Here is a 55,713-nt window from a genome sequence, read left to right as displayed (position 1 = left end):
TCACGACCCCGCGCTTCTCCAGCGCCCGCCAGGGGCCGATGTTGGACTCGTGGTCGAAGTCCGTCACCACGATCTCGTCGCCGGGGCGGAGCCGGCCCTCCATGGCGCGGGCGAGAAACTGGAACATCACCGTGGTGGAGGGCCCGAGAACGATCTCCTCCTGCCGCTCCGCATTGAGCAGGAGCGCGATGCGGGATCGCGCCTCCGCCACGCGTTCGACAGCCCGGCGCGACTGCGGATAGGAGGCGCCGGTCTGCACGCTGGTCGTGAGCAGGTAGTCCCTGACCCGGTCGGCGACGCGGCCCAGCACCAGCGAGCCGCCGGCATTATCGAGGTAGCCGAAACCGTCGGCGAGGGCCGGGAACTGGCGGCGGACGTGGTCGATGTCGAGCGGCATGGGCTGGTCTCGTTCGGGGTCGGGCGACGACGGGTCGGGGAAGGAGCGGGGACGAAGCGGGCGGGCCGCGACCGGCCCTGGCTCAACGGGCGCGCCGCCGCAGGCGACCCTCGTAGAGCCCGACGAAGCGGACGCAGGGGAGCAGCAGCGCGATGTAGATGGCGGCGGCGCCGATCAGCGGCGTCGGGTTGGCGGCGAGCGCCTGGGCCTGGGTCGCCTGTTTCAGCAGGTCCGGCATGGCGACCACCGAGGCGAGAGCCGTGTCCTTGAACACGTTGATGGCGTTGGACGTCAGCGGCGGCACCACGAGCCGGACCGCCTGGGGGAGGACGATGCGCCTCAACCACAGTGGCGGCGCCATGCCGAGCGCACGCGCGGCCTCGACCTGGCCCTTCGGCACCGCCTCGATGCCGGCCCGCAGGATCTCCGCCGAATAGGCGGCCGAGACGAGGCTCAGGGCGGCCGTGGCCGAGGCGAAGGGCGACAGTCGCAGCCCCACGAAGGGCAGCGCATAATAAATGACGATCAGCAGCACCAGCACCGGGATGGCGCGGAACACGTCGATATAGGCGACCGCGACGAGACGCGCCGCCGCGCCGCCGTAGAGCCTCAGCAGCACCAGCGGCAAGCCGCCGGCGAGGCCGAGCGCGATCGCGGCGGCGCCGAGGCCCAGCGTGACCCAGAGCCCGGTGAGGAGCAGCGGCAGCGCGTCGCGAAACACGCCCCAGTTCAGGAAAGTGTCGAAGACCGACACGGCCGCACGTCGTCAGAGCTTCGGGATCGCCGCCTTGGCCACCGTGCTGGTGGTCGCCTCGGGGGCGACGCCGAACCATTTCTCGTGCAGCTTGGCAATGAAGCCCTCCGCCTTCAACGTCGTCAGCACGGCATCGACCTTGCCGACGAGCGGGCTGTCCTTGGCGAACATCACCGAATAGCGCTCCCCGGTGGGGATGCGCTCGACCACCTTGTAGGCCGGCTTGTCCTTCACGTAATACTGCAGCGCCGGGATGTCGCTGATGTAGCCGTCGATGCGGCCGGCCGCGAGGTCGAGCATGGCGGGCGCCAGGCCCTCGTAGCGGCGGATGTCGGCGAACTTGTCCTCGGCCTGGTGCGCCGTGGCGTAGATGTCGCCGGTCGATCCCGTGTCGACGCCCACCGTCTTGCCCGCCATGCCCTTGAGGTCCGCGATGCCCGACTTGGCCATCACGGTCAGCGACTGGTCGCTGTCGTAGTAAGGCTGGGCGAACGACACGCTGCCGAGGCGCTTCGGCGTGATGGTGATGGACGACACCGCGGCGTCGATCTGCCCGGACTGCACGGCGGCGAAGAGGCCGGTGAACGGGATGTTGACGAAGCTGACGTCGTCGCCGAGGCGCTTCGCCACTTCCTTCATCAGGTCGATCTCGAACCCGACCGTGTCGCCCTTGGCGTCCTGGAACTCCCAGGGCAGGTTGCCGATGTTGGCGCCCACCTTCAGGGTATCGGCCGCCCGGGCGGCGGGGAGTCCGAGGGCGGTCGCGCCGAGCGCGACGGCGGCGGCGAGGGCAAGGCGGCGCGTGACGGGAGCGGGAGCGAAGCGCATGGGCAATCTCCTGAGCGGCGGCCGCACCGCGCCAGGGACGCGAAATCGGCCAGACCGGTTTGACCGACGCCAAGGTGCATGGGATCGTGCCGTCGGGCAAGCCGTCGCGGGCGCGGGGACCGCAGAGATGATGGGCAGGCGAGTGGAGAATTTCGGCACGGAGCCCGAAGCGACGGCAGGTCAGGGTCGGACGGGAGCAGGCCGGTGAACTGGACGCCACTGGCCGAGCCGGCGCCGGGCGATCGCGTGCCGGTGTCGCGCGGGGTCTCGGACCGCCTGCAGGCGCTGATCCTGCAGGGCGGCCTCGCCGCGGGCGACCGCCTCCCCTCGCAGCGCGACCTCGCGGCCCGGCTCGGCGTCAGCCGCCCGAGCCTGCGCGAAGCCATCGCGGCGCTGGAAACCATGGGGCTGGTGGTGGTGAGGGTCGGCAGCGGCGTCTATGTCGCGCCGCCCGGCCGGCGCGCCCCGCCCTGGCGCTTCGCCGACCGGTGCAGCCCGCGCGACGTCTACGAGGCCCGGCTGGGCCTCGAGGCCTACGCGGCCCGCCTCGCCGCGACGCGCATGGACGACCGGGGCGCGGCGTGTCTCGACGAACCGGTGCAGGCCATGGCGGAAGCGCTGGCGCGGGGAGACCTGCAGGCCATGGCGGCGGCGGACGCCCGCTTCCACGACCTCGTGGTGGAACTGGCCGCCAACCCGGTCCTGGCCGGGATGGTCGGGCCGATGCGCGACATCCTGGTCGAGAGCCAGCGGCTACCGATGGCGCGTTCCGACCGGCTCGGGGAAACGCTGGCGGAGCATCGTGCCATCGCGTCCAGCCTCAGGATGGGCGACATCGCGGGGAGCGAGGCCGCCATGACGGCCCATATCAGGGCGGCGGCGGACCGATCCGGCGTGAAGCTCGGCTGAGACGTCGGGGACGCGCTCCCTGCGAGCCCAGCGAGAGATGTCGGGTCGTCTTCGGCGAAACGGGCCCTGAGGCACGGACCTTCAGATGTCGAAGCTCGGTGCGTCGCGCTGTTCCGCCATCTCGCGCGCCGCCTCGTGCAACAATCCCTCGAAGGCGACCGCCGCCTTGGTGCGGAAGCGTTCCTTGTGGCGCACCAGGGCGAAGCGGCGGGTGGGCAGCGGATGGTCGATGCGGCATAGGCCCCCCGCCTCGACGTGGGGCCGGGCGACGAGGTCCGAGACGGCGGTGAGGCAGGCGCTTCCGGCGACGGCGGCGCAGACCGCCTCGTTGGTCGGCAGGACCAGCGTGACGTCGAGGTCGCCGGGCGCCACGCCCGCCGCCCGCATCGCCGCCTCGAAGGCGGCTCGGGTGCCCGAGCCCGGCTCGCGCATCACCCAACGGGACGATCGCAGCGCCGGGGCCGTGACGGCGCGCCGGCGCGCGAGCGGGTGGCGCGGCGACGCCACCACGACGAGCCGGTCGTCGGCCAGCGGCGCGACGGCCAGCCCCGGCGCATCGACTTCACCCTCGATGCAGCCGATCTCGGCATCGCCGGCCAGGACGGCGGCGGCGACCGCGGCGGTGTTGCCCTCGGAAAGGCTGAGCGCGACGCCCGGGTGCGCGGCGGCGAAGCGCATCAGCAGCGGCGGCAACCAATAGCTGGCGAGCGTCTGGCTGGCCGCCAGGGCGAGCCGGCCCCGTTCGAGCCCGCCGAGTTCCCGCAGCGCCAGTTCGGCCGCGGCAGCGGCGGCCAGCGCCGCGCGGGCTTCCGGCAGGAAGGCGCGCCCGCTCTCGCTGAGCTCAAGCCGGCGGCCGACGCGGTGGAACAGCTTGGTGCCGTGGCGGCCCTCGAGCGCTTGGATCGATGCCGTGGCGGCGGACGGCGTGAGGTTCAGCGCCTCGGCGCCCTTGGTCAGGTGCTGGCGCTCCGCCACCGCCATAAAGACGCGGAGCTGGTCGAGCGTCATTTCGATTTCGGCGAACGAAACGGAAGAAACATGCGAATGGATTGAACACGTCGGCGGGTGCAGAGCAAGGGGGTCGGAGATGCTCCCATGTCGAACGCCACACGCCCACCCCTGACGATCCTGCCGGGACTCGCCCTTTGCGGAGCCGTGGCGGCGGCGGCCTACGCGGCGGATGCGCTCGAGACGCGCTTCTTCGGCCGGGCCTGGCTGGAAACGCTGGTGCTCGCCATCCTGGTCGGCACGGCGGTGCGCACGTTGTGGGCGCCGGGCGCCCGCTTCAAGGCCGGCCTGGATTTCGGCGCCAAGCAGATGCTCGAGATCGCCGTGGCGCTGCTCGGCGTGTCGGTGTCGTTCCGCACCATCGCCGCGGTCGGGCCGGGACTGCTGTGCGGCATCGTCGGCGTGGTGGTGGTGGCGATCCCGACGAGCTTCGCCATCTGCCGCCTGCTCGGGCTGCCGAAGCGCATGGCGGTGCTGGTGGCCTGCGGCAATTCAATCTGCGGCAACTCGGCCATCGCGGCCGTGGCGCCGACGATCGGCGCGGACGGCGACGACGTCGCGGCCTCGATCGCCTTCACGGCGGTTCTGGGTGTGCTGGTCGTGTTGGGGTTGCCACTCCTGGGGGTCGCCCTCGGCTTGAGCCCGCTCCGCTTCGGCGCCCTGGCCGGCCTCACCGTCTATGCCGTGCCCCAGGTCCTCGCCGCGGCGGCACCGGTCGGCCCCGCCGCCATCCAGATCGGCACGCTGGTCAAACTCGTCCGCGTGCTCATGCTGGGGCCGGTGGTCTTGGCGCTGTCGCTGCTGGCCGGCCGCCTCGACGAGGCACGCCCGCCGCAGGCTGCCGCGCGGCCGCAGGCCCGCCGCATCGCGGTCCACCGCATGGTGCCGCCCTTCATCGTCGCCTTCCTCGGCTTCGCCGCCCTGCGCTCGCTCGGCCTCGTTCCCGCCACCGCCCTCGCGCCCGCCGCTGCGGTCGCCGACGCCCTCACCATCGTCGCCATGGCGGCGCTGGGTCTCGGCGTGGATGTGAGAATCGTGGCCAGGGCGGGCCTGCGCGTCACTGCCGCCGTGACGCTGTCCCTCGTCGCCCTCGGGGCCCTGAGCCTCGGGCTGATCGCGGCCCTGGGCCTCGCCTGACGGTCCCGCGAAGAGGCGACGCACTACACGCGCAAGGCGGACAGGAAACGTTTGGCTCTCGACGCTGCAAAGCTGCTCGTCGGGGAACAGGCCAGAAACGAGAAACGCCCGCACCTCAGATCAGGTGCGGGCGCTAAACTTAAAAACTCCCACAAAACAGGAGCTTAGAAAATGAGTGGTGCCCTGGAGAGGACTCGAACCTCCACGGTGTTACCCACTGGTACCTGAAACCAGCGCGTCTACCAATTCCGCCACCAGGGCCTCGAGGCGTCTTCTAGGCGGGGCCTGGCGGGCTGTCAATCGGGAGGCTCGAGCTTGGCCGAATTTCTGCCCGCCGCCTGCGTCAGTCGCCCCTCGCCACCGCGGCGACGAGGTCGACGACGGTGTCGACGGCGTCGTCGGACAGGCCGGCCCACAGCGGCAGGCGGACCATGCGGGCGCTGAGGTCCTCGGTATGGGGCAGCGGGCCGTGGGCACGGGCGTAGCGCAGGCCGGCGGGGGCGCTGTGCAGGGGGACGTAGTGGAAGACGGCGCCGATGCCGGCCGCCTTGGTGCGCCGGAGGAGTTCGCCGCGGCCGGCGACGTCCGGCATCACGACGTAATAGACGTGGGCGTTGGGCGAGCAGATCTGCGGCACCACCGGCCGCTTCAGCAGGCCGGCGTGTTCGAGGGGGGCGAGGGCCCGATGATAGCGGTTCCAGGCGCGGTGGCGCGCGGCCTGGATGCCGTCGACCTGCTCGAACTGCGCCAGCAGGAAGGCGGCGTTGAGCTCGCCAGGCAGGTAGGACGAGCCGACGTCGACCCAGGTGTATTTGTCGACGCGGCCCTGCAGGAACTTGGTGCGGTTGGTGCCCTTCTCGCGCAGGATGTGGGCGCGGTCGACGAAGCGGGCGTCGTTGATGAGAAGCGCGCCGCCCTCGCCGGCGATGAGGTTCTTGGTCTCGTGGAAGCTCACGGCGCCGAGGTGGCCGATGGAGCCCAGGGGCCGGCCGTCGTAGCGGGCCGCGATGCCCTGGGCGGCATCCTCGAGCACGAACAGGCCGTGGCGGTCCGCGATGGCCATGATCTCGTCCATGGCGGCGGAAACGCCGGCGTAATGGACGACGAAGATGGCCTTCGTCCGCTCCGTGATGGCGGCCTCGATCAGCGTCTCGTCGATGTTCAGCGTGTCGGGCCGGATGTCCACGAAGACCGGCACGGCCCCGCGCAGCACGGCGGCGTTGGCCGTCGACACGAAGGTGAAGGACGGCATGATGACCTCGTCGCCCGGCGCGAGGTCAAACAGCAGCGCCGCCATCTCCATGGCGGCCGTGCAGGAATGGGTGAGCAGGGCCTGCCGGCACGTCGTATGGGCTTCGAGCCAGGCGTTGCAGCGCTTCGTGAAGGGGCCGTCGCCGCTCAGGTGCCGGTTGGCGATCGCCTCGGCCAGGTATTCGAGCTCCCGCCCCGCCGGCAGCGGGACGTTGAACGGGATGGCGGTGCGCTGCGCCGCGGGTGACGGGCCGGCGCCGGCCGGAGCCTTGCTGTCGCTCGATGACACGATGGGGAGCTGTTTCCGCTGGAGGGTCGATGGACGACTCTTAAACCTCTTCGCCCCGGCCTTCCACCCGGCCGCCCCGATCCGGACGCGGCAGGCGCGCCGGGGTACTCGACGCCGAGGCCGGGTCGGGTTAAGGTCCCGTTGACGTTGCGGCATGGCGTCCGGACCGACGGTCCGGCCCGGCGATCACGGGCCGTTGAGGCGGAAATTAACGAAGTCTTAACCACTTTCGTTAACGGTCTCCTTACCGAGTAGTCGTGTTCCCACGGGGCTTCCATGCAGCGCAGCACGATCCTGATCGTCGAAGACGACCCCGTGTTGCGGGCCGACACCCTGTACATGCTGGAAGAGGCCGGCATGTCGGTGGTGGAGCGCGCCGATGCCGACGAAGCGCTGGGCTTCCTGCTCGAACATTCGACGGCGGTCGCCGCGGTCCTCACCGACATCAACATGCCGGGCCATTCGGACGGCGTGCATCTCGCCGAGATGATCTCGCGCCACTGGCCCCACATCGCCGTGGTGGTGACGTCCGGCGCGCTGCGCCCGACGCGGCAGCTGCCGGCCCGCGTGCACTTCATCGCCAAGCCCTGGAGCGTCGAGCAGATCATCAACGCCATGGAGGTCATGGTCGAAGCCGCCTGACCCACCCGTCGGGCGCCTTCGCCGACCCGCCGGGACCCGTGCGGCTGTACAGCGGGCCTGGCCTCCACTAGAGATCGCCACGTCTTTCGTGGAGCACATGATGGCCGGATCGGATCTCGCGACCAATGGGCAGGTGACCGTCTTCGGCGGCTCAGGCTTCCTCGGGCGCCACGTCGTCCGGGCGCTCGCCCGCGCCGGGTTCCGCATCATGGCCGGGTGCCGCCGCCCAGACCTCGCCAACTACCTGCAGCCGCTCGGCCGCGTCGGCCAGATCCAGCCCGTCCAGGCCAACGTCCGCTATCCCCAGTCGCTGGCGGCCGCGCTCCGCCACGCCGAGGTCGCCGTCAACCTCGTGGGCGTCCTCACCGAGACGGGCGACCAGAGCTTCGAAGCCGTGCACGTGTCCGGCGCCCGGGCCATGGCCAAGGCGGCCCGCGAGGCCGGCGTCCGCCGCTTCGTGCAGGTGTCGGCGATCGGGGCGGATCCGCAGTCGGAATCGCTCTACGCGCGCAGCAAGGCCCTGGCCGAGGACGCCGTGCGCGAGGTCTACCCCGATGCCGTCATCCTCCGGCCCTCGGTCGTGTTCGGTCCCGAGGACGACTTCTTCAACCGGTTCGCCGCCATGGCGCGCTTCTCGCCCGCCCTGCCGCTGGTCGGCGGGGGGCACACGCGCTTCCAGCCGGTCTTCGTCGGGGACGTCGCCGATGTCGTCGCCCTGGCGGCCGAGGGCGGCGCCAGGCCCGGCACGGTCTACGAACTCGGCGGCCCCGGCATCAAGACGTTCCGCGAGATCATGGACTACATCCTGGCCGTGACGCAGCGCCGCCGCGCCCTCGTCCCGGTGCCGTTCGGCGCCATGGAGGCGCCCGCCGCCGCGACCGAAACGCTGTCGAAGCTGATGCTCGGCCTGTTCCCGAAGACGCTGCTGATGACGCGCGACCAGCTGAAGCTGCTGGCGCACGATAACGTCGTGTCGGCCGAAGCGGTGGCGGAGGGGCGGACGCTGCAGGGTCTCGGCAACGAGCCGCGCGCCATCGAGACGGTGGTGCCGTCCTACCTCTACCGGTATCGCAAGCACGGCCAGTTCGACCGGGACAGCCGCCTCGCGTGACGGTGCCGCCGGGCCGGGCCCGGCGGCGGGATCGACCCTGGCGCTTCAGCCTTGCTGCTTCAACCCTGGCGCTTGATCGCCAGCGGCCCGGAAGCCTGGCAGGTCGGCATCATCTCGACCCGGTTGATGTTGACGTGGCCCGGCAGGTTCACCACCCACGACACCGTCTCGGCGATGTCGGCCGCGGTCAGGGGCTCGGTGCCCTGGTACACGGCCGCCGCCTTGGCGTCGTCGCCCGAAAAGCGCACGGTGCTGAATTCGGTGCCGCCGCACAGGCCCGGCTCCACGTCCGTCACGCGGACCATCGTGCCGACGAGATCGGCCTTCAGGTTGAGGCTGAACTGCTTCACGAAGGCCTTGGTGCCGCCGTAGACGTGCCCGCCCGGATAGGGGTAGGAGCCCGCGATCGAGCCGAGGTTGACGACGTGGCCGCGGTTGCGCTCCACCATGGCGGGCAGCAGGGCCCGCGTCATATGCATGAGCCCGGTGATGTTGGTGGCCACCATCTGGTCCCACTGGCGCAGGTCGGCCTTCTGGGCCGGATCGAGCCCCAGGGCCAGGCCGGCATTGTTGACCAGCACGTCGACCTCGCGCCAGCCCTCGGGCAGCGAAGACGGCAGGGCGGCCACGGCCGACGTGTCGGTGACGTCGAGCACGAAAGGCAGCAGCCGGTCGCCCAACGCCGCCTGCAGCGCTTCGAGCCGTTCAGCGCGGCGGCCGGCCGCGATCACGCGGTGGCCGTCGCCCACCAGGCGCTCCGCGATGGCCTTGCCGAAGCCCGCCGTGGCCCCGGTGACGAAGACGGTGAGGCTCATCGGTTCCCCCCTGCGGCGCGCGACTGGCGGTTCATGGCGGTCTCCTCCCGGACTGACGATGTCGACAGCTTTAATGGATCGGCTCCGGTGAGGCGAGCCTTTCGGCCGGGCCGGGCGTCAGGCTAGCGCGGCGCCCGCGCCGAGTTCCGCGTAGTCGGGCAGGGGGCGGTCCAGGCGTCGCCCGGCGCGGATCACCGCCCGGTCTGCCTGCGGCCGGGCCATCACCTGTTCCATGCTGCGGGCATTCAGCACGATGAGGTCGGCCGGTCCGCCGACCACGATGCGGCCCGCCGCCTCCAGGCCCATGATGGCGGCGGGGGCGGGGCCGCACAGGGCCGCCGCGTCGCCGAACGGGTGGTCGAGGTGCAGGATCCGGACGCCCTGCCGCCAGGTGTCCAGCATGTCGTGGTCGCCGTAGGCGTGGAACGGGTCCCGGCAATTGTCGCCCGCCACCGCGACGCGCACGCCGGCCGCGCGCAGCTCCCGCACGGGCGTCACGCCGCGCCAGCGCGGCGTCCGTGCCGGCACCCGGTCCTGCAGGTACATGTTGACGGTCGGCAGGCTGACGATGGAGAGCCCCGCGTCCCGCACCAGGGCGATGTGCTGCGCCAGGGCGGCGTCGTCCTGCAGGGCCAGCGAGCAGCAATGGCCGCAGGTGACCCGTCCCTCGTAGCCGTGGCGCACCGTCGCCCGGGCCACCGCCGGCAGGGCCGCCCCGGCCGTGTCGTTCGACTCGTCGACGTGCAGGTCGACGTCGAGGTCGCGCTCGCCGGCGAGGGTGAACAGCCGGTCCAGCAGGTCTTCGAGGTCGGCCAGCTCCTCCCCGTGCAGCCCCGCCGTCGCCCGCGTCACGCCGCCGACGAGGCCGCCGCCCGCCGCCACGAGGTCGGCCAGCGTTTCGGCGAAGGGCGTGCGGTAGACGTCGAGCGCCACCAGGGCCACGCCCTGCAAGGCCACGCGCTCGGCGAAGGCCGCCTGCATCTCGGCCAGCACCGCCCAACTGTCCTGGGCCTGGCCTTCGTAGGAATCGATGTGGGTGCGGATGGCCGAGACGCCGTGCGCCTCGGCGCAGCGCAGGCCGAAATCCATGCGGCGCCGCAGGTCCGGCCGCCGCCAACGGGCCTCGCGGTCGGCCGCCGTCGCGTCCCGCGCGCCGAGGAAGTCGCCGCGCAGGTTGGGGGCGCGGTCGACGATGTGGCCCTTGTCGAGATGGGTATGGACGTCGACCAGGGTCGGCCACAGGTGGCGGCCCGCCAGATCGAAGTCACGGTCGACGTCGTCGTCCGCCGGGCCCTGGCCGGCGGGTCGTACCGCCGTGATCCGCCCACCCGCCAGCGCCACGTCGACCAGCACGGCGCCGTCGCGGTCGGCCGTCACGCCGTCCGGCGGGACCGCCAGGAAGGGCAGGGGGACGCGGGCGCGCCGGAGCGTGACGGGCGCGGCGCGGCCGAGCGGGATCGAGTCCTGGATGTCTTTCACCGTGTGTCGCTCCCCCGTGTCGCCGCCGTCGACCGGGCCACAGCGCCGGCCCGCACTCAAGTTCGGAAAAGCGCGCGGCCCGTGCGCGTCGCGGCAGCGCCCGCGCTTCAGCCCTCCTCGCCGCTTCCGGCGAAGGCCGCGCCGATGAAGCTCGCCACGACGCTCACCACGGGATCGAGCGGCCCCGAGGCGCGGTGGACCAGCGACACGGTCTGGCGCACGGTGCCGCCCTGGATCGGCACGAAGGCGAGCCGCCCCAGGCGCACCTCCTCGTCGACTTCGAAGCCGCACATGAAGGTGATGCAGGGACTGGTGCGGGCCATGCGGCGCAGCAGGTCGAGCGAGTTGGTTTCCAGCGCCGGCATGAGGTCGACGTTCGGCGGCACCATGCGGTCGACCGCGTCGCGCAGCGCCATGCCGCCCTCCATCAGCAGCAGCGGATGGGACAGGCAATCGGCGAAGCGAACCGACAACCGCCCGGCCAGCGGATGGTCGGGCGACATCACCGCCCCGATGGGGTGTTCGACCGCCATGGCGCGGAACAGCCGGGGATGGGAGGGCAGGCCGAAGGCGAGGCCGAGGTCGGCCTCGCCCGCCAGCAGCGCCGCCATGATGTCGTCCTGCGCCAGCACCCGCACGGTGAGCTTCACGCGCGGGTGCGTGGCGCGGAACTCCACCATGGCGTCGGCGAGGCGCGTGGCGGCGAGGCCGCCCATCGTGGCGATGGTGACCTCGCCCCGCTGCAGCCCCTTCAACGCCACCATGCGGGCGACGGCGCGGCCGTGCTCGCGCAGCGTGTCCCGCACATGCGCCACGAGGATCTCGCCCGACGCGGTGAGGCGCAGGCCGCCCGGCATGCGCTCGAACAGGGGCGTGTCGAGCTCGGCCTCGAGCGACAGGATCTGCCGGTTCACCGCCGACGCGGCGACGTTGAGCCGTTCGGCGGCCTTGCGGATGGAGCCGCAACGGGCGACCTCGTCGAGATAGCGCAGCATGCGTCCGTGCAGCATCGTCGCTCGACCCACATCATCATGTCTGCCGCTTCGGCGGGCATCTGGCGAATGACGCGCCACTGCTCGCATTTTGCGAACGGGACGCGCTGCAATCGATGCTCGCACGCAACGCCGCCCCGTGGAAGTCTCGCCGGCGATCCAGCCGAGACCGCCGCGAGGACCGATGTCGACCAGCACGCGCGCACCCGTCCCCGCAGCCCGCAGCCATGCGGCCCGAAGCTTCGCCGTCCGCAGTCTCGCAGTCCGCAGTCTCGCCGTCCTGGCGATGGCCGGGCTTTCGGCCGTTCCGGCGAGCGCCGCCGAGAAATTCTCCTACCTGACCAACTGGTTCGCCCAGGCCGAACACGGCGGCTACTACCAGGCCAAGGCCGAGGGGCTCTACGACAAGGCCGGGATCGACGCCGAGATCCGCATGGGCGGGCCGCAGGTCAACGCCATGCAGCTGCTGCTCGCCGGCGAGGTCGACGCCATCATGGGCTACGACTTCCAGGTGCTGAACGCCGTCGAGAAGGGCCTGCCGGCCATCACGGTGGCGACGACGTTCCAGCACGACCTCCAGGGCGCCATGACGCATGCCGACGTGCCGGGGCTGGCCGGCTTGAAGGGCAAGACGATCCTCATCGCCTCGTCGAGCCACACCACCTTCTGGCCCTGGCTGAAGGCGAAATACGGCCTCACCGACGACCAGACGAAGGCCTATACGTTCAACCTGCAGCCCTTCTTCGCCGACCCCGACACGGCCCAGCAGGCCTATTCCTCCTCCGAGCCGTTCCAGGCGCAAGAGAAGGGCGTGCCGGTGCATTTCTACCTCTTCGCCAAGGACGGCTATCCGCCCTACGGGTCCACCATCGTGACCACCCGCAAGGTGATGGAAACCCGGCCCGAGGTGCTGAAGGCCTTCATCAGGGCATCGATGCAGGGCTGGCGCGATTACATGAAGGACCCGGCGCCCGGCAACGCGCTCATCAAGGCCGCCAATCCCAAGATGAGCGAAGCGCAGATCGCCTACGGCATCGCCAAGATGCGCGAACTCGGCGTCCTCGACGGCGACGGCACGGTGCCGATCGGCTCCATGACGGAGGCACGCTGGAAGGCGACGGACGACTACATGGTGGCGAACGGCCTGCTCAAGCCCGATACCGACTGGCACAGGGCCTTCACGACCGCCTTCACGGCGGACCTCGACGCCAAGCTGAACTGAGCGGGCCGGCCATGCCGTCCGCCAGCGCCCCCGTGGCTGCCGAGAGCCGCCGGCCCGCCGTCGAGGTCCTGTCGGCCGACAAGGTCTTCGCCAACGGCACGCGCGGCCTCGCGCCGCTCAGCCTCACGGTGGAGCAGGGGGACTTCCTCTCGCTCATCGGCCCTTCGGGCTGCGGCAAGAGCACGCTGCTGTCGCTCATGGCCAACCTTCAGCAGCCCACGGACGGTCGCGTCCTGTGGTGGCGCGGCGGCTTCGACGGCGTGGGCGGGGATGGGCGGCGCCTGTCCTTCGTGTTCCAGGACGCCACGCTGATGCCCTGGGCCCGCATCGACGCCAACGTGCGGCTGCCGCTCGACCTCGCCGGCGTGCCGCGCGCCGCGGCGTCGGCGCGCGTCGCCGAGGCACTGGCGCTGGTCGGCCTGTCGAGCCACGCCCGCCACCACCCGCGCCAGTTGTCGGGCGGCATGAAGATGCGGGCCTCCATCGCCCGCGCGCTGGTGACGGAGCCCGACATGCTGCTGATGGACGAGCCCTTCGGCGCGCTTGACGAGATCACCCGCAACAGGCTCGACGCCGACCTCGCCGCGCTGTGGTGGCGCCGGCGCTTCACCACGGTCTTCGTCACCCATTCGATCTACGAGGCGGTCTTCCTGTCCACCCGCATCGTCGTGATGGCGGCGAACCCGGGCCGCATCGTCCGCGAGATCGCCATCCCCGAGCCGCAGCCCCGCGGCGACGCCTTCCGCACGAGCCCGCGCTTCGCCGACCATTGCCGGACGCTGTCGCTCGCCCTCATGGAGGCGTCGCTGGCGAGCGGCAACGGAAGCCCGGCATGAAGCCCCTGGCGACGTCCGCTCGGTTCCGCGCGCTCGCGCCCCCGCTGGTCACCGGCCTGGTGCTGCTGGCGGCCTGGGAGGGCGCCTGCCGGTTCTTCGCCATCCCCGAGTTCCTTCTGCCGGCGCCGAGCGCCATCGCGCGCGTGTTCCTGTCGGATGCCCCGACGCTGTTCCGTGCCCTCGGCTTCACCCTCGAGGTGACGCTCGCGGCCTTCGTCTGCGCGGTCGTCCTCGGCACGCTGGTGGCCTTCGTCTTCGTGCAGAGCCGGGCGATCGAGCGCAGCCTGTTCCCCTATGCCGTGATGCTGCAGGTGACCCCGGTCGTCGCCATCGCGCCGCTCATCATCATCCTGGTCAAGAACACGCAGGCGGCGCTGATCGTCTGCGCCACGCTGGTGGCGCTGTTCCCGGTCATCTCCAACACCACCCTGGGCCTGCGCAGCGTCGATCCGGGACTCGCCAACCTCTTTGCCCTCAACAAGGCGAGCGCGCTCGCCACGCTGTGGCGGCTGCGCATCCCGAGCGCCCTGCCGCTGTTCTTCGCCGGGCTGCGCATCTCCAGCGGCCTCGCCCTGATCGGCGCCGTGGTGGCGGAGTTCGTCGCCGGCACGGGCGGGCGCAGCGCGGGCCTCGCCTACGAGATCCTGCAATCGGGCTTCGAGCTCGACATCCCGCGCATGTTCGCGGCCCTGTTCCTCATCACGGCGGCCGGCGTCGCGCTGTTCCTCGCCATGGCGGGGCTGAGCACCCTGGCGCTCGGCTCCTGGCACGACAGCGAACGCCGGGCCGAACGCTGATGTCCCTCGACGAGGCCCCGCTTCCATGACCGCCATCCCCCAGCCGCATCCGAAGCTCGGCGCCCTCATCGACGCCCTCGGCGACGTCCCGGTCGTCACCGAAGCCGCGACGGTGCGCAAACGCTCGCGCGATTTTTTCTGGTACAGCCCCATCCTCAACGCCCAGCTCCACGGCAAGAGCGCCGACGTGCTGGTCTCGCCCCGCACCGAAGCCGAGGTGATGCGCGTCGCGGCGGCCTGCGCGCGCTTCGGCGTGCCGATCACGCCGCGCGGCGCCGCGACGGGAAACTACGGCCAGGCCGTGCCGCTGCACGGGGGCGTGCTGCTCGACCTGTCGGGGCTGACCGAAGTCGAGTGGGTGCGGGGCGGGGTGGTGCGCTGCGGGCCGGGCCTCGTCATGTCGGAGCTCGACGCCATGCTGGCCCCGCAGGGGCTGGAGCAGCGCCTGCATCCCTCGACCAAGCGCCGCGCCACGGTCGGCGGGTTCGTGGCGGGCGGCTCGGGCGGCATCGGCTCCATCACCTACGGGGGGCTGCGCGAGCCCGGCAACATCCGGGCGGCCCGCATCGTCACGGTCGAACCCGAGCCCCACGCCATCGAGCTGCGGGGCGATGCCGCCCAGAAGGTGAACCGCGCCTACGGCACCACCGGCATCATCACGGCGCTGGAGATGCCCCTGGCGCCGGCCTGGCCCTGGGTCGAGATGATCGTCGCCTTCGACACGTTCGCCGGCGCCATGGCCTTCGGCCACGCGGCAGCGCTGGCGGACGGCATCGTCAAGAAGCTCATCGCGCCCATCGCCTGGCCGCTGCCGTCCTTCTTCGCCGAGGTGCGGCCCTTCTGCCCCGAAGGCCGGGCCGTCCTCATCGTCATGGTGGCGGAAGCGTCGGTCGAGAGTTTCAAGGCGCTGCTCGGCGGCGACGGCGACATCACCCTGGAACGGCCGGCCAGCGACGCGCCGGGCCAGACGCCGCTCTACGAGTACACCTGGAACCACACGACGCTGCAGATGCTGAAGGCCGACCGCGGCGTCACCTACCTGCAATGCCTGTTCCCGCACGACAGGGTGCTGGAATCGGTGGGCGAGATGTGCGCGATGTTCCCGGAGGAACTGCTCGGCCACTGCGAGTTCATCCGCTTCGGTGGCCGGGTGACGGCGAGCGCCCTGCCGGTGATCCGCTTCTCGACGCCCGAGCGGCTCGACGCCATCATGGCGCTGCACGAGGCGCATGGCGTCATGATCGCCAACCCGCACGTCATGACGCTGGAGGACGGCAGCCGCCACAAGCGCGCCGACGCCGACCAGATCGGCTTCAAGCGCGAGGTCGACCCGATGGGGCTGCTGAACCCCGGCAAGATGCGCAGCTTCGTGCCGGCGCCGCGGGCCTGAGCCGCCGATGCGCGTCCTCTACCTCTACTGCCACCCGCTGCCCGAAAGCTTCCACGCCGCCGTGCGGACCGAGGCCCTGGCGGGCCTCGCCGCAGCCGGCCACGAGGTGGACCTGCTCGACCTCTATGCCGAAGGGTTCGACCCGGTGCTGAGCGAGCAGGCGCGGCGCCACTATCACGACACGGCCGTGAACCAGGCCGGGCTCGAGCCCTATGTGGCGCGGCTCCGGGCCGCCGAGGCGCTGGTGGTGCAGTTTCCCACCTGGACCTTCGGCCCGCCCGCCTTGCTCAAGGGGTTCTTCGACCGCCTGCTGATGCCGGGCGTGGCCTTCGACCTGACCGATCCCGAGAACGTGCGGCCCATGCTCACCAACATGCGGCGCATCGTCGGCATCGTGACCTACGGGCGGCCGCGCCACATGGTATGGTGGATGGCGAATCCCTCGAAGAAGATCGTCACCCGCTACCTGCGCTGGCTGACCGGCGGCGCGCGGGCCGACTTCTACGGCCTGTACCACATGAACGTCGCCACGGCGGCGCAGCGGCAAGGCTTCATGGCGCGTGTGAAGGGCGCGATGACGCGGCTGTGACGCTGCCCCGACGGTGTTCGCCGGCCCTCTCCCCCGACCGTAAGCACGACGTCCCCCGGCAGGCCGCGCTCAGGCCTCCGCCAGGCGGTCGATGAGCTGCAGGGCCTGGGGGTGCCCCGCGGTGACGGCGGCCTCGGCCCAATGGCGGGCCAGGGCCAGGTTCTGCTCGACCAGCTCGCCGGCGGCGAGGAGCTCGGCGAGCGTCACCTGGGCCTGGCTCATGCCGGCGAGGGCGGCGGACTCGCACCAGCGCACCGCGACCGCGACGTCGACCTCCGTTCCCTGACCGTTCAGCGTCATGATGGCGAGGTTGTACTGGGCCGCCACGACGCCGTCCTGGGCGGCCGCACGGTACAGCTCCACGGCGCGGGCGAAGTCCCTGCGCACGCCCTGGCCCTGGCAGTGGAGGACGGCGAGTTCGAAGCTCGCCTCCGCATGCCCCGCACCCGCGGCCCGCGAGAACCAGTCGGCCGCGGCCCTGGCGCCGCGGGGGCCGCCGTGCAGCTGGCGCAGCAGCCCCCCGAGGGCGAACATGGCGTCGGCGTCGCCGGCCTCGGCCGCGGCACGGAGCCAGTGGGCCGCCCGCGGGAGGTGGGCCTCCGGCGGATGGAGTTGCAGGTGGATGCGGCCGAGCCGTTTCTGGGCCGGGACGTGGCCGGCTTCCGCCGCCTCCGTCAGCAGGGCCCTGCCGAGGTCGGCATCGGCCCCGGGGATGCGTCCGTCGATGTGGAGCAGGGCCAGCGCCGCCTTGGCCTCGGGCCGCCCGCGCTCGGCGGCCATGGCGAACCAGCGCATGGCGGCGTCGGCATCGGCCGGCGTGCCGCGCCCGGCGAGATGCATGTCGCCGAGGTGGGCGAGGGCGAGGTCGAGCCCGCCCTCGGCCGCCCGCACGAACCAGGCGAGGGCCGCGACCTCGTCCGCCGGAGTCCCGACGCCGTCCCGCAGGAAGACCGCGAGGTTGAAGGCCGCGGCGCTGTGGCCGGCTTCGGCGGCGCGGAGGAACCAGCGCAGCGCTTCGCGGTCGATCCGGGGCACGCCCTCGCCGCGGGCGACGAGGCCCGCATAGACGAACTGCGCGTCGACGTCGCCCGCCTCGGCCGCCTGCCGGTACCAGCGGGCCGCTTCGTTGGCGTTGGCGGGCATGCCGAGGCCGCCGTCGTAATAGTCGGCCAGGGCCGTCATGGCGGGTCCGAAGCCGGACTTCGCGGCCGCCCGCAGCAGGTTCTCGGCCTCGATCCGGCCGGCGGCCTCGCCCGAGGACAGGCGGATCTCCGCCAGGCGGTGCTGGGCGGCCGGGAGCTTCGCGGCCGCGGCGGCGCGCAGGTGCTCGAGGGCGGCGGCGGGGTCCGGGGAGTCGCCGTCCAGCAGCAGGGTCGCCAGCAGGAAGGCCGCCGTGGGCTCGCCCCGCCCCGCCGCCTGGGCGAGGAGAGGCCGTGCCGCCTCGGCATCCGCCGCGCAGCCGAGCCCGTAGAGGCGCAGCACGCCGAGGCCGAGTTCGGCCCGGGCGACGCCCGCCGCCACGGCCGCCTCGTACCAGAGGTGCGCCTCGTCGTAGGACCGCTCGCAGCCCAGGCCCTGCGCCCAAAGGTAGCCGTAATGGGCCTGCGCCTCGGCATGTCCCGCCCGTGCCGCGGCCCCCGTCCAGTGATGGGCCGCCGCGGGGTCGGCCGCCAGGCTCACGCCGTCCGGATAGAGGAGTTGCCGGTTGCGCTCGGCGGATTGGGGGTCGGCCTGGCGGGCCGCCTCGTACCACCGTCCGGCGAAGCCGCTGTCGCCCCCGTCACCGTGCAGCAGGAGTTCACCGAGCAGGTAGGCGGCCTCGCGGTCCCCCGCCTTCGCCGCCGCCGTCAGCCATCGGGCGGCCGCGGGGAGCTGCGGCAGGACGCCGTCGCCCTTGAGGAAGGCGATGCCGAGCTGCCGGCACGCCTCGACGTCGCCCCGCTCGGCCCGCACCGCCAGCGCCGCCATGGCGCGGCCGTTGCGCGCGGCCGGGCTCCCGCCGCGGCGACCGAGGAGGCGGCGCAGCAGGGCGGGCCCGGCGCTCACGGCTCCCGCATCGCCTCTCCGGTCCCCTGCACGAACCCGCCCATGATGTAGCGGAAGAGGGACCGGTGGCCGACGTTGATGTCGGCGCGGAGCGTCATGCCGGGGATGAGGCGGAACGTCGTCGGCACTCCGGAGAAGTTGAGCTTGTCGATGGTGACGCGGGCCCGGTAGTAGGGCTCGACCGGCTTGTCCTCGTCGGTGGAGAAGGCGCCCTCGCTGATCCAGTTCAGCCTGCCCTCGGCCGATCCGTGTTCGTAGAAGTTGAAGGCATCGACCTTCAGCGACACCGAATCCCCCGGCCTGACGAAGCCGATGTCGTGGGACGCGATGTGGATCTCGGCCTGCATGGGGCTGCTGAGCGGCACCAGCGTCATCAGCGTCTCGCCTTCCTTGAGGATGGAGCCCGCCGACAGCTTGGACAGCGTCAGCACGACCGAGCGTTCGGGCGCGACGAGGCGGACGAAGTCCTGGTGCTTGCTGGCCTTCTGCAGGGCGGCGATGGCGGAGTCGCGGTCGTTGCGGGCCTTGACGAGGTCCTGGCTCACGTCGCCGAGCCATTTCTGCACGTAGGCGTCGCGGTCCGCCTGGTTCGTGGCGAGCTGGTGTTCGGCTTCGGCGATGCCGTTGCGGTCGCTCTCCATGGTGCGCTGCATCTCGAGCCTCGCGTCGTTGGCCTGCAGCAGGCTCAGCCGGCTCGAAGCGCCGCTCTTGTAGAGCGTGTCGCGCATGCCCTCGATCTGATGCGTGATCTCCTCGCGCGAGGCATAGCGGGCGACGTCGTTCTGCAGCTTGGCCATCGCGGCTTGCGTGGTCTTGATCTTCTCGTCGAAGGACCGCATCTGCGCCGCATAGCCGGCCGCCCGCTGCGTGTAGAGGGAAGCCTGCAGGACGTCGAACGGCGCTTCGTCGGGGTTCGCCGCCACGGCGAACCGGAGCGGCTTGCTGTCCCGTTCGGCCGTCAATCTGGCGATCTGGGCGTCGAGCCCGGCGATCTGCTGGTGCAGCTGCCCCACGTCGGCCTTGGCGAAGGTGGCGTCCAGCGTGGCGAGCTGCTGGCCCGCCGCGACGTCCTCGCCCTCGCGCACGTCCACCGACTTGATGACTGACGGGTCCAGCGCCTGGAACGTCAACAGGGGCTGCACCGCCACGACCTTGCCGGAGCTGCTCGACACGACCCGGTCGATGTTGGCGAAGGGCGTGAGGCCGATCAGGGTGACGAACAGGAGGGCGAGCAGCCAGACCGCCGAGCGGGCCTTGCCGGGCGGCGGCGCCTCGGTGATGGCGTCGACCTCCGACTGCCATTGACGGATGACCCGGAGCGTGTGCGCCGATGTCGACGGGGCGAGCGCCTGTCCCATCAGTTCGGTCCTCGATAGGCCAGCTTGGGCTGCGTGCGGCGGGCCGCCCCGGGCTGCGGGCCGCCCGCATGCTGGTTCTGCGTGTACCACATCTGGGCGTAGATATCGTTGCGCTCGATCAACTCCGCGTGGCGCCCGATGTCGTCGATGACGCCGCCGTCGAGCACCATGATGGCATCGCACTTCACCAGCGCGGCCAGGCGGTGCGAGATGGTGATGACGGTGCGGCCCTGCGCGATCCGGTCGATGTTGGCGTTGACGATGGCCTCGCTTTCCGCGTCGAGCGCGCTCGTCGCCTCGTCGAGGATGAGGATCTTGGGGTCGGTGATGAGCGCGCGGGCGATGGCGAGGCGCTGGCGCTGGCCGCCCGACAGGTTCGGCGAGCCCTCGTAGATGTAGGTCTCGTAGCCGCCCGGCAGCTTCTCGATGAACTCCTCGGCGCCGGCCATGCGGGCCGCCGTCACCATGTCGTCGTAGCTGGAGTCCGGTCTGGCGATGGTGATGTTGTCGCGGATGGTGCCGGAGAACAGGAAGTTCTCCTGCAGGACCACGCCGAGCGACGATCGCAGGAAGTCGACGTCGTATTGGCGCACGTCGACACCGTCGATCTTGATGAGGCCGGAATAGTCGGAATGCAGCCGCTGGAGCAGGCGCGTGATGGTGGTCTTGCCCGAGCCGGACCGGCCCATGACGCCGAGCGAGGTGCCGCGCGGCACCTCGAAGGACAGGTTCTTCAGCGCCGGCCGGAGCGACCCTTTGTAGGAGAAGAGCACGCCCTGGAACTCGACGTGGCCGAGGATCGGCTTGCGCACGCCGTGCCCGGAGCGGCCCTCCTCGGGCTCCTGGTTGACCAGGGCGGCGACCGTGTCGGTGGCGATGCGGGCCTCGTCGTATTGCTGCAGGAGCTGGGAGGCCTGCATCAGGGGTGCGGCGATGCGCTGGCTCAGCATGATGAAGGCGAAGAGGCTGCCGACCGCGACGGGGTCTTGGCTCTGCAGGGCCATGTAGACGCCGACGGCGAGGCTGCCGCTCACCACGAGGCGCTCGATGGGCATGATCGCCGACTGGATGAGGTTGGTGAAATGGCCCTCGGCCACCCGGGCCCTGGCGGCGCGTGCCGTGAGCACGTCCCATTCGTGCCGCTGGCGGCGGTCGAGCGCGAGCGACTTGATGGTGCGGATGCCCTGGATCGTCTGCGCCAGGGTCGCGCCGCGGGCCGCCTCGGCGCTCTCGACCGCCATGCCGCGGCGCCTGATGGTCGGCAAGGCCGCCACGATGATGCCGACCATGAGGGCGCACAGACCCAGGACGACGCCGGTCAGCAGGGGGTTGAACAGCGCCATCACGGGCACGAACACGACCAGGATGCCGGCATCGAGCACGGTGCCGAACAGCTGCCCGAGCAGGAAGGCGCGGATGCGCCCCACCTGCGCCAACCGATGCAGCGTGTAGCCGGTGGGGGTGCGTTCGAAATAGTCGACCGGCAGCCCGAGCACCTTCTCGAAGGTATAGGTCGACAGCCTGATGTCCACCCGCGTCGTCAAGCCGACGAGCAGGTAGCGGCGCAGGGCCGAGAAGGCGGTCTCGAAGCCGATCATGACGACCAGCGCGACGCAGAGGATCCAGAAGGTGCTGAGGGCGTGGTACTGGAGCACGCGGTCCGTCATCAGCTTCCAGAAGAGGATCGGGACGAGCGCCAGCATCGAAAGCACCATGGCGCTGATGCCGACGTCCAGGACGACGCGCTTCTCCCGGAAGATGTAGGATGCCACCAGGCCGAGGCCGAAGGGTTGCTGGTCGTCCGATAGGGCGTAGTTGCGCTTGACCAGCACGGCGACGCCGGCCCAGGCGCGTTCCAGCGTCAAGCGGTCGAGCGCCACCAGGGCTTCCCCGTCCGCTCGGGGGTCCTGGACGAGCACGACGCGCTTGTCGGCGAGATCCTCGAGGCGCGACAGCACGATATAGGAACCGCTGCGAAGCTGCAGCAACGCCGGCAGTGCTCGCTCCAGCTTCGCCAACCCATCCCAACTCAGCTCGATCACCGTGGCCTTCAGGCCCGCGCTGGAAGCACAGCGGACGAGTTGTTGGGGGGTGACTTCCGCTTCGGACACCTGGTTGTCGCGGCACATCTGTTCAGCCGTCGTGTTCAAACCGAAGCGGCCGGCCAGTTTGACGAGCGCGAGGAGTCCCGACGGCAGGCTCGCAGACATCACGCCGGGCGTTTCGTCACTTTCAGACCGCGATCCCAGCAATGCGACACTCCCGCCAAGGCTCCTAAACGGGTGATTGCACATCGTTGTGGCGTCGACAAGGCGGCGTACCGCGACGGTGACGGCCTCGACGGGCGGGAAGCGCGGCTCATCTCGGGACGGGCCGCGCCGATCTCGCGACGTAGCGTCAATCGGCGCCGGTGTTCCACAAGTCGACGAAGTGGCCGGCATGGTCGCTGAACGTCCGGTAGTCCACCGTGAGCTCCTCGCCGGCGCGGATGGGACGGGCGGCCAGGAAGTTGAGGTCCGGGTCGCAGGCGATGTTGGGCCGGTCGGAATGGTTCATATACCAGGACACCGTCATGGCGTTGAAGCTCGACGGCGCCAGGAAATGTCCGTCCACGAGGGGGCAGAAATCGAGGTACATGCGCCGCGCCGCGGGATCGGCGATGGCCTCCACGGTGGCGGCCGGGATCCGGGCCAGGGCGGCCGTCTCGCCGCGGAAGGGGTTCGTGCCCTGCGGGATGTCGCGCAGCGCGAAGACCCCGACGCCGAGGCCGGGGGAAACGCCGAGACGGGTGTAGAGGCCGTCGTGCGGGAGCGGACCGGGCGCCGACGTCATCGGACCGGATCCGTCGGCGGGCACGGGTCGAGGAGGCCCAGGCGCTCCACGGCGGCGAGGCCGCCGGAAGCGAGGCGGTCTCCGATGTCGTTGCGGTAGCGCAGGTTGGGAATCACCACGCGCCCCGCCAGCCGGTAGGCCGCCGCCTGGGCCGCCGGCAGCGTGTCGCCCGTGCCGGTGACCACCAGGGTCCAGCCGTGGTAGCCGGCCGTGACGAGCGTGTCGCCGTCGAGACCCATCTCGCCGAAATGCAGGTTGCGGCGGTCCTCGTCGGTGAGGGCCCCCTCGAACAGCACCGGGAGCCCGATGGGTTCGGGCACCTGGGTGCGGATGAACGGGAAGGGTCGGGTCGTCATCACGATGCCGACCGCGAAGCCCGGCGCGGTCTCGAAGGCCGAACCGGAGCGCGTCACCATGCCGTTGAACAGCGCCGACCAGGGCGTCTCCTGCAGCGGGTCGAGGATGGCATAGCCCGGATAGCCGAAGCGGCAGGTGAACTCGAGCGGCCAGATGCCGTCCTGGTTCACGATCGTGTTGAGGTTGATGTAGCCGCAATAGCCGTGCCGGGTGAGCAGCGGTGCCATCCGGGCCAGCGTGCGCCGGAAGAACGTGTCGGTCCGCCGGTAGGTCACCACCGTCCCCATCTCGCCCGTGAGCTCGCCGAGGTCGCCGGGGAAGAAGTGCTTGTGTTCCCAGTCGAGGCAGGCCGGCGTCAGGAAGCGGTCGCCGTCGAAATAGGCGCCGACCCCCATCTCGATCCCGGCGACGTGGTCCATCAGCACGAATCCGATGCGGGACCGGCCGAGCTGGCGGAACTTGGCCGCCACCATGGCGCGCACGTCGCGGCCGTCGGCGAGGCGGCCCACATAGGTGTCGGCGGCGCCGAAACCGTCGCCGTTGAACTTCAGGACGTAGCGCCCGGGACGCGCGTCGAGGAAAGCCTCGGCTTCGGCCTGGGTGGAAAAGTCCCACATGGCGGCGACCTGCAGGCCGAGGTCCCGCAGCACGTTCTGGGCGAAGGCGCGGTCGTTCTCCAGGCGGTCGCCGAAGGCGCTGCCGCCGATGACGTTGAAGCCTTCGGCCCGCAGGGCGTCCTGCCGGGCGCCGCGGGCATAGGACACGTTCTCGAAGAGGATGATGCCGTCCCGGCCCGCCTCGCGCAGCCAGGGGAGCTCGGCTTCCCAGTCGTCGGTGCGCGGCACCATGCCGGCCAGGGTGCCGTGGCACTGGGGTTCGGACACGAAGACGCGGACCTCGTGGCCCTCGGCGACGAGCCGGAGGTAGAGCGCGCTGAGGTCGCAATAATCGCCGATGCCGAGGAACCGCATGATGACCTGCCGGGCCTGTGGAGCGCATCCGGCGGCCTCAGCGGAACAGGTGCAGCCCCGCTGAAGTTCGCCAAGATCCGAACCCAGCGAGCCGGCCCATGTTCCTGATCCGCACCCGCCTCGGACCGAGCCCGATCCACGGCGTCGGGGTCTTCGCGCTCGAGGCCGTGCCGGCCGGCACGGTCGTGTGGCGGTACGACGCCGCCTTCGACCGCATCGTCACGCCGACGGAGCGCGACGGCGCGCCGCGCGCCTTCCGCGCCCACCTCGACGCCTACGCCTATCCGTCGGCCGACCTCGGGGGCGCGACGCTGCTGTGCTGCGACCACGCGAAGTTCCTGAACCACAGCGACCACCCGAACACGGCCGAACGGCCGTTCATGTCGGTGGCCGCCCGGCCCATCGCGGTGGGCGAGGAGATCACCTGCGACTATGGGACGTTCTGCGTGGGCTGGACGGGCCTGGCGGGCTGAGCCGCCGGGGCGGGGGCGGGAACCGTCCCGCCGCCGCCCCGTCCCTCCCGGAGCCGGGCGGCGCTGGCGTCGCGGAACTCCAGGATCTCGGGCGCCGGCGTCACGTCGTCGACGGTGAGGAAGAGGCCCCAGCGCCGCGACAGCTGCCCGAGGTCGCGACGGCTGGACAGCGCCGTGAGGAGCGGGCTCACCACGAGGCCGAGCGCGGTCGGGGCCAGCCACGCCGCCAGCCATCCTCCGCCCCGCGCCGCTGCGAGCGCGAAGGCGCATCCGAGGGCGACCTGCAGGGCGTGCCGCCGGACGGCGTCCAGCACCGGGACGTGCCGTTCGTCGCGCGACTGGCTGGCCCAGCCCACCGCCCCGCCCGCGAAGGCCCGGGTGACGAACCCGGCCGTCACCCACAGCAGCATGGGGCCCAGCAGAAGCCACAGCGCCTGTTCGAGAACGGCCCCGCAGAGCAGGCGGAAGGTGCCGCCGAAGCCTCGGCGCACCTCCCCGTCCCCGAGAGCGCGGGCGAGGTTCAACACCCGCGGCAGCAGGATCAGCGCCGCCGACAGCGCGAACAGCAGCGCGCCGGCGAAGCCCGGCTCCGTCAGGCCGTAGGCGAGGACGCCGTAGCCCTGGCCTTCCGGCATGGCGAGGACGCGCAGCGCCCCCAGCGCCAGGAAACCGCACCACAGCGGCGCCACGAGGTAGCCGCCGATGCCGAGCGCGAGATGGGTGCGGCTCGCCGCCTTCAGCCCCGGAAGCCCCACGACGCCGATGTGCTGCAGGTTGCCCTGGCACCACCGCTGCTCCCGCGCCAGCAGGTCGAGGGCATTGGTCGGCATTTCCTCCCACGTGCCCTCGAACTCGGGCAGGAGGTGGGTTTCCCACCCGGCGCGGGCCAGCAGCGCCGCCTCGACCACGTCGTGGCACAGGATCTCGCCCCCGAAGGGTGGCCGGCCGGACAGGACGGGCAGGCGGCAGTGCTGGTGGAAGGGCGCGACGCGGAAGATGGCGTTGTGGCCCCAGTAGGACCCTTCCGGCCCCTGCCAGAACTCGAGCCCGCGCAGCGACAGCGGCGCGTAGAGCCGAACGGCGAACTGCTGGATGCGGGCGAAGAGCGTGTCGCGGCCGGTGGCGTAGCTGACGGTCTGGATCAGGCCGATGCGGGGATGCTCCTCCATGAGGCGGATCAGCCGCCGGATCGCGGCGCCGCTCATGAGGCTGTCGGCGTCCAGCACCACGGCGTGGTCGTAGTCCTGTCCGCGCCGGTCGAGGAACTCGCCGATGTTGCCGGCCTTGCGGCCGGCGTTGACCGCCCGTCGCCTGTAGGCGGTCCGCCCCGGCGCTTCGGCGTCGAGCGCGTCCCACAGCCGCGCCTCGGCCGCCGCGGTGGCGTCGTCGCGCGTGTCGCTGAGGATGTGCAGGTCCACGTCGTCGCAGGGGCCCAGCCGGGCCAGGGAGCGGAGCATGATGCGCACCCGGTCGAAGACCGCCTCGGGCTCCTCCTCGTAGATCGGCATCAGCAGCGCGGTGCGGCTGCGTCCGGTCGGGATCGGGTCCAGCGCTGCGGCCCGCCTTTCGAGCGGCGTCAGCCCTTCGGTGCCGCGCAGCCAGACCGCGAAGCCGAGCACGAGCTGCCACACGATGAAGCATTCCCACATCATCACGAGGGCGAACGGCACCAGCATCGCCCAGTCGATGAGGGGCCGCGGCGCCCGCGCCAGCACGGCGACGGCCGAGCCGAAGAGGCTCACGGCCAACAGGGCGCTCGGCAGGACCGCGAGCAGCCGGCGCGTCCCGAGGTCCGGCACCAGGGGCAGGGAAAGGGACGGGGACGGCGAGCCGGCGTTCAGTGGGTTCCGCATGGTCGAGCCATAGAGAAGGCGGATGACACTGTGTAGGAGGCCGGGGGCGCTGCATCGCCGCAGCCATCCGCATAGGCAGGCGGCGCCGATGCGCCTAGACCAGGACCGGATCGGTTGGAACCGCTCCCGAGCCCGAGCCGGAGCGCATTCGCCATGGACGAGCGCGGAACGACGCGGGTCCCCTTTCGCCTGGGGGACGCGACCCATGCGGGGCGGCCCCGCCGGCCCTGGGCGGTGGCCGCCGGCCTGGCGGCCGCCGGGCTGGTCGATGCGGGCCTGGGCCTGTCGGGCCTCGCCAGGCCGGTCGTGGTGGTGAACGGGTTCTGGCGCAGCGGCACGACGTGGCTGCAGGAATGCCTCGCCGAGAGCCTCGGCGCCAAATCCATCTTCGAGCCGCTGTCGCCGCAGGAGCCGCGGCGCCGCGCCGCGCTGGAAATGCGGTTCCCGGGCGACGAGGACGCGCTGCAGGCCTTCATCCCCGAGCCCTGGCCGGAGGGCGCGGCGGACTGGCGGGGCTTCGAGGCGGCCTGCCGGGGCCTTCACGGCGGCGCCTTCCTGCTCAGCTGCCGCGGCAGCGTCGCCGAATCGGCGCGGACCGGCATCGTGGTCAAGGACGTCCGTCTCCACCGCAACCTCGGGCCGGTGCACCGCCGCTTCGGCGTCCCCGTGATCCACCTCCGCCGCCACCCCTGCGCGGTGGCGGCGAGCCTCGTGGCGGCGGATTGGCATTGGAGCTTCGCGCGGGTCCGGCTTGCGCGCCTGGTGCCCGAAGCCGCCGATCTCGCCCCCTACGACACCGATGCCCTGTCGCGCATCGCCGCCTATTGGGCCCTCGTCGAGCGTGACGCCGCGCGGGCGCTCGCCGGGCAGGGCTGGGGACGGGTCGTCGCCTACGAGGACCTCGTCGCCGACCCCGCCGCCGCCGTGGCGGGGCTCTGCGCCTGGCTGGGGATGCGGCAACGCGGCACCCCGGACTTCTCCCGCCCCGCCGCCTCCATCCACCCCGCCGCCTTCGCCGCCAGGGCGGCCGTGCCGGAGCCCTGGCGCGCGACCCTGTCGGCGGCCGAAGCGGCCCGCATCGCGGCGATCGCCGACGCGGTCTTCCCCGAGTGGCGCGGCGGCAGTTCCGGTTCGGCGTTGCGGCACGACGCGGGTTGATCGTAGGATTGTTGACAATCGCTCACGGACGCTGTTTCTGCCACGGGACACGCCCGTGCCACGCCATCACACAGCGGATCCGCCATGACCTCTGCGACCTTCAGGCCCAAATACATCTCGTTCGACTGCTACGGCACGCTGACGCGCTTCCACATGGGCGAGATGGCGGAAAGCCTGTGCGGCGACCGGATCCCCGCCGAGCGCATGCCGCGCTTCGTCGCGGACTTCTCGGCCTACCGGCTCGACGAGATCCTGGGCGTCTGGAAGCCCTACGCGGAGGTGATCGGCAACGCGCTGCGCCGGACCTGCGCGCTCCATGGCGTGCCCTATCGCGAGGCTGACGGCGCCGCCATCTACGAGGCCGTCCCCACCTGGGGGCCGCACCCCGACGTGCCCGCCGGTCTGTCCCGCGTCGCCGGCAAGATCCCGCTGGTGATCCTGTCCAACGCCATGACGGACCAGATCCCCAGCAACGTCGAGAAGCTCGGGGCGCCGTTCCACCGCGTCTACACGGCGCAGCAGGCCCAGGCCTACAAGCCCCGGTTCCAGGCTTTCGAATACATGTTCGACCAGCTCGGCGCCCGGCCCGAGGAGATGATGCACGTCTCGTCGAGCTTCCGCTACGACCAGATGTCGGCCTTCGACCTGCACTTCGGCGCCCGGGTGTGGGTGGGGCGCGGCCACGAGCCCCGCAACCCCCATTACTTCACCCACGAGATCGCCGACATCGGCGGCCTCGCCGCCTGCTGCGGCCTGTGACGCGGACGACGCCGCCGTGAAGCTCGCCTCCTATTGGCACGACACGGCCGCGCCCTTCGCCGGCGCGGCGCCCGGCCCCGTCGCCGGGCGCGTCGACGTGGCGGTCGTCGGCGGCGGCTTCACGGGCCTGTCGGCGGCGCTGGCGCTGGCCCGGCGCGGCGCCAGCGTGGCGGTGGTGGAGGCCGCCCATGTCGGGGCCGGGGCATCGGGCCGCAACGGCGGCCAGTGCAACAACGGCTTCGCGCAGGACTTCGCCGCCGTGGAGGCCCGCTTCGGCTTCGAGCGTGCCGTGGCGCTCTATCGCGCCTTCGACGCGGCGGTCGACACGGTCGAACGCCTCGTCGGCGAGGAGGGCATCGACTGCGCCTTCGCCCGCACCGGCAAGCTGAAGCTCGCCGCCAAGCCCGCCCATGCCGAGAAGCTGGCCCGTGCCCGCGATGCGCTGCACCGCGGCGCCGACCCCGACGTCGCCTTTGTGCCGCGCGAGGCGCTGGCGGGCGAGATCGGCACGGAGCGCTACCACGGCGGGCTCGTCTTCCCGAAGTCGGCCAGCCTGCACATGGGCCGGTTCGTCGTGGGGCTGGCCGAGGCCGCGACCCGGGCCGGCGCCCGCATCCACGAGGGCGCGGCCGTGCGCCGCCTGACGCGGATCGGCCGGACCGACGCCCACACGGTGGAGACGGCGCGGGGAACCCTCCGGGCCGACCAGGTCCTGCTCGCCACCGGCCCCTCCAGGGCGGGGCCCTTCTTCCGCTATCGGCGCCGGATCGTGCCGATCGGCAGCTTCATCGTGGTGACGGAGCCGCTGTCGCGCGCGCGCCTCGATGCGCTGCTGCCGACGCGCCGGATGTGCACCACGACGCAGAACATCGGCCATTACTTCCGCGTCACCCCCGACGACCGGCTGCTCTTCGGCGGCCGCGCCCGCTTCGCCCTGTCGAGCGCCACCTCGGATGCGAAGAGCGGCCGCGTGCTGGAAGCCGGCATGGTGGAAACCTTTCCGGCCCTGGCCGGCACCCGGCTCGACTGGTGCTGGGGCGGCATCGTCGATATGACTCAGGACCGGCTGCCGCGCGCCGGCCAGCACGAGGGGCTGTACTATTCCATGGGCTACAGCGGCCACGGGACCCAGATGTCGACCCACATGGGGCAGGTGATGGCCGCCGTGATGGCGGGCGACCGCGACGCCAACCCCTGGTCGGGCCTCGACTGGCCCGCCATCAAGGGCCATTTCGGGCCGCCGTGGTTCCTGCCGCTGGTCGGCGCCTATTACAAGTTCCAGGACTGGCGGCATTGACGGTCCCGCCCGGCGTCGTCCGTCTGCCGCGCGTCACGCTGGCCGGCCAGGTGGCCGGGGCGATGCGCGACGCCGTCCTGTCCGGCGTGTTCCCGCCGGGCCAGCAGATGAACGAGGCGGAACTCGCGGGCCGCTTCGAGGTCAGCCGCGGTCCCGTGCGCGAGGCCATGCAGCGGCTCGTGCAGGAGGGGCTGCTGGTCAGCCACCCGCACCGGGGCGTCTTCGTGGTGCGATTGAGCGAGGCCGACCTCGCCGACGTCTACCTCGCCCGCAGCGCTATCGAGAGCACGGCCCTGCGGCGCATCGCCGACCTGCCGGACCGCGAACCGCTGGCCGGGCATCTCGCGGCCGCGGTCGCCGGCATGGCGGCGGCGGTGGCGGTCGCCGACTGGGCCGACGTGGCCGACAGCGACCTCGCCTTCCACCGCGCCCTGGTGGATGCGGCCGGCAGTCCGCGCCTGTCGCGCATGTACGAGACCGTCCAGGCCGAAACGCGGCTGAGCTTCCAGCACCTGATGTCGGGCTACCGGTCCAGTGCCGAACTCGTCGACGAACACCGCCGCCTCGCCGCTTTGGCGACGGGCGGCGACCTGCAGGCCGCGCTGGTCGAACTCGCCCGCCACCTCGCCGACCCCGTGCGCATCCTGCGCCGGATCGGCGCGGCCGCGGGCGATCCGGGCGCGCCGTGACGGGCGCGGCCGCGCCGCCGGGCGCCGCACCGGTGCATGGGGCGGGAGCCACCCAGGGGGCCACCGTCGTCTACAGGTCCGACGCGCGGCGCGGCGCCGTCTGGCACGCCGTCTTCGCCGAGGAGGCGCCGGAGATCGCCCTCGTCGACTGGTCGCCCGAAGCCGCGGCGGAAGCCCGCTACCTCGTGGCCTGGACGCCCCCCGAGCGGCTCGCCGAGGCCATGCCGAGGCTCGCCGTGCTGTTCAACACCGGCGCCGGCATCGACCACCTGCCGCTCGCCGCCATCGACGACGGGATCGCCATCGTCCGCATGGTGGATCCCGAACTGACGCGCTCGATGGTCGACTACGTGCTGCTCGCCGTGCTGGCCCAGCTCCGCGACCTGCCGGACTACCTCGCGGCGCAGCGGGCGGGCCGCTGGGCGCCGATGCCGGTGCGCCGCGCCGCCGACCATGCCGTCGGCATCCTCGGCCTCGGCGTGCTCGGCCAGGCGGTGGCGGCGGCCCTCGTCGGCCTCGGCTTCCCGGTCCGCGGCTGGAGCGCGTCGGGCAGAGCCGTGCCGGGCGTCCAAGGCTTCGCGGGCCGCCAGGAGCTGCCGGCCTTCCTCGCCGGCTGCCGCAGCCTCGTCTGCCTGCTGCCGCTCACGCCCGACACCCGGGGCATTCTCGATGCCGGGCTCCTCGCCGGGCTGCCGGCCGGGGCCGGGCTGGTCAACGTCGGCCGGGGCGGCCACCTCGTCGAGGCCGATCTCGTGGCGGCCCTCGACGCCGGGCACCTCGCCTCCGCCGTGCTCGACGTCCTGTCGGAGGAGCCGCCGCCGCCCGGCCACCCGCTCTTCGCCCATCCCAGGGTCATCGCCACGCCCCATGTCGCCAGCATGACCCATCCGGCGACGGCGGCGCGCCAGGTCATCCGAGCCGTCCGCCGCCACCGGCGCGGCGAGCCGCTGGAGAACCTGGTCGACCGCGGTCGCGGTTACTGAGCCGGCGGCGCCGACCCCGCCATCCCCCGAAAGGACGCAGGACATGACGGACCACAGGATCGCGCTCATCCCCGGAGACGGCATCGGCGTCGACGTCGTCGAGGCCGGCTGGTCGGTGCTCCAGGCCGCGGCGCGGCGCTTCGGCTTCGGGCTGCAAGGCGACACGTTCCCCTGGTCGTGCGACCACTACCTCCGTCACGGCGCCATGATGCCGGCCGACGGCATCGACCGGCTCCGCCCCTATGCCGCCATCTACCTCGGCGCGGTGGGCTGGCCGGCGAAAGTGCCGGATTCGGTGTCGCTGCACGGCCTGCTGCTGCCGATCCGCAAGAGCTTCGACCTCTACGTCAACGCCCGCCCGCACCGGCTGCTGCCGGGCGTGCAGGGGCCGCTGCGGGCGGAGGGCTTCGACATCCTGTGCATCCGCGAGAACACGGAAGGCGAGTACAGCGGCGCCGGCGGGCGGGTTCACGTCGGGACGCCCGACGAGGTCGCGGTCGAAACCTCGGTCTTCACGCGGCGCGGCGTGGAGCGCATCCTGCGCTACGCCTTCGCCCAGGCTCGGCGCCGCAGCGGCCGGCTCGCCTCCGTGACGAAGTCCAACGCCCAGAAGCATTCCATGGTGTTCTGGGACGAGGTGACGGAGGCGGTGGCGGCCGATTTCCCGGACGTGGCGGTCACCCGCTACCACGTCGACGCCATCGCGGCGCGCTTCGTCACCGACCCGGCGAGCCTCGACGTGGTGGTGGCGTCGAACCTGTTCGGCGACATCCTCACCGACATCGGCGCCGCCATCCAGGGCGGGCTCGGCTTCGCGGCCTCGGCGAACCTTAACCCGGCGGGGGGCGTACCCTCCATGTTCGAGCCCGTGCACGGCTCGGCGCCCGACATCGCGGGAACCGGCAGGGCCAACCCGCTCGCCGCCATCTGGTCCGGCGCGCTGATGCTGGACCATCTCGGCGAGACGGAGGCGGCCGCCGCCACGGTCGCCGCCATGGAGCGCGTGGTGGCGCGCGGCGCCGTGGCGACGCCGGACCGGGGCGGCACTGCCACGACGGCGGCGGTGGCGGAGGCCGTCGCGGCGGAAATCGCGGGATGAGGATCGCCGGGTGAGGATCGCGAGCCGGCAGGCTCGGCCGGTCAGGCGCCGGTCGGCACGCCGAGGCCGAGCAGCGCCTCGCCGGCGTTCACCCAGAGGCTCGACAGCTGGTACAGCACCGGCCCGGGCTTGTCGGCCGTGACGGTCTGGAGCACGGCGCCGAAGACGTCGCGGATCTCGCCCAGCACGTCGCCGGCCCGCACCGCGTCGGAGAGGGCCCTGGCGGGGTACCAGAGGCCCGAAACGTCGGCCTTGGGCACCAGGAAGGCCACGACCTCGAAGCCTCCGGGGGCGGGCGCCACCGGGCCCGGCACCATGCCGAGGTGCCGCATGACGCGCCTCACGCCCTCCACGAGCTGGTCCACGCCCGCCTCGGTCCAGATGCCGTTGCCGCCGACCTCGGCCAGCACGGCCGGCACGCCGGCCAGGGCGGCGCCGCTGATGCTGTTGCCGCCCGGCGCCGCCGCGACGCCGATCGGCAGCCCGAAGACCTCGGCCAGGACCCGCGATTCCGCGCTGGCGCCCGGGAAGATCGAGAAGGGCGTCAGGGCCTCGTCGAGGTCGCCGCCGTGGAGGTCGAGGTAGGCGTCGGCTCCCGGGAACACCCGCGTCATCAGCCAATCGGCCAGGCGCTGGCTGGCGGTGCCGTCGGGCTTGCCCGGGAACATGCGGTTCAGGTTCTGCCCGTCTTCCGGCATGACGTAGATGCTGCGCGCCCGGAAGCCGCCGACGTTGACGATGGGCAGCACCACCAGCGTGCCGCTGAGGCCGGCCGGGTCGGTCGCCATGAGGCGCAGCGCCGCTTCGATCGAGCAATATTCCGAACCGTGCACGCCGGCCGTGACGACGAGGCAGGGCCCTGGCGCCGCTCCCTCGATGACGCAGAACGGGATGTCGAGCCCCTCCGCCGGGCTGCAATGGCCCTGCTCCCGGCGGGCCTGGCCGGTGCGGAAGGCGGGGAGGCGTGTCATGGGCGGGCTCCGGTCTGGTGTGGGGGTGGGCGGTCGATGGCGGGCCGTCACATGAGGCCGGGGGCGCCGAGGTCGGTGCCGTCGGTCATGCGGCTGTAGCGGTAGGGACGGGGGTCGACGATCGGCGGGTCGCCGGCCACGAGGTCGGCGGCGAGCCGGCCCGCCGCCGGCCCGATCCCGAAACCGTGGCCGCTGAACCCGGCCGACACGAAGAGCCCGGGCAGGGGATCGACGGGCGAGATCACCGGGATGGCGTCGGGCGTCATGTCGACCTGCCCGCCCCAGCTCTGCGCCACCCCGATGCCCTTGAGGGCCGGATAGGCGGCGGCGAGGCTAGCGAGACCGGCCGCGATGAGCCGCTGTTCCGGCGGCGGGTCGAGCGTCCGCACCCGTTCGAAGGGCGTCTCGGCATCCATGGACCAGCGCGCGAAGCCCTCCGGCCCGTCGAAGAAGGACCGGCCGACCGTGACGGTCAGCCCGGCGCGCCGCTTCTTGAAGGTGTTCCAGAAGGGCTTGGCGTAGCGCAGCCCCTGGGGCGAGACTTCCATGAGGCCGCGGCCGCTCATGCCGACGGAATAGCCGCCGTCGAGACGCCGTCGCAGCGTCACGTCGGGCAAGGCCAGGCCGCCCTCCGTCACGGCGGGCGCCGGCACGGTGGCGAAGGAGGTCGAGCGCACGCTCGCCTGCACGAAGCGCAGCCCGTGGCGCCGCATCATCAGGCCCGTCCAGGCGCCCCCGGCGAGCAGCACGGCCTCGGCCCGCACGAGGCCGTGCTCGGTCACGACGCCCTTCAGCCGGCCGGCCTCGACGTGGAAGCCCCGCACGGCGCAGTTCTGGTGGAGGGTGACGCCGAGGGCCCGGGCGGCCTCGGCGAGGGCGGGGACGGCGAGGGCGGGTTCGGCCCGGCCGTCCGTCGGCGAGTGGACGCCGCCGATCCACCCGCCGCGGCTGCCCGGCGTCAGCGCCTCGGCCTCGGCGCCGGTCAGCATGCGGGTCTGCATCTGGAAGGGGCGCGCCGACTCGCCCCAGCGGGTCCAGTCGGCGAGTTCGCCCGGCCGGTCGGTGGCGTAGACGAGGCCGGTGCGCCGGAAGCCGAGGTCGCGCCCCGTCTCGGCCGCCAGTTCCTCCCAGCGGCGCAGGCCCCACATGGCCAGCGGCAGTTCCCGGACGTCGCGGTTCTGCTGCCGGCACCAGCCCCAGTTGCGGCTCGACTGCTCGCCCGACACCACGCCCTTCTCGATCACCGCCACGCTGTGGCCCTTGCGCGCCAGCTCGTAGGCGGCCGCGATGCCCGCCATGCCGCCGCCCACCACCACCACGTCCACGGCGCGGGGCAGGGCGGCGTCGCTGGCGACGGAAGCGAGGGGCGGTGACATGGCTCTCTCCTGGGCTCGACGGGATGGGGGCGGGTGCCGGGCGGCAGACGCTCAGATGTGGCTGTCGACGACGCTCATGATCCACACGACGCGCGCGGGCTCGCCATGGGGGTTCGACAGGGCGTGGGGCAAACTGCTCGGGAACTGGAAGCTGTCGCCCTCGCCGAGGTCGGAGATGTCGCCGCCGACCGTCAGGCGGACCCCGCCTTCGAGCACGAAGCCGCCCTTCTCGCCATGCCCGATGATGACGTCCTCGCTGACGCCGCCGGGCGGCAGGGTGATGAGCATGAAGCGGAGGTTGCGGTCCTTGCGCGGCGACATCAGCTCCTTCACGAGCCGGCTCTCGCCCACCACGATGCGCGGCCGGTCGGCGCGGCGCAGGACGTAGTCGGACCGGGGCGCCGCCACGGGCTCGGCCGCGCCGCCGCTCTGGTCGAGCACCTCCCACAGGTTCACGCCCAGGGCGGCGCGCAGGCGCTGCAGCGTGCGGATCGACGGGTTGGTGGTGCCCCGTTCGATCTGGCTGATCATCCCGGCCGAGACGCCGGCCGCCTCGGCGAGCTGCGCGATGGTCAGCGACCGTTCCGCCCGGAGCCGGCGCAGCCGCGTCCCGACATCCACGGGGCCGGAATCCGTGATGGCGGGGACGGCGGGTTTGGTCGAGACGAGCATGCCGGGCCTTTCGTTGAAGATATTCAATATCCTGACGACGGCGAGACGGCAAGATGCGCGGCGGACCGCAGCGGAAGGCACGCCGTCCCGCAGGCCGGCCTGCCGGCAGGAGATCGAGGGTTCATGACGGTTTTGCCGCCGGTTTCGGCAGGCTTGACGGGGCGTGCGCCGGCCTTGTGCAGGGCGCTTCGACGGCGGACGTTAATTTCAGCAATTCAATATATTGATTACGAGGCGGTTCCGTGTAGGCTGCCGATGCAACCGATTGAACGGGGTGGATGACCATGACGGATCGCATGTTCGGCGCGTCTCTGACGCGGAGACATCTTCTCGGGAGCGGCGCCGGCCTCGCCGCCGGCGCGGCCCTGGGTCCGTTGGGCTTGGCATCCCGCGCCTTCGCGGCGACGCCGCCGAAGTTCAAGACCGTCGAGGAGGGGTTCCTCACCATCGCCATGAGCGGCTCCATGCCCCAGACCGGCCTGAAGGACGGCCAGGTCATCGGCAGCGACGCCGACATGGTGGCGGCGATCGCCAAGCATCTCGGGCTGGCGGTGAAGCCCAACCTCATGGCCTGGTCGGCCACGATCGAAGCCATCAAGACCGGCCGCGCCGACATCATGTGCGGCGACATGGGCTGGTCGAAGGCGCGCGCCAACGCCCTGCTGCTCACCGATGTCATCTACTACGACGGCAACTACGTGACGATGCGCAAGGACCGGCCCTCCGGCCCCTACATCGACGTGAACGATATGGCCGGCCACAGCGTCGGCAGCGGCACCGGCTACAGCTACGTCCCCGACATCAAGAAGATCCCCAATGTCGAGGTGAAGCTCTACGACAACGACGACGCCTGCGTGCGCGACGTCGAGGCCGGCCGGCTCGACTATGCCGTGCTGGACGGCATGTCCGTCGACTACATGCTGCTGCAGAACAAGGACAACAACCTCAAGCTGGTGCCGATCAAGCCCAACACGCAATACCCGTCGCTGAGCGGCAAGGGGCGCGCCGTCATGGGCATGAGCCTCGAGAACACCGACCTGTTCGACGCCGTCAACGCCGGCATCAAGTGGCTCTGGGCGTCCAAGACCAATGCCGAATGCCTCGCCCGCTACGGCATGGTGAACCCCGACTACATGGTGGCGGGGGCCACGGATCCCCGGATCGACGTCGACCGCTCGGCCGACGGCAAGATCCTCGGGCCGGCCGCCCATACGCCCAAGGACTATTCCTCGCTCTTCAGCTGAGACCGCGTGAAGGCATGCCCGTTCCCCCCCGACCGTAGAGAGGTCGTCCTCGACGTTTGGGGGGAACGGGCACGGATGCGATCCATCGACGCATTCTGAGAGCGGCCCCGCAACCGCGGGTCACGAGCCGGGCGAGATCCACGACGCAGCGAGAGGCCCCATGATCCCGAACGCCACGCTCTCGACCCCGACGCTTCCGGACCCGGCCCCGCCCCTCGTGCGGATCGCGGGCCTGCACAAGTCCTTCGGCGCGCTCGACGTGCTGAAGGGCATCGACCTCGACGTGCGCCCGGGCGAGAAGGTTTCGATCATCGGGCCGTCGGGCTCGGGCAAGACGACCATGCTGCGCTGCGTCAACTTCATCGAGCGGCCGACGCGCGGGCAGATCCACATCGACGGCGAGTTGCTCGGCCAGAAGCGCGTCGGCGAGGCCCTGGTCGACGTCGACGACCGCACCCTGGCGCGCCAGCGCGCCGGCATCGGCATGGTGTTCCAGCGCTTCAACCTGTTCCCGCACCTGTCCGTGCTGCGCAACGTCACGGTCGGCCCCATCAAGGTCGGCCGCGTGCCGGCCGCCGAGGCCGAGGCGCGCGCCCTCGATCTCCTCGACAAGGTCGGCCTCGCGTCGAAGCGCGACAGCTATCCCGAGCAACTGTCGGGCGGCCAGCAGCAGCGCGTCGCCATCGCCCGCGCCCTCGCCATGCGGCCCAAGCTGATGCTCTTCGACGAGGCCACCTCGGCCCTCGACCCGGAACTCGTCGGCGAGGTCCTGGGGGTGATGGCCGGCCTCGCCGCCGAGGGCATGACCATGATGATCGTCACGCACGAGATGCAGTTCGCCGAGGACGTGTCGGACCGTGTGGTCTTCATGGACGGGGGCGTCGTGGTCGAGGAGGGCCCGCCCGCCCGCCTGTTCCACGCCCCCGAGCACCCCCGCACCCGGGCCTTCCTGAGTGCCGTGCTCGACAAGCGGCGCGCCCCGTGAGCACCCAGTGGCTGCGGTTCGTCGACCGCTTCCCCCACATCATCGGCCTGCTGCTGACCGGCGCCGTCGTCACCGTGATCGTCACGGCCGGGGCCTTCGTGGTCTCGGTGCTGCTCGGCCTCGCCTTCGCGGGCTTCAGGACCTCCGACTCCCGCCTCCTGCGGGCCCTGGCCCACGCCTACGTCGAGGTGTTCCGGTCCGTGCCGGTGCTGACGCAGCTGTTCATCGTGTATTTCGGCCTCGCCGCGCTCGGCATCCGCCTGTCGCCCCTGCCGGCGGCCGTGGTGGGCTTCGGGCTGAACGGGGGCGCCTATCTCACGGAGGTGTTCCGCGCCGGCATCGAGGCGGTGGCCCGCGGCCAGACCGAGGCGGCCCTGTCGATCGGCATGACCAAGCTCACGGCGCTGCGGGTGATCGTGCTGCCCCAGGCCACCCGCATCGTCATCCCGGCCCTGGCCAACTTCGCCATCGGCCTCCTCAAGGACACGTCGCTGGCGTCGGCGGTGGCGGCGCCCGAACTGTCGTTCAACGCCAACATGCTGGTCAAGGAGACCTACCTGTCGACGCAGATCTACATGTCGGTGGCGGCCATCTACCTCGGCCTGAGCCTTCCATTGTCGGCCCTGAGCCGGGCGCTCGAGCGCCGCGGCGCCCGCGGGAGCCGCGCATGATCTCCGCCGCCACGCTCGCCCTCGTGCGCGAGTGGATGCCCGAACTCATCGTCGCGGCCGGCTACACGCTTCGGATGGCGGTGCTGGCCTACGGGCTCGGCCTCGTGGCGGGGCTGCTGGTCGCGCTCGGCGAGATGTCGCGGCGGCGCTGGCTGTCGCGCGCCTGCCGGGTCTACATCGAGTTCATCCGCGGCACGCCGACGCTGACCCAGCTCTTCCTCATCTATTTCGGCCTGCCGTCGGTCGGCATCGTGCTGCCGAGCTTCGCCGCCGCCGTGGTGGCGCTGGGGCTGCACTATGCCGCCTACATGGCCGAGATCTACCGGGCGGGCATCGCGGCCGTGGACCAGGGGCAGGGCGAGGCCGCATCGGCCATCGGCATGAGCCGCGCCGAGGCCATGCGCCACATCGTCCTGCCGCAGGCGATCCGCATCATCGTGCCGCCGCTGGCCAACAACGCCGTGGCGCTGCTCAAGGACACGTCGGTGGCGTCGCTGATCGCCGCACCGGAACTGATGATGCGGGCCGACGACATCACCAGCGAGTTCTACATGCCCATGCAGGTCTACTGCCTGGCGGGGGTGATGTATTTCATCATGGCGTTCCCCCTGTCGCTGGGCGCGCGCTGGCTGGAACGCGCCATGGCCCGCAGCCGGATCCGCGCCCGCCGAGCCTAACGCGTCACGCCGCGACGGGCGCGGCGAGGGCGATGTCGTCGCGGATGCAGGCCGCGAAGTGGCCGGGGCCGACGGCGCGCAGCGGCGGCACGGCCGCGGCGCAGGCCGGCAGCGCGTGGCGGCACCGGCCGCGGAAGGCGCAGCCCGAGGGCGGGGCGAGCGGGCTCGGCAGGTCCCCGTCGAGCAGCACCCGCGGCCGCCGCAGCGTCGGGTCGGGGATCGGCACGGCGGCGAACAGCGCCTCGGTATAGGGGTGGCGCGGGCCGGAGAAGAGGCTGCGGGTGTCGGCGATCTCGACGATGCGGCCGAGGTACATGACGGCGACGCGGTCGCAGACGTGGCCCACCACGGCGAGGTCGTGGCTGATGAACAGCATGGTGAGCGACAGGCGCCGGCGCACCTCCATCAGCAGGTTCACCACCTGCGCCTGGATGGACACGTCGAGCGCCGAGACGGGCTCGTCCGCCACGAGGAAGTCCGGCGCCATGACGAGGGCCCGGGCGATGCCGATCCTTTGGCGCTGTCCGCCCGAGAACTCATGCGGGTAACGGTCCGCCGCCCGTTCGGGCAGGCCCACGGTGGCGAGGGCCTCGATCACGCGGGCGCGCCGCGCCGCGCGGTCGAGACCCTGGCGCTGGATCACCAGGGGCGCCGCCACGATGCCGCCGACCGTCATGCGGGGGTTCAGCGACGAGAAGGGGTCCTGGAAGATCATCTGCATGCGGGGGCGCAGCGCGCGCAGCCGGCCCGCCGTCCAGGCCGTGATGTCCTCGCCGCCGAAGGTGATCCGCCCCGCGGTCGGCACGGTGGCACGCAGCAGGGCGCGGCCGAGCGTCGACTTGCCGGAGCCCGACTCGCCCACCAACCCCAGCGTTTCGCCGCGCCGGATCTCGAAGGACACGTCCTCGACGGCCCGCACCACGTCGCCGCGGCCGAAAAGGCCCCGGCCGCCGTAATGCTGGCGCAGGCCCTCGACCTTGAGGAGCGGGGCGGCATCCTGCGGCGCGGCGCTCATGCCCGGGCCTCGAGGGCGGGCCGGGGCGCGGCGGCGGCGGCGATCTCGGCCCAGCGTCGGCAGCGCACGTCGTGGCCGGCACCGGCCGCCTCGAGCGGCGGCACGGCCTCGTCGCAGGGCGTCGGCCGCCGGTGGGGGCAGCGGGGCGCGAAGGCGCAGCCGGGCGGCGGGGCGCGCGGGTCCGGCACGGTGCCGGGGATCGACACCATCTCGCCGCCCTTGAGGTCGAGCCGCGGCACGGACGCGATCAGGCCGGCCGTGTAGGGCATGCGCGGTGCCGTCATGACGGGCACGACGCCGCCGCTTTCGACGATGCGGCCGGCATACATGACCATGACGCGGTCGGCGATCTCCGCCACGACACCGAGGTTGTGGGTGATGAAGACGAGCCCCATGCCGGTCTCGCGCTGCAGGCCCTTGAGCAGCGCCAGGATCTGGGATTGCACGGTGACGTCGAGCGCCGTCGTGGGTTCGTCGGCGATCAGCACGGCGGGGTCGCAGGCGAGCGCCATGGCGATCATCACGCGCTGGCGCATGCCGCCCGAAAGCTCGTGCGGGTAGGCGCGGAGCCGCCGCGCCGCATCCGGGATGCCGACGCGCTCGATCAGGCCCTCGGCCCGCTTCAGCGCCGCGTGCCGGTCGAGCCCGCGATGGAAGCGGACGGACTCGGCGATCTGGTCGCCGATCCGGTGAACGGGGTTCAGCGACGTCATGGGCTCCTGGAAGATCATGGCGATGCGGTCGCCCCGCAGCGCCCGCACGGCGGCATCGGGCAGGGCGAGGAGGTCGTGGACGGTGCCGTCGCGGCCGCGCAGCAGCGCCGCGCCCGTCACCCGCGTGCGCGGTGCGGGCGGCAGCAGGCGCATCAAGGCGAGGCTGGTGACGCTCTTGCCGGAGCCCGATTCACCGACCAGCGCCAGGGTCTCGCCCGGGTGGAGCGTGAACGCCACCTCGTGCACGGCCGGAACCGTCCGCCGCCCGTCGGCGAAGCCGACCGACAGGCCGCGCACCTCGAGGACCGGGCCCGCCACCGTCACAACTCCACCCGCGCGTCGAGCGCGTCCCGCAGCCCGTCGCCGACGAAGTTGAAGCTCGCCACCGCGACCGTGATCATCAACCCCGGGAAGATCGCCAGCCACGGGGCCGAGCCGAGATATTGCTGGGCGTTGTTCAGCATGTTGCCCCAGCTCGCGACGGGCGCCTGGATGCCGTAGCCGAGGAAGCTGACGTAGGCTTCGGCCAGGATGGCGCGCGCCACCGTCAGCGTCGCCGCCACGATGATGGGGCCGACCGCGTTGCGCAGCAGCTCGTTGGTCATGACGTAGAAGCCCGATGCGCCCATGAGTTCGGCCGCGAGGGTGAAGTCGCGGGCCTTCAGCGTGCGGATCTGGCCCTGCACCACGCGGGCCACCTCCATCCAGCCCGTGGCGGCGATGATCAGCGTGATGGTGACGACGTTGGGCCGGATGAAGGCCGCCAGGGCCAGCAGCAGGAACACCGAGGGGAAGCACAGCACGGCGTCGACGCAGCGCATCAGCGCGGCCCCCACGAGGCCGCCGCGATAGCCGGCCACGAGGCCGATGGCGGTGCCGACCGCCGTCGAGAGCGCCATGGCGGCGAAGCCGATGGTGAGCGAGATGCGGCCCGCCATCAGCAGCCGCACCAGCAGGTCGCGGCCGAGCTGGTCGGTGCCGAAGACGTGGGGCCCGGCGAAGGGACCGGCGAAGCGGTGGCGGATGTCGATGAACAGCTGGTCGTAGGGGATCAGCAGGGGGCCGAGCCAGCAGGCCAGCAGCATCAGCGCGATGGCGGCGAGGCCGGCCACCGCCAGGCGGTGGCGCAGGAAGCGGTGCAGCGCGCCGCTGCGTGCCCGCCCGGCGGCCGGGCGGCGGGACAGCAGGGCGGCGAGGCGGCGCGGCGGGGCGAGCGGGGCGTCGGTCATGGCAGGCCTCAATCGAGCCGGACGCGCGGGTCGACCACCGCGCCGACGAGGTCGGCCATCAGGCTGCCGATCAGCACCAGCAGGGCCGACACCATGAGGATGCCCATCACGACCGGATAGTCGCGGTAGCCGAGCGAATCGAGGAACAGGCGCCCCATGCCGGGCCAGGTGAAGACCGTCTCGGTGACGAGGGCGCCGCCGAGCAGCGTCGGCAGCTCCAGCCCGGCGAGGGTGATCATGGGAAGCCAGGCGTTGCGCAGCACGTGGTGCAGGACGACGCGCCGCTCCGGCAGGCCCTTGGCGCGCGCCGTGCGGACGAAGTCCTGGTCGATGACGTCCAGCATGGCGGACCGCATGTAGCGGCTCCAGACCGCCACCTCGACGAGCGCCAGCACGCAGGCCGGCGCGATGAGGTGGTGGACGTAGCCCCAGAGCGACGCATCCCCGACGGTCGCGCGGCTGCCGGCCGGCAGCCACCCGAGCTTGACCGAGAAGACATAGATGGTGACGAGCCCGAACCAGAAGGTCGGGATCGACAGCGCCACCATGGCGCCGGCCGTCGACAGCACGTCGAAGGCCGAGTCGCGGCGCACCGCACCGAGGACGCCCACCGTCACGCCCGTCAGCACCGCCAGCGCGATGGCGGCCCCCATGAGTTCGAGCGTGGCGGGCAGGCGGGCCGCGATCACGGCCAGCACGGGCTGGGCGTCGCGGTAGGAATGGCCCCAGTCGCCGACGAGCAGGCGGCTGAACCACTGCCAGTATTGCAGCGGCAGCGGCTGGTCGAGCCCCATGGCATGGGCGATCTCGGCGAGCTGGGCCTGGCTCATGCCGGGCACGAGCGCGAACTGCGCCATCGGGCCGCCCGGCGCGAGATGAAGCACGCCGAAGCCGATCACCGAGACCAGGACCAGCAGCAGCAGGCTTTGGGCGAGCCGGCTCACCAGGAAGCGCGCCACGCCGGACCTCCGAGGGGTTCCGGTTCCACCGGGCCGGCGCCGCGCCTCATGCCCAGTACCACTCGCCGGCGTTCCAGCAGTTCTCCTGGGTGTTGATGTTGGGGACGTAGCCCTCGAGGCCGGCCTTCACGCCCTGGACCATGGCGTATTGGAACAGGGGCAGGTAGGGCAGCTCCCGGCGCGTCAGGGCCTGGAGCTTGAGGTAGGCGGCCTTGCGCTGCGCCCGGTCGACCGTCGCGGCGCCGTCCTTGAGCAGCGCATCGGCCTCGGGGCTGTCGAACTGCGTCGTGTTCTGGCCACCGCCACCCTTGGCGGCGATGGCGTGGCTGGAGAAATAGTCGGTCGCATCCGGGTCCGGGCCGACCATGAAGTCGATGCCCACCATGGCGCTCTCGAACTTGGACAGCATCCAGTAATCGCCCCACATGACGGCGGGCGGCAGGTTGGAGATCGTCATCCTGGCGCCGATCTCCAGCCAGTTCTGCTGCAGGAGCTGCTGGGCCTGCTCGCGCAGGTGGTTGCCGGCCGTGGTGGAATTGGTGAACTCCAGCCGCACCCCGTCCTTGACCCGGATGCCGTCGGGTCCCGGCGCCCAACCGGCGGCGTCGAGCGTGGCCTTGGCCTTCTCCGGGTCGTAGCTTTGGGCCGGGAGGTCCGGGTTGAAGGCCCAGGACTGCATGGGCAGGTAGGATTCCGTCGGCACCGGCAGGCCGTAATAGAGCTGCTCGATGATGCTCTTCTTGTCGACGGCGAGGTAGAGCGCCTCGCGCACGGCGCGGTCCTTGAACACCGGCAGGCCGGTGTTCAGCGCGAGGTTCTCGATCGTGGCCTTGGGCACCGGCTGCACGACCTGGCCCTTCAGCGTCTTGGCCTCGTCGTAGTGGTCGGGCGTGATGCCCTGCAGCCCGATGTAGTCGATGTCGCCGGTCTGGAACTGCGTGTAGAGCACGGTCAGGTCCGGGACGTATTTGATGACCAGGGTTTCGAGGAAGGGCCCCGGGCCGTGGTAGCCCTCGTAGGCCTTGAGCGTGATGTGGTCGCCCGGCACGCGCTCGCCCCACCGGAACGGCCCGGTGCCGACGGGGTTCTGGGCGAAGGCGGGCTTGTTGATGTCGGCCTCCTTCTCCAGGATGTGCTTGGGGCCGAACCAGGTCCAGGACAGGATCGCCGGATAGGGCGCGTAGGGCCGCTCCATGCGCCAGGTGATCTCCGTGGGGCTCACCACCGTCACGTCGCGCAGGAGGTCGTGGCCGGCGCGCCGGCCGGACAGGAACTTCGGGTCGACCAGCAGGGCGAGGTTGTACTTCACGTCCTCGGCCGTGAAGGGCGTGCCGTCGTGCCACTTCACGTCGGGGCGGAGCTTCACCCGCCATGCGAGCCCGTCGGCCGAGATGCCGCCGTTCTCGACGCTGGGGATCTCGGCGGCGAGGTCGGGCGCGAAGCTGCCGTCCGGGTTCGAGCGCCACAGCGTGCCGAAGAGGTTCATGTAGACGGCTTCGTCCACCTCGATGTGGAGCTTCAGCGGCTGGAACACGGTCGGCTCCTGGGACAGGCCGATGACGGCCTGGCCCTTGGGCTTCGTGGGCGGCGTCGCCGCCAGCGCCCCCGGCACCCAGCCGGCGAGGGGGCCGGCGAAGGCGAGCGCCCCCGCCGAGGCGCCGAGTGCCAGGAGCCGGCGCCGGCTCGGGCCCTGGGTGCGCGCGGATGGCAGCGCTTCGTCGTGGTCCTGGCTCATGGCGGGAACTCCGGCGTGGATGGGGGTGGCGTCAGATGCCCGCGATAGGGCGCGGGTTGGAGCCGTCGCTGAAGCGGGACAGGCGGAAGTCGTGCGGGTCGACCACCGGGGCCGCGCCCGTCACGAGATCGGCGGCGAGGCGGCCCGCGGCGGGGCCGATGCCGAACCCGTGGCCCGAGAAGCCCGTCGCCACGACGAGCCCCGGCAGGGCGTCGACCGCCGAGATCACCGGGACGGCGTCGGGCGTCACGTCGATCATGCCGGCCCATTCCTGGACCACGCGCGCCTTGCCGAAGACTGGGAAGAGCCGCGACAGGTCGGCGAGGGCCTGGCGATTGTAGCGGCGGTCGGGCTCGGGATCGAGCACGCGGCACTGCTCGTAGGGCGACACCTGGTCGAGCGGCACGGTGCGCGCCTCCGTCCATTCCTGCCGGAAGCGGCCGTCGACGCGCAGCTTCAGCCCGCGCCAGTCGTCCGTGAAGGCGGGAAGGAAGTCGGTGAAGAAGCGGAAGCTGTCGGGCACCAGCGGCACGACGTTGACGCTGCCGTTGGCGATGGAATAGCCGCCGTCGAGCCGCTTGCGGTAGGCTCCCTTGGAGCACCAGAACGATGCCTCGGGCCCGCCCTCGAGCGGTGCCGTGCGCAGGACGCTGGAACGCACCTTGAGCTGTTGCAGCACGATGCCGAGGTCGGCGAGGAAGCGGCGCGACCAGGCGCCGCCCGCCAGCACCACGGCATTGCAGCGGATGCGGCCACGCTCCGTCACCACGGCCGTCACCCGCCCGCCCGCCCGGTCGAGCCCGCGCACGGCGCAATCGGTCAGCACGACAGCCCCGGCCGACTGCGCCGCCGTGGCGATGGCGGGCGCGGCCTTCTGGGGCTCGGCCCGGCCGTCGGTCGAGCAGTACATGGCGGCCTTCCAGCGCTTCGACCCGTCCGGCACGTGCCGGTCGAGTTCGGCACCGGAGATCATGCGGGCGTCGATCTGGTAGGGGCGGGCGTGTTCGAGCCAGGTCTCGTAGCGGCCGACGTCGGCGTCGCTCTCGCAGCCCCAGACGACGCCCGAGGCCCGGAAGCCCGTCTCGGCCCCCACCGTCTCGTTCATCTGCCCCCACAGGCGCAGGCTTTCGACGATGAGCGGGATCTCGCGCGGGTCGCGGCGGCCCTTGCGGACCCAGCCCCAGTTGCGGCTCGACTGCTCGCCCGCGATTTGCCCCTTCTCGCACAGCGCCACCGAGACGCCGCGCTTCGCCAGCGCCAGGGCCGTCGACGTGCCGATGATGCCGCCACCGATGACGACGACCTCGACGGCGTCGGGCAGCGCCTCGTCGGGGCGGATGGGGTCGACCGGGGGTCCCATGCTCAATCCTCGTTCCGCGGGGCCGTGCCCCGGCTCAGAGCCGCGGCTCCAGGGCCCAGTTGATGGGTATCTCGGCGACGGCGGCGGTGTTGGGCAGGTCGAGCGCGAAGGCGACGACGCGGCCGACCTCGCCGGGCTGGGTCAGCGTGGCGGGGTCGCGCCCCGCCGTCAGCGGCGCCGCCATGTCGGTGGCGACGAAGCCCGGGCAGATGGCGGTGGCCCGGATGCCGTGCTCCCAGCCGGCCTGGCGGATGGCGTGGGTGAGGCCGAGGACGGCGAACTTGCTGGTGGCGTAGAGGCCCGATGCGGCCGAGGCGACGCGGAGGCCGGACAGCGACGCCACCACGGCGACGCGCCCGCGGCCGCCCGCCTTGAGCGGTTCCCAGGCCGCCTTCACCAGCCGGCGCGGCGCCTTGACGTTGACCTCCAGCAGATCGTCGAAATCCGCGTCCCCGGCGTCGATCACGTTGCCGGGGATCATGATGCCGGCGTTGGCCACCACGGCGTCGATGCGCCCGAACCGCGCCATCGTGGCCTCCACCCAGGCTGCCGGCGCCGCGAAGTCGCGGGCGTCGTAGCGCTGGAGCAGGGCGTCGGCGGGGATGGGCCCCACCATGGCGTCGGGATCCCGCAGGCCGAGGCTGAGGCGCCAGCCCGCGTCGGCCAGGGCTTCGGCGACCGCGCGGCCGATGCCGCGGTTGGCACCCGAGACGAGGGCGACCCGGCTCACCGCCCGCCCCCGCCGCGCCGCGACCGCCTCACTCGGGGTCCGGCACCATGTCGAGGTAATGGACGTAGACCTTGCGCAGCAGTTCGAGCATCCGGGCGCGCTCGTCCCCCGACAGCATGGCGAAGAAGCGCTCGTCCTGCCGGCGCGCGGCGTCGCGCACCGTGTCCCGCAGGGCTTCGCCGCGCGGCAGCAGGTAAAGCTCGCGAGCCCGTCGCTCGATCGGCGAGATGCGCTGCTCGACGAGGCCGGCCTCGGCCATGGCGTCGAGGAGCTTGCCCATCGCCGACCGGTCCCGCCGGACGAAATGCGCCAGCACCGAGGGCCGGATGCCGGGGTTGGCGCCGACCAGCAGGATCGTGGCGATCTTGCCCGTGCCGCCCGCCAGGCCGAGGGGCTCCATCTCGGCGTCGAGGTCCTGGCTGACCAGGATGTTGACGGTGCGGACGTAGAAGCTCAGCAGCGAGCCGAAGACGTCGAAATCGATGTTGATATAGTCGACGGTCTTCGGCGCCTTGAGGCCGCGGCGCGACGGCGCGGCTCGGGCGCCCCGCCCTCGGGCCTTGGCTTCCATGATGGCGGTGGCCTCGCAAAGCGGTCGACTCCCGGCTCGGGGTGGAGTGGACAGGCATGGTGATCGTGCCGATGGGCCGCGGCCCATCGCGGTTCAGTGCCGAGCCCGATCAGCATCGAGACAGTGCAGCGGCACATCTCCACTTGCGGACTCGTCTCCGTCGACCTCGCCGATGCGGGATCGACTTGCTGCGTCGCGAGATGACCTGTTCGATCGTGTGCCCTGCGACCTGATGATGGTAGGTGTCCACTATCCCGAGCGTCAAGCCGGATACGCGACCGGCGCTGCGGAAAGAATCCGCAGCGCCGGGTCGAGGGCGATCCATCGCTGGGCAGAGCGCCGCGGGATCGGGCGCCGCGGCGCGGGGCCGGTCAGGCGGGCGCGAAATTCATGGCGACGCCGTTGATGCAGTAGCGCAGGTGGGTGGGCGCCGGGCCGTCGTCGAAGACATGCCCGAGATGGCTGCCGCAGGTGGCGCAATGCACCTCGGTGCGGACCATCCCGTGCGACCGGTCGACCGTGCTCTCGACCGCGCCCTCGATCGGCTCGTTGAAGCTCGGCCAGCCGGTGCCGCTCTCGAACTTCAGTTTGTTGTCGAACAGCGGCGTGTCGCATCCCGCGCAGGAGAAGGTGCCGCGGCGCTTCTCGTGCAGGAGGGCGCAGCTTCCCGGCCGCTCGGTGCCGTGGCGGCGCATCACCTGGTACTGGTCCTGGGTGAGCAGGCTGCGCCATTCGGCGTCGGTGCGGGTCACCGGGAAGGCCTGGGTGTCGTCGACCTGGGTGTCGTGGGTCATGGGGCGGGGCTCCGGATGGCGGGGCGGCCCCGACGAAGGCCGGGGTGCCGCACCCCCGGGAGCTGTCCATCGCCGCCCCGTCCGTCAAGAAGCCTGCGGTCACAAAGCTTCAGTGGAACCGCACCGGGACGGCGAGGGCGATGCGGCCGCCGAGCTCGTCCGGGGGCGCCGGCACCGGGCTGGCCCGCCGCACCATGGCGAGGGCCGCCGCGTCGAGCGAGGGGTCTCCCGAACTGCCCGCCACGGAGGCCGACGTCACCCGGCCGCCGCGGTCGACCGTGAAGGCGACCCGGACGGTGCCGCCTGCCCCGCTCGGCGACACCGGCTTGTAGGCGTCGAGATGCGCCACCACGGCGCCGCGCCAGGACGCGACCTCGGCGCCGGAAGCGGCGGGGCGCGATGCCGCGGCTCCGGCGTCCGGGCCGCCGCCCTCGCGGGCCACGGCGCCCCTGGCGGCGGCCCTGTCTGCGTCTCGGCCGGCCCGGGCATCGGCGCGGGCCTGCGCCCGCGCGTCGGCGCGGGCCCGACGCCGCGCCGCCTCGCGGGCGAGTTGGCGCGGGTCGGGTTTCGCGGGTTCGGGCATCGCCGCCGTGAGCTTCGGCGGCGGCACGGCGACCTTGGGCTTCCGCGGCACCGGCGACCGCGGCGGGGAGCGTGAGGGCGGCAGCGGCGGCGACGCCAGCAGGGTCTCGGCCGCGACCGGCGCGGCGGGAGCCGGCACCGTCGGCTCGGGAAGCGCGGGCTGGCGCGCGGGCACGGGCTCCGGCGGGGAAGGGGGGGCGGGCGCCGGCGGGGTCGCGTCGGCCTGCGGGCGAGCTTGGCTCGGGGCCTCCACGGAGGGCGGCTCCGGCACGGCCGGCGGCTCCGGCGCGGCGGGCGGCGGTGGGTCGTCGCCGGCCCTTTGTGAAGCTTCGGGCGCGGGGGCCGGCGCGGGCTGCGCGTCGGGGCTGGCGCCGGGTCCTTGAGGCGGGGCGTCGCCGGTCGGGGCGAGGGGTTCCGGCGCGACCGGCACGGTCGCCGCCACGGCGACGGGTTCGAGGTCGATGACGATGCCCGGCGTCCCCTCGGGCGGGGGCGGGGCGGGGAGTTCGCCGCGCACTAGCCACCAGCCCGCGCCGAGGTGCAGCCCCGCCACCACCAGCGCGGCGGCGCCCCAGCGCAGGGTGTCGACGGTTCGGCGCTCCGCCGCCAAGGGCACGAGGCTCACGGCGCCGTGCCCGCGTCCTCGAGCCCCTGCAGGGCGATCTTGAGATAACCCGACCGCCGCAGGAGGTTCATCGTGCCCATCAGCTCCCCGTAGGACAGGCCGGCATCGGCGCGCAGCACGATGCGCCGGTCGTGGTCGCCGCCCGTCTCGCCGTCGAGGCGCTCGCCCAGCGCCTCGCGGCTCACGCTGTCCTCGCCGAGCACCAGCGCGAGGTCCCGCTTCACCGTCAGCACGACGGGCTTCTCGGGCCGGGGCTGCGCGGCGGCGTTGGACACCGGCAGGTCGACCGGCACGTCGACGGTCGACAGCGGCGCCGCCACCATGAAGATGATGAGCAGCACCAGGGCCACGTCGATGAAGGGCGTGACGTTGATGTCGGCGATCTCGCCGGCATCGTCGTCCCCTCGGCCGAGTTTCATCGCCATGGGATCACTCCGCCGCCCGGCGGTGGGTCGTGCGGCGCCGGTCGAGGTCGCGCGACAGGTGGCGCATCACCTCCGCCGAGGCGTCGGCCAGCAGGGCCTTGTAGCCCGAGGTGGCCCGGGCGAAGCCGTTGAAGATGACGACGGCCGGGATGGCCGCCACGAGGCCGATGGCGGTGGCCAGCAGCGCTTCCGCGATGCCGGGTGCCACGACGGCGAGGTTCGACGTGTGAGCCTGGCTGATGCCGACGAAGCTCGTCATGATGCCCCAGACGGTGCCGAAGAGGCCCACGAAGGGCGCCGTGGAACCCACGGTGGCGAGCACGCCCGTGCCCTGGGTGATGCGCCGGGCTGCGCGTGCCTCGACGCGGTCCATCGCCAGCCCGGCCCGGTCCTTGATGCCCTCCGCCGGCAGCGCCGCCGAGCGCGCCACCTCGGCGGCCGCGGTCGCCACCAGCAGCGCCACGGGGTCTCGCCCCTGCCCGTCCCGCTCCGCCACGGACGCGAGGTCGTCGGCGGCGGCGAGCGCCTTCAGGCCGCGCTGCGCCGCGCGGCGCGCCGCGGCGAGCTGCAGCGTCTTGACGAGCCAGATCGTCCAGGTGGCGACCGAGGCCGCCATGAGCCCGATCATCACGGCCTTCACCACGGCATCGGCGTGGATGAACATCGACCAGGGCGACAGGTCGTGCGGCAGGGTCGCGGGCGATGCGGCGGCGGGCGCGTCCGGCGCCTGGGCGAGGGCGGGCGGGACCGGCCCGGCCAGCACCGCCACGGCCAGCACCAGGGCCGCCGACGGCCGTGCCGCGAAGCGCGCTTGGATCATGGGGTATCTCCGTTTGTCGTGTCGGTTCGGGGAGGCTTTCGCGCGCCACCGGGCGGGCGCCGCGGGGTCAGGGCGGGCAGGGGATCCCGGCCCGCCGTGCCGAGACGAGGCGGTCCAGCGCGGGCAGGCGGCGCAGAAGGTCGTCGGCCTTGGCGTAGAGGGCGTCGCGTCGCAGCGCCGCCACGACGTCCTCGATTTCGGTCCCGACGGCCTCGGGAAGGCGGCGGCACAGCAGCCCCGCCGCCGGTCCGAGGTCCTCGGACAGCGCCGCCAGGGCATCGGCCTCGACGAGCTGGCCCGTGACGGCGGCGGCGATGCGCCGCGCGGTCTCGCCCGTGACGGTGAAACGGAGCCGGTCGCCGGCGCGGGTGACCTCGGCGCCCTCGCCCCCCTGCGCCAGGATGCAGCGCTGGAGGGCGATGTCGGGCCCGTCGAGGCCGCGTCCGGCCGGGAGGTCGAACGCGAGATCGCGCCCCGACAGCAGGTCCCGCAGACCCGGACCCGCGGTCTCGGCCGCGACGGCGGCGAGGCACGGCGTCGCGGCGCGGCGGTCCGCGGCGCCACGGTCGATCCGGTCGAGCAGGCCGAGGGCGAGCAGGCGCGGCGTCGCCGCCGACCCCGGAGGGGCCTGCCGGATCGACCCGGCCAGCGCCAGCGCCGCCAGGGCGGCGAGCGCCGCCGGGATGGCCAGGGGTCCGAAGCGCCGCGCCACGAGGCCGTGCGGCGAGCCGCTCCGCCGCGGGCCGGTCCCCGTCGACCCCGTGCCGCCCAGCCACGCCGCGACCGCGCGGTCGGCCGAGGCGAGGCCGGCCGGCGGGGTCCTGGCGAGCCCCATCGACAGGGCCCAGCCGACGGCAGCGGCCGCCATGGCCCAGACCAGCAGGGCCGCCGCCCCGCCGGCGACGGCGGCGGCGAGCCCGCAGGCCGCGAGGCCGAGCACCGCGGCCCGTTGGCCCACGGTCGCCGCCGGCTCGCCGCGCGAACGCCGCCGCTTGGGGTCGAGCAGCCCCATCAGGGCCAGGGCGGCCGCGGAAGGCAGCGACAGGAGCAGCAGGGCCACCGTCACGGCCGTGGGGGTCCGGCGAGGGCGGCGTCGTGCCCGGCCCGCAGCAGCGCGCGGCCGGGCCGATGGAGCAGGGCGATGGCGAGGCCCAGCAGGGCGGCATCGCCGAACGCGATGGCCGGGCACCCGGCCGCGAGCGCCGTCGCCCAATCGGGGCCGCCCGCGGCGAGGCGCAGCGGGGGCAGGGCGGCGAGGGCCAGCCCCGTCGCGACCCTGAGGACGCCGTCGAGCGCCGGCCGGCGCAGGGCCACGCCCGCCACGAGGGCGAGCGCCCCCGCCACCAGGAAGCCGACGGCGGTGGACTCGACCGTGGCGCCGTCGGCGAGCCCGAGGAAGTACCCCACCCCGGACCCCGCCATGGCCAGGGGGAGCCCGAGGGCGACGACGCTGGTGGCGCGGTCGAGCGCCGCCCAGCCGGGCCGCGCCGTGGCCCGGCGCACCAGCCACAGGCGCAGACCGCCGACCGTGACGCTGCAGCAGCAGAAGCCCATCGCCGTCCAGGCGAGCTTGGAGGCGAGCCCGGCGAAATGGCCGAAGTGCAACGGCGCCATCAGGCCGTAGAGCGTGCCGCCGAGCGAAGGCGCCCGCCCCACCGCCGGCCGCCGCTCCAGGAAGGCGCCCGTCACCCCGTCGTAGACGAGGGTGGCGGCGGCGATATCGCCGGGGCGGGTCTCGGCATAGACGGTGACGCGGGCGTCGGCCCGGCCCGGATGCGCGACGCGGATGAAGGCCGGCGCAGCGCCGGCGCGCGCCCCCGCGTCGGCCGCGACGGCGTCGAGGTCGGCGATGGCCGCCGGGCTCGGGTCGGCGGCGGGCGGCGGTCCCAGCAGGGCCGTGAACAGGGCCTGCTGGTCGCCGCCGAACGACACCCAGGCCAGGGTGGGAAAGCCGACCGGGGCGGCGAAGGAGAAGAAGGCGCCCGTCACCGCCAGGACCAGGGCGAAGGGCAGGGCCCAGGTGCCGGCGAGGTTGTGGCGGTCCCGCGCCGCGAGTGGCGGCGAAGCCAGAACCCGCAGGGTGAAGAGGTCCCGCAGCAGGTGTCGGTGGATGGCGAGGCCCGACAGGGCGGCCAACAGCAGCGCCAGCCCGGCCACGCCCGTCACGACGTAACCGAACAGGCCAGGGATGTAGAGGCGGACGTGGATGCCGACCAGGAACGCCGCCAGGGCGCCGTCGGGGTCGCGACCCGCGATGTCGGCGGCGAGGCCCTCGCGGCGGTGCAGCACGCGGCCGTCCGGACCGGTCTCGACGTCGATGCCGCGCTGCTCCGGCCCCGGGGCATCGCGCAGCGACACCCGCAGGCCGTCGCGCCCGGAGGCGGCGAGGTCCACGACCTCGCGCAGGGCCGGCGGGGCGTCGGCCACGGCCCGGCGCAGGATGGCGTCGACGGGCCGGGTCAGCGGGGCACGGGCGTCGAGGGCGCCGGTCGACCAATGGCCGATCTCGTCGGCCATCACCGCCACGGTGCCGGTCGCCAGCACGGTGTAGAGCAGCAGCCCGAGCGCCACGGCGGACCAGCCGTGGAGGGCGACGAGGAGGCGAGCCTCCCGCTGCGGCAGGGCGATCATCGCACCACCGTGGCGGGCGGCGGAACGCGGTCGAGAGCCACGGCCACGCCGCACAGGGTCCAGAGCGCCAGCGCCACCCAGGCGGCGCGGCGCGGCGACCGGTCGAGGCAGGCGTGGAAGAAGGCCGCCGCCCAGACGAGCGGCAGGGCGACCAGCGGCACCGCGATGGCGTCGACGCCTCCGGGGCCCGGAGGCAGCACCGCCGCCAGCGCCGCCACCACCCCGAGGGTGGTGAGGGCCGCGCCGGGGCCCGCCAGCGCCACGCGGGCGAGGGCGCTCCCGCCGCGACCGAACAGGCTGCGTCCCGGGGCCGCGACGGGCCGACTGGGGATGATGGGAAAGGTCGACATCGTGATCGGGCCGCAGATCCGCGCTGAACTCGCCGCCCCGGAGCCTCATCGGCGCCGAAGTCCCCTGAGGACGGCAGGCGACATGCCGTGGACAGGCAAGTCGAGGCGGTCCCATAGCCGGGCTGGCAGCTGGATCGGTTCTAAATGCGCAAAACTGGACTTCGAAGAATTCCAGAGCGCTTTCACTTTCGGTGGATCTGCTCAAGATCTCGCGCCGAGAGCCGTGTCGTCGGCCCCAGGGTCGCCGAGGCGACGCTAGGGAAAGCCGGTACGGCTCTCGGTCAGGCCGCGTCGGGGCGCGGCGCCGCGAGGGCCGACCCGCCCGCGTCGAAGGGCCGGACGAAGGTGAAGGCTTCCGCCGTCGGCCCGAGACGGGCCAGCCGGGCGAGGCGCTCCAGGCCCTCGCGCAGCGTCGGGCGGGTGCCGGCCGGCACCCACCACAGCGCCAGCGTGACGTCGAGCCGGTCGAACCAGTCCCGCCGGCGGCGCATCATGGCGCGGTGGAGGGGATCCCGGTAGGTGAAGGCCTTGAGGGCCTCCGGGTCGGTCCACACCGACAGGTTCAGCAGGCCGTGCGGGTCGGCGGCGAGCCGGCGGTCCTCCGCGTCGCCCTCCGCCGGCGTGAAGCGCCACAACAGCCCGTCCCCGCCGTCCGCCGCCGCATTGACGGCGTCGAGCGCGGCGAGGAACTCGGCATTGGCGGGGTCGGCCTTGGGCCGCCGGAAGCGGGCGACGTTGATGTGGGCGAGGTGGTGCTCCGCCGTGGCGACCGCCGGCTCCGTCACGGTCAGATCGAGCCGGCCTCGACCATGAAGTTGTTGGCCGTGCACATGGCGCTGTCGTCCGACGCCAGGAACAGGACCATGCGGGCGAGGTAGACGGGGTCGATCGGGTCGGGCAGGCACTGGCGCCGCAGCTGGGCTTCCAGCTTCTCGGGCGTCACCCAGAGCTGCTTCTGCCGGTCCGTCATCACCCAGCCCGGCACGACCGTGTTGACGCGGATGCGGTGCGGGCCGAGGTCGCGGGCGAAGCTGCGCGTCATGCCGTGCACGGCCGCCTTGGCGGTCGTGTAGACCGGCATGCCGCCGCCGGCCTCCCACCACGAGTTCGAGCCCATGTTGACGATGGAGCCGCGGCCCGCCGCCACCATGTCGGGCGCCACCGCCTGGGTGGCGAAGAACATGTGGCGCAGGTTGGTGGCGATGCGCTCGTCGTAATATTCGGGCGTGACGTCTTCCCAGCCGTGCCGGTCGTCGCGCGCCGCGTTGTTGACCAGGACCGATGCCGGGCCGAGGTCGGCCTTGAGCGCCGCCACCGCGCCTTTCAGCGCCGCGATGTCGCGCAGGTCGCAGGGCGCGAACCGCACGCTGCCGCCGACCTCCGCGGCGAGGGCCCGCCCGCCCTCGGCGTCGATGTCGACGAAGCCGACGCGCGACCCCTGTTCGGCGAAGGCCCGCACCAGATAGGCGCCGATGCCGGAGGCACCGCCCGTGACCAGGACGGTCGCACCCGCGAGCGACGGGTAGGTGGCGAAGGTCATCGGCGGTGTCCTCGAAAGGTGATCGGATGGCGTGAGCCATAGCGCGGCCCGACGCCTTTGTCAGGACGGGCGTGGCGTCGCGTGCCGTGGGGGCGGCGTCGTGGGGGCGGGCCGGGGGGCGCGGGTTGGTGAAAGGGCGGCGAGGCTGTAGGTCAGGGCCGACCCGTGGCCGGAGCGTCGCCATGCCTGCCCCATCCTCCCCCGTGGACGCGCGGCCGACGGCCCTGCAGCTCTTCGGCATCTTCGCCCGCATCGGCCTGACCAGCTTCGGGGGCGGGCTCAGCGGCTGGCTGCTGCGGGAATTCGTCCGCGACCGCGCCTGGATCACCGAGGAGGAGTTCTTGAACGGGCTGTCGCTCGCCCAGGCCCTGCCCGGCGTCAACGTCACCAACATGGCGATCTGGATCGGCCATCGGCTGCTCGGCTTCCGGGGCGCCGCGGCGGGGCTGGCCGGCATCGTGGTGCCGCCCGCCATCTTCATCGTCGGGCTCAGTGCCGTGTTCACGGCGCTGCAGCGCTTCCCGGCCACTCATTGGACGCTCGACGGCGCCGCGGCCGCCGCCATCGGGCTCAGCCTGTCCATGGGGATCACCACGGCGCTGCGGGTCAAGCGGCGCTGGCGGCCGCTCGCCATCATGGCGGCGACCTTCGTGGCGATCGGCCCGCTGCACCTGCCCCTGGTGGCGGTCGTGGCGGTGGCGGGGCTGGGCAGCATCG

At 72.6% G+C, this 55,713-nt stretch carries 55 protein-coding genes and 1 tRNA gene (2 of these 56 cut by a window edge); 21 read left to right on the top strand and 35 right to left on the bottom strand.

Translation table 11 applies throughout. The features are described from left to right. From D3272_RS20755 to D3272_RS20745, 3 genes are all read right to left on the bottom strand, one after another. A protein-coding gene (locus D3272_RS20755) for a cysteine desulfurase-like protein (RefSeq protein WP_129221121.1) crosses the window boundary here: on the bottom strand, window positions 1-397 show its 5' portion. The gene continues 815 nt to the left of window position 1, outside the view; the window shows 397 of its 1,212 coding nt (coding positions 1-397); the start codon lies at window positions 395-397; the stop codon falls past the left edge of the window. Window positions 398-479: 82 nt separating this feature from the next. Further along, a complete protein-coding gene (locus D3272_RS20750; protein ID WP_129221120.1) occupies window positions 480-1,151 on the bottom strand; it encodes an amino acid ABC transporter permease in 672 nt (223 codons plus the stop codon). A 12-nt stretch (window positions 1,152-1,163) separates the two neighbouring features. Then, entirely contained in the window at window positions 1,164-1,979 is an 816-nt protein-coding gene (locus D3272_RS20745) for a transporter substrate-binding domain-containing protein (protein ID WP_129221119.1), read from the bottom strand. Window positions 1,980-2,183: 204 nt separating this feature from the next. Between D3272_RS20745 and D3272_RS20740 the strand changes: the two genes are divergently transcribed. After that, window positions 2,184-2,888 (top strand): FadR/GntR family transcriptional regulator, encoded by a 705-nt coding sequence (locus tag D3272_RS20740; RefSeq protein ID WP_165361444.1) that lies wholly within the window; start codon window positions 2,184-2,186, stop codon window positions 2,886-2,888. Window positions 2,889-2,969: 81 nt separating this feature from the next. On the opposite strand, the gene D3272_RS20735 is transcribed toward D3272_RS20740, so the two are convergent. Continuing rightward, complete coding sequence (locus D3272_RS20735) at window positions 2,970-3,896, bottom strand: LysR substrate-binding domain-containing protein (protein ID WP_129221117.1); 927 nt, start codon at window positions 3,894-3,896, stop codon at window positions 2,970-2,972. 87 nt (window positions 3,897-3,983) lie between these two features. Between D3272_RS20735 and D3272_RS20730 the strand changes: the two genes are divergently transcribed. Continuing rightward, window positions 3,984-5,033 carry a YeiH family protein gene (locus D3272_RS20730; RefSeq protein ID WP_129221116.1) on the top strand — a complete coding sequence of 350 codons (1,050 nt, stop codon included), beginning with the start codon at window positions 3,984-3,986 and terminating at the stop codon, window positions 5,031-5,033. Window positions 5,034-5,209: 176 nt separating this feature from the next. On the opposite strand, the gene D3272_RS20725 is transcribed toward D3272_RS20730, so the two are convergent. Further along, a tRNA-Leu gene (locus D3272_RS20725) sits at window positions 5,210-5,294 on the bottom strand. 82 nt (window positions 5,295-5,376) lie between these two features. Beyond that, window positions 5,377-6,573 (bottom strand): dTDP-4-amino-4,6-dideoxygalactose transaminase, encoded by a 1,197-nt coding sequence (gene rffA, locus D3272_RS20720; RefSeq protein ID WP_342634195.1) that lies wholly within the window; start codon window positions 6,571-6,573, stop codon window positions 5,377-5,379. Between the two features lie 276 nt (window positions 6,574-6,849). On the opposite strand from rffA, the gene D3272_RS20715 reads away from it, so the two are divergent. Further along, window positions 6,850-7,215, top strand: coding sequence for a response regulator (locus D3272_RS20715; RefSeq protein ID WP_129221114.1), 366 nt, complete (start codon window positions 6,850-6,852; stop codon window positions 7,213-7,215). A 100-nt stretch (window positions 7,216-7,315) separates the two neighbouring features. Beyond that, on the top strand, window positions 7,316-8,326 hold the full coding sequence (locus D3272_RS20710; RefSeq protein WP_129221113.1) for a complex I NDUFA9 subunit family protein: 1,011 nt from the start codon (window positions 7,316-7,318) through the stop codon (window positions 8,324-8,326). Window positions 8,327-8,385: 59 nt separating this feature from the next. Here the strand turns inward: D3272_RS20710 and D3272_RS20705 are convergent, their stop codons facing one another. From D3272_RS20705 to D3272_RS20695, 3 genes are all read right to left on the bottom strand, one after another. Continuing rightward, entirely contained in the window at window positions 8,386-9,141 is a 756-nt protein-coding gene (locus D3272_RS20705) for an SDR family oxidoreductase (RefSeq protein WP_129221112.1), read from the bottom strand. Between the two features lie 117 nt (window positions 9,142-9,258). Further along, complete coding sequence (locus tag D3272_RS20700; protein ID WP_129221138.1) at window positions 9,259-10,611, bottom strand: cytosine deaminase; 1,353 nt, start codon at window positions 10,609-10,611, stop codon at window positions 9,259-9,261. A 116-nt stretch (window positions 10,612-10,727) separates the two neighbouring features. Further along, the gene (locus D3272_RS20695; RefSeq protein WP_165361443.1) at window positions 10,728-11,630 is read right to left on the bottom strand and encodes a LysR family transcriptional regulator; all 903 of its coding nucleotides are present in this window, start codon (window positions 11,628-11,630) and stop codon (window positions 10,728-10,730) included. A 166-nt stretch (window positions 11,631-11,796) separates the two neighbouring features. Between D3272_RS20695 and D3272_RS20690 the strand changes: the two genes are divergently transcribed. From D3272_RS20690 to D3272_RS20670, 5 genes are read left to right on the top strand one after another with little or no spacing between them, the layout of a single operon-like run. Then, window positions 11,797-12,834 carry an ABC transporter substrate-binding protein gene (locus tag D3272_RS20690; protein WP_129221110.1) on the top strand — a complete coding sequence of 346 codons (1,038 nt, stop codon included), beginning with the start codon at window positions 11,797-11,799 and terminating at the stop codon, window positions 12,832-12,834. An 11-nt stretch (window positions 12,835-12,845) separates the two neighbouring features. Continuing rightward, the gene (locus D3272_RS20685; protein ID WP_129221109.1) at window positions 12,846-13,670 is read left to right on the top strand and encodes an ABC transporter ATP-binding protein; all 825 of its coding nucleotides are present in this window, start codon (window positions 12,846-12,848) and stop codon (window positions 13,668-13,670) included. Further along, entirely contained in the window at window positions 13,667-14,467 is an 801-nt protein-coding gene (locus D3272_RS20680; RefSeq protein WP_129221108.1) for an ABC transporter permease, read from the top strand. Before D3272_RS20685 ends, D3272_RS20680 begins: the two co-directional genes overlap by 4 nt. A gap of 25 nt (window positions 14,468-14,492) precedes the next feature. After that, window positions 14,493-15,857, top strand: coding sequence for an FAD-binding oxidoreductase (locus tag D3272_RS20675; protein WP_129221107.1), 1,365 nt, complete (start codon window positions 14,493-14,495; stop codon window positions 15,855-15,857). 7 nt (window positions 15,858-15,864) lie between these two features. Beyond that, window positions 15,865-16,446 (top strand): NAD(P)H-dependent oxidoreductase, encoded by a 582-nt coding sequence (locus D3272_RS20670; RefSeq protein WP_129221106.1) that lies wholly within the window; start codon window positions 15,865-15,867, stop codon window positions 16,444-16,446. A 69-nt stretch (window positions 16,447-16,515) separates the two neighbouring features. Here D3272_RS20670 and D3272_RS28225 read toward each other — a convergent pair whose 3' ends face one another. From D3272_RS28225 to D3272_RS20645, 5 genes are all read right to left on the bottom strand, one after another. Beyond that, window positions 16,516-18,492 carry a tetratricopeptide repeat protein gene (locus D3272_RS28225; RefSeq protein WP_129221105.1) on the bottom strand — a complete coding sequence of 659 codons (1,977 nt, stop codon included), beginning with the start codon at window positions 18,490-18,492 and terminating at the stop codon, window positions 16,516-16,518. Beyond that, a complete protein-coding gene (locus D3272_RS20660) occupies window positions 18,489-19,850 on the bottom strand; it encodes an HlyD family type I secretion periplasmic adaptor subunit (protein ID WP_129221104.1) in 1,362 nt (453 codons plus the stop codon). The genes D3272_RS28225 and D3272_RS20660 overlap by 4 nt, the downstream gene beginning before the upstream one ends. Continuing rightward, window positions 19,850-22,060, bottom strand: coding sequence for a peptidase domain-containing ABC transporter (locus D3272_RS20655; protein WP_129221137.1), 2,211 nt, complete (start codon window positions 22,058-22,060; stop codon window positions 19,850-19,852). Before D3272_RS20655 ends, D3272_RS20660 begins: the two co-directional genes overlap by 1 nt. A gap of 187 nt (window positions 22,061-22,247) precedes the next feature. Further along, window positions 22,248-22,682 (bottom strand): SET domain-containing protein-lysine N-methyltransferase, encoded by a 435-nt coding sequence (locus D3272_RS20650; RefSeq protein ID WP_129221103.1) that lies wholly within the window; start codon window positions 22,680-22,682, stop codon window positions 22,248-22,250. Continuing rightward, the gene (locus D3272_RS20645) at window positions 22,679-24,010 is read right to left on the bottom strand and encodes a phosphoribosylamine--glycine ligase (RefSeq protein ID WP_129221102.1); all 1,332 of its coding nucleotides are present in this window, start codon (window positions 24,008-24,010) and stop codon (window positions 22,679-22,681) included. Before D3272_RS20645 ends, D3272_RS20650 begins: the two co-directional genes overlap by 4 nt. A gap of 98 nt (window positions 24,011-24,108) precedes the next feature. Between D3272_RS20645 and D3272_RS20640 the strand changes: the two genes are divergently transcribed. Continuing rightward, window positions 24,109-24,483 (top strand): SET domain-containing protein, encoded by a 375-nt coding sequence (locus D3272_RS20640; protein ID WP_129221101.1) that lies wholly within the window; start codon window positions 24,109-24,111, stop codon window positions 24,481-24,483. Here D3272_RS20640 and mdoH read toward each other — a convergent pair. Continuing rightward, window positions 24,441-26,336: a glucans biosynthesis glucosyltransferase MdoH gene (gene mdoH / locus D3272_RS20635; protein WP_165361442.1), complete on the bottom strand. Its 1,896-nt coding sequence runs from the start codon at window positions 26,334-26,336 to the stop codon at window positions 24,441-24,443. The genes D3272_RS20640 and mdoH overlap by 43 nt on opposite strands. A 153-nt stretch (window positions 26,337-26,489) precedes the next feature. Between mdoH and D3272_RS20630 the strand changes: the two genes are divergently transcribed. The 6 genes from D3272_RS20630 to D3272_RS20605 all read left to right on the top strand — a co-directional run bounded on the left by D3272_RS20630 (window position 26,490) and on the right by D3272_RS20605 (window position 32,321). Then, entirely contained in the window at window positions 26,490-27,494 is a 1,005-nt protein-coding gene (locus D3272_RS20630) for a sulfotransferase family protein (protein WP_129221099.1), read from the top strand. 84 nt (window positions 27,495-27,578) lie between these two features. Further along, entirely contained in the window at window positions 27,579-28,253 is a 675-nt protein-coding gene (locus D3272_RS20625; protein WP_129221098.1) for a haloacid dehalogenase type II, read from the top strand. After that, complete coding sequence (locus D3272_RS20620) at window positions 28,195-29,550, top strand: NAD(P)/FAD-dependent oxidoreductase (protein WP_342634196.1); 1,356 nt, start codon at window positions 28,195-28,197, stop codon at window positions 29,548-29,550. The genes D3272_RS20625 and D3272_RS20620 overlap by 59 nt, the downstream gene beginning before the upstream one ends. Further along, a complete protein-coding gene (locus D3272_RS20615; protein ID WP_245496701.1) occupies window positions 29,547-30,239 on the top strand; it encodes a GntR family transcriptional regulator in 693 nt (230 codons plus the stop codon). Before D3272_RS20620 ends, D3272_RS20615 begins: the two co-directional genes overlap by 4 nt. Next, window positions 30,236-31,222, top strand: a complete 987-nt coding sequence (locus D3272_RS20610) for a 2-hydroxyacid dehydrogenase (RefSeq protein WP_342634194.1) — start codon at window positions 30,236-30,238, stop codon at window positions 31,220-31,222. Before D3272_RS20615 ends, D3272_RS20610 begins: the two co-directional genes overlap by 4 nt. 43 nt (window positions 31,223-31,265) lie before the next feature. After that, on the top strand, window positions 31,266-32,321 hold the full coding sequence (locus tag D3272_RS20605; RefSeq protein WP_129221096.1) for a tartrate dehydrogenase: 1,056 nt from the start codon (window positions 31,266-31,268) through the stop codon (window positions 32,319-32,321). A gap of 41 nt (window positions 32,322-32,362) precedes the next feature. Here D3272_RS20605 and D3272_RS20600 read toward each other — a convergent pair whose 3' ends face one another. The 3 genes from D3272_RS20600 to D3272_RS20590 are packed head-to-tail and all read right to left on the bottom strand — an operon-like array spanning window position 32,363 to window position 35,340. Beyond that, window positions 32,363-33,292 carry a succinylglutamate desuccinylase/aspartoacylase family protein gene (locus tag D3272_RS20600; RefSeq protein ID WP_129221095.1) on the bottom strand — a complete coding sequence of 310 codons (930 nt, stop codon included), beginning with the start codon at window positions 33,290-33,292 and terminating at the stop codon, window positions 32,363-32,365. Window positions 33,293-33,339: 47 nt separating this feature from the next. Beyond that, window positions 33,340-34,668: an NAD(P)/FAD-dependent oxidoreductase gene (locus D3272_RS20595; protein ID WP_129221094.1), complete on the bottom strand. Its 1,329-nt coding sequence runs from the start codon at window positions 34,666-34,668 to the stop codon at window positions 33,340-33,342. A gap of 51 nt (window positions 34,669-34,719) precedes the next feature. After that, the gene (locus D3272_RS20590; RefSeq protein ID WP_129221093.1) at window positions 34,720-35,340 is read right to left on the bottom strand and encodes a cupin domain-containing protein; all 621 of its coding nucleotides are present in this window, start codon (window positions 35,338-35,340) and stop codon (window positions 34,720-34,722) included. A 284-nt stretch (window positions 35,341-35,624) separates the two neighbouring features. On the opposite strand from D3272_RS20590, the gene D3272_RS20585 reads away from it, so the two are divergent. The 4 genes from D3272_RS20585 to D3272_RS20570 all read left to right on the top strand — a co-directional run bounded on the left by D3272_RS20585 (window position 35,625) and on the right by D3272_RS20570 (window position 38,917). Continuing rightward, window positions 35,625-36,584: an ABC transporter substrate-binding protein gene (locus tag D3272_RS20585; protein WP_165361441.1), complete on the top strand. Its 960-nt coding sequence runs from the start codon at window positions 35,625-35,627 to the stop codon at window positions 36,582-36,584. 160 nt (window positions 36,585-36,744) lie between these two features. Then, window positions 36,745-37,569: an amino acid ABC transporter ATP-binding protein gene (locus D3272_RS20580; protein WP_129221091.1), complete on the top strand. Its 825-nt coding sequence runs from the start codon at window positions 36,745-36,747 to the stop codon at window positions 37,567-37,569. After that, on the top strand, window positions 37,566-38,240 hold the full coding sequence (locus tag D3272_RS20575) for an amino acid ABC transporter permease (protein ID WP_129221090.1): 675 nt from the start codon (window positions 37,566-37,568) through the stop codon (window positions 38,238-38,240). Before D3272_RS20580 ends, D3272_RS20575 begins: the two co-directional genes overlap by 4 nt. Then, on the top strand, window positions 38,237-38,917 hold the full coding sequence (locus D3272_RS20570) for an amino acid ABC transporter permease (RefSeq protein WP_207210270.1): 681 nt from the start codon (window positions 38,237-38,239) through the stop codon (window positions 38,915-38,917). Before D3272_RS20575 ends, D3272_RS20570 begins: the two co-directional genes overlap by 4 nt. Window positions 38,918-38,921: 4 nt before the next feature. On the opposite strand, the gene D3272_RS20565 is transcribed toward D3272_RS20570, so the two are convergent. The 17 genes from D3272_RS20565 to D3272_RS20490 form a co-directional block, all read right to left on the bottom strand. After that, window positions 38,922-39,932 carry an ABC transporter ATP-binding protein gene (locus tag D3272_RS20565; protein ID WP_129221089.1) on the bottom strand — a complete coding sequence of 337 codons (1,011 nt, stop codon included), beginning with the start codon at window positions 39,930-39,932 and terminating at the stop codon, window positions 38,922-38,924. Then, on the bottom strand, window positions 39,929-40,963 hold the full coding sequence (locus D3272_RS20560; protein ID WP_129221088.1) for an ABC transporter ATP-binding protein: 1,035 nt from the start codon (window positions 40,961-40,963) through the stop codon (window positions 39,929-39,931). The genes D3272_RS20565 and D3272_RS20560 overlap by 4 nt, the downstream gene beginning before the upstream one ends. 2 nt (window positions 40,964-40,965) lie before the next feature. After that, window positions 40,966-41,874: an ABC transporter permease gene (locus D3272_RS20555; RefSeq protein ID WP_129221087.1), complete on the bottom strand. Its 909-nt coding sequence runs from the start codon at window positions 41,872-41,874 to the stop codon at window positions 40,966-40,968. An 8-nt stretch (window positions 41,875-41,882) separates the two neighbouring features. After that, the gene (locus D3272_RS20550) at window positions 41,883-42,833 is read right to left on the bottom strand and encodes an ABC transporter permease (protein WP_129221086.1); all 951 of its coding nucleotides are present in this window, start codon (window positions 42,831-42,833) and stop codon (window positions 41,883-41,885) included. 46 nt (window positions 42,834-42,879) lie between these two features. Further along, the gene (locus tag D3272_RS20545) at window positions 42,880-44,568 is read right to left on the bottom strand and encodes a peptide ABC transporter substrate-binding protein (RefSeq protein ID WP_129221085.1); all 1,689 of its coding nucleotides are present in this window, start codon (window positions 44,566-44,568) and stop codon (window positions 42,880-42,882) included. A gap of 31 nt (window positions 44,569-44,599) precedes the next feature. Then, the gene (locus D3272_RS20540) at window positions 44,600-45,928 is read right to left on the bottom strand and encodes an NAD(P)/FAD-dependent oxidoreductase (RefSeq protein ID WP_129221084.1); all 1,329 of its coding nucleotides are present in this window, start codon (window positions 45,926-45,928) and stop codon (window positions 44,600-44,602) included. Between the two features lie 34 nt (window positions 45,929-45,962). Further along, complete coding sequence (locus D3272_RS20535) at window positions 45,963-46,658, bottom strand: SDR family NAD(P)-dependent oxidoreductase (RefSeq protein ID WP_129221083.1); 696 nt, start codon at window positions 46,656-46,658, stop codon at window positions 45,963-45,965. A gap of 28 nt (window positions 46,659-46,686) precedes the next feature. Then, a complete protein-coding gene (locus D3272_RS20530; protein WP_129221082.1) occupies window positions 46,687-47,229 on the bottom strand; it encodes a MarR family winged helix-turn-helix transcriptional regulator in 543 nt (180 codons plus the stop codon). A gap of 371 nt (window positions 47,230-47,600) precedes the next feature. Continuing rightward, the gene (msrB, locus tag D3272_RS20525) at window positions 47,601-48,023 is read right to left on the bottom strand and encodes a peptide-methionine (R)-S-oxide reductase MsrB (protein ID WP_129221081.1); all 423 of its coding nucleotides are present in this window, start codon (window positions 48,021-48,023) and stop codon (window positions 47,601-47,603) included. 109 nt (window positions 48,024-48,132) lie between these two features. Next, on the bottom strand, window positions 48,133-49,230 hold the full coding sequence (locus tag D3272_RS28060) for an energy transducer TonB family protein (RefSeq protein WP_245496700.1): 1,098 nt from the start codon (window positions 49,228-49,230) through the stop codon (window positions 48,133-48,135). Beyond that, on the bottom strand, window positions 49,227-49,655 hold the full coding sequence (exbD, locus tag D3272_RS20515) for a TonB system transport protein ExbD (RefSeq protein ID WP_129221080.1): 429 nt from the start codon (window positions 49,653-49,655) through the stop codon (window positions 49,227-49,229). Before exbD ends, D3272_RS28060 begins: the two co-directional genes overlap by 4 nt. Before the next feature lie 4 nt (window positions 49,656-49,659). Then, window positions 49,660-50,475 (bottom strand): tonB-system energizer ExbB, encoded by an 816-nt coding sequence (gene exbB / locus D3272_RS20510; protein ID WP_207210269.1) that lies wholly within the window; start codon window positions 50,473-50,475, stop codon window positions 49,660-49,662. Between the two features lie 67 nt (window positions 50,476-50,542). Beyond that, window positions 50,543-51,541, bottom strand: a complete 999-nt coding sequence (locus D3272_RS27730) for a hypothetical protein (RefSeq protein ID WP_207210268.1) — start codon at window positions 51,539-51,541, stop codon at window positions 50,543-50,545. Beyond that, the gene (locus D3272_RS20505) at window positions 51,538-53,106 is read right to left on the bottom strand and encodes a PepSY-associated TM helix domain-containing protein (protein WP_129221078.1); all 1,569 of its coding nucleotides are present in this window, start codon (window positions 53,104-53,106) and stop codon (window positions 51,538-51,540) included. The genes D3272_RS27730 and D3272_RS20505 overlap by 4 nt, the downstream gene beginning before the upstream one ends. Further along, complete coding sequence (locus tag D3272_RS20500; protein ID WP_207210267.1) at window positions 53,103-53,456, bottom strand: hypothetical protein; 354 nt, start codon at window positions 53,454-53,456, stop codon at window positions 53,103-53,105. Before D3272_RS20500 ends, D3272_RS20505 begins: the two co-directional genes overlap by 4 nt. Before the next feature lie 281 nt (window positions 53,457-53,737). Further along, entirely contained in the window at window positions 53,738-54,241 is a 504-nt protein-coding gene (locus tag D3272_RS20495; protein WP_129221077.1) for a DUF3291 domain-containing protein, read from the bottom strand. Window positions 54,242-54,243: 2 nt separating this feature from the next. Beyond that, complete coding sequence (locus tag D3272_RS20490; protein WP_129221076.1) at window positions 54,244-54,996, bottom strand: SDR family NAD(P)-dependent oxidoreductase; 753 nt, start codon at window positions 54,994-54,996, stop codon at window positions 54,244-54,246. 182 nt (window positions 54,997-55,178) lie between these two features. Between D3272_RS20490 and D3272_RS20485 the strand changes: the two genes are divergently transcribed. Further along, window positions 55,179-55,713 carry the 5' portion of a chromate transporter gene (locus D3272_RS20485; RefSeq protein WP_129221075.1) on the top strand. 32 nt of this gene lie beyond the right edge of the window, so only the first 535 of its 567 coding nucleotides appear in the window; the start codon lies at window positions 55,179-55,181; the stop codon falls past the right edge of the window.

The sequence above is a fragment of the Lichenibacterium ramalinae genome (assembly GCF_004137085.1).
Taxonomy (GTDB): domain Bacteria; phylum Pseudomonadota; class Alphaproteobacteria; order Rhizobiales; family Beijerinckiaceae; genus Lichenihabitans; species Lichenihabitans ramalinae.
This window is presented reverse-complemented; position numbering and strand designations above follow the sequence as displayed.

Coding starts and splice junctions, on each gene's coding strand:
- D3272_RS20745 (WP_129221119.1), bottom strand. CDS start 1,979: ATGCGCTTCGCTCCCGCTCCCGTCACGCGCCGCCTTGCCCTCGCCGCC.
- D3272_RS20735 (WP_129221117.1), bottom strand. CDS start 3,896: ATGACGCTCGACCAGCTCCGCGTCTTTATGGCGGTGGCGGAGCGCCAG.
- D3272_RS20730 (WP_129221116.1), top strand. CDS start 3,984: ATGTCGAACGCCACACGCCCACCCCTGACGATCCTGCCGGGACTCGCC.
- D3272_RS20715 (WP_129221114.1), top strand. CDS start 6,850: ATGCAGCGCAGCACGATCCTGATCGTCGAAGACGACCCCGTGTTGCGG.
- D3272_RS20710 (WP_129221113.1), top strand. CDS start 7,316: ATGGCCGGATCGGATCTCGCGACCAATGGGCAGGTGACCGTCTTCGGC.
- D3272_RS20705 (WP_129221112.1), bottom strand. CDS start 9,141: ATGAGCCTCACCGTCTTCGTCACCGGGGCCACGGCGGGCTTCGGCAAG.
- D3272_RS20695 (WP_165361443.1), bottom strand. CDS start 11,630: ATGCTGCACGGACGCATGCTGCGCTATCTCGACGAGGTCGCCCGTTGC.
- D3272_RS20690 (WP_129221110.1), top strand. CDS start 11,797: ATGTCGACCAGCACGCGCGCACCCGTCCCCGCAGCCCGCAGCCATGCG.
- D3272_RS20685 (WP_129221109.1), top strand. CDS start 12,846: ATGCCGTCCGCCAGCGCCCCCGTGGCTGCCGAGAGCCGCCGGCCCGCC.
- D3272_RS20680 (WP_129221108.1), top strand. CDS start 13,667: ATGAAGCCCCTGGCGACGTCCGCTCGGTTCCGCGCGCTCGCGCCCCCG.
- D3272_RS20675 (WP_129221107.1), top strand. CDS start 14,493: ATGACCGCCATCCCCCAGCCGCATCCGAAGCTCGGCGCCCTCATCGAC.
- D3272_RS20670 (WP_129221106.1), top strand. CDS start 15,865: ATGCGCGTCCTCTACCTCTACTGCCACCCGCTGCCCGAAAGCTTCCAC.
- D3272_RS20660 (WP_129221104.1), bottom strand. CDS start 19,850: ATGGGACAGGCGCTCGCCCCGTCGACATCGGCGCACACGCTCCGGGTC.
- D3272_RS20655 (WP_129221137.1), bottom strand. CDS start 22,060: ATGTCTGCGAGCCTGCCGTCGGGACTCCTCGCGCTCGTCAAACTGGCC.
- D3272_RS20650 (WP_129221103.1), bottom strand. CDS start 22,682: ATGACGTCGGCGCCCGGTCCGCTCCCGCACGACGGCCTCTACACCCGT.
- D3272_RS20645 (WP_129221102.1), bottom strand. CDS start 24,010: ATGCGGTTCCTCGGCATCGGCGATTATTGCGACCTCAGCGCGCTCTAC.
- D3272_RS20640 (WP_129221101.1), top strand. CDS start 24,109: ATGTTCCTGATCCGCACCCGCCTCGGACCGAGCCCGATCCACGGCGTC.
- mdoH (WP_165361442.1), bottom strand. CDS start 26,336: ATGCGGAACCCACTGAACGCCGGCTCGCCGTCCCCGTCCCTTTCCCTG.
- D3272_RS20630 (WP_129221099.1), top strand. CDS start 26,490: ATGGACGAGCGCGGAACGACGCGGGTCCCCTTTCGCCTGGGGGACGCG.
- D3272_RS20625 (WP_129221098.1), top strand. CDS start 27,579: ATGACCTCTGCGACCTTCAGGCCCAAATACATCTCGTTCGACTGCTAC.
- D3272_RS20605 (WP_129221096.1), top strand. CDS start 31,266: ATGACGGACCACAGGATCGCGCTCATCCCCGGAGACGGCATCGGCGTC.
- D3272_RS20600 (WP_129221095.1), bottom strand. CDS start 33,292: ATGACACGCCTCCCCGCCTTCCGCACCGGCCAGGCCCGCCGGGAGCAG.
- D3272_RS20595 (WP_129221094.1), bottom strand. CDS start 34,668: ATGTCACCGCCCCTCGCTTCCGTCGCCAGCGACGCCGCCCTGCCCCGC.
- D3272_RS20590 (WP_129221093.1), bottom strand. CDS start 35,340: ATGCTCGTCTCGACCAAACCCGCCGTCCCCGCCATCACGGATTCCGGC.
- D3272_RS20585 (WP_165361441.1), top strand. CDS start 35,625: ATGACGGATCGCATGTTCGGCGCGTCTCTGACGCGGAGACATCTTCTC.
- D3272_RS20580 (WP_129221091.1), top strand. CDS start 36,745: ATGATCCCGAACGCCACGCTCTCGACCCCGACGCTTCCGGACCCGGCC.
- D3272_RS20570 (WP_207210270.1), top strand. CDS start 38,237: ATGATCTCCGCCGCCACGCTCGCCCTCGTGCGCGAGTGGATGCCCGAA.
- D3272_RS20565 (WP_129221089.1), bottom strand. CDS start 39,932: ATGAGCGCCGCGCCGCAGGATGCCGCCCCGCTCCTCAAGGTCGAGGGC.
- D3272_RS20555 (WP_129221087.1), bottom strand. CDS start 41,874: ATGACCGACGCCCCGCTCGCCCCGCCGCGCCGCCTCGCCGCCCTGCTG.
- D3272_RS20545 (WP_129221085.1), bottom strand. CDS start 44,568: ATGAGCCAGGACCACGACGAAGCGCTGCCATCCGCGCGCACCCAGGGC.
- D3272_RS20540 (WP_129221084.1), bottom strand. CDS start 45,928: ATGGGACCCCCGGTCGACCCCATCCGCCCCGACGAGGCGCTGCCCGAC.
- D3272_RS20530 (WP_129221082.1), bottom strand. CDS start 47,229: ATGGAAGCCAAGGCCCGAGGGCGGGGCGCCCGAGCCGCGCCGTCGCGC.
- msrB (WP_129221081.1), bottom strand. CDS start 48,023: ATGACCCACGACACCCAGGTCGACGACACCCAGGCCTTCCCGGTGACC.
- exbD (WP_129221080.1), bottom strand. CDS start 49,655: ATGGCGATGAAACTCGGCCGAGGGGACGACGATGCCGGCGAGATCGCC.
- exbB (WP_207210269.1), bottom strand. CDS start 50,475: ATGATCCAAGCGCGCTTCGCGGCACGGCCGTCGGCGGCCCTGGTGCTG.
- D3272_RS20505 (WP_129221078.1), bottom strand. CDS start 53,106: ATGATCGCCCTGCCGCAGCGGGAGGCTCGCCTCCTCGTCGCCCTCCAC.
- D3272_RS20500 (WP_207210267.1), bottom strand. CDS start 53,456: ATGTCGACCTTTCCCATCATCCCCAGTCGGCCCGTCGCGGCCCCGGGA.
- D3272_RS20490 (WP_129221076.1), bottom strand. CDS start 54,996: ATGACCTTCGCCACCTACCCGTCGCTCGCGGGTGCGACCGTCCTGGTC.